Annotated in this window: 49 protein-coding genes and 2 pseudogenes (2 of these 51 cut by a window edge); 26 read left to right on the forward strand and 25 right to left on the reverse strand. The window is 72.8% G+C overall.

The annotated features are described in order from the left end of the window. A protein-coding gene (locus tag OG408_RS22680) for a citrate synthase 2 (protein WP_266781316.1) crosses the window boundary here: on the reverse strand, positions 1-982 show its 5' portion. It extends 128 nt beyond the left edge of the window; only the first 982 of its 1,110 coding nucleotides appear in the window; it begins with the start codon at positions 980-982; the stop codon falls past the left edge of the window. A gap of 220 nt (positions 983-1,202) precedes the next feature. Between OG408_RS22680 and pdxH the strand changes: the two genes are divergently transcribed. Together pdxH and OG408_RS22690 are read left to right on the forward strand one after the other, a co-directional pair. Continuing rightward, positions 1,203-1,865, forward strand: a complete 663-nt coding sequence (gene pdxH, locus OG408_RS22685) for a pyridoxamine 5'-phosphate oxidase (RefSeq protein ID WP_326674583.1) — start codon at positions 1,203-1,205, stop codon at positions 1,863-1,865. Positions 1,866-2,224: 359 nt separating this feature from the next. Further along, positions 2,225-3,604, forward strand: coding sequence for a PAS domain-containing protein (locus OG408_RS22690; protein ID WP_266781318.1), 1,380 nt, complete (start codon positions 2,225-2,227; stop codon positions 3,602-3,604). A 67-nt stretch (positions 3,605-3,671) separates the two neighbouring features. Here OG408_RS22690 and OG408_RS22695 read toward each other — a convergent pair whose 3' ends face one another. Then, positions 3,672-4,427, reverse strand: coding sequence for an SIS domain-containing protein (locus tag OG408_RS22695; protein ID WP_266781320.1), 756 nt, complete (start codon positions 4,425-4,427; stop codon positions 3,672-3,674). A gap of 229 nt (positions 4,428-4,656) precedes the next feature. On the opposite strand from OG408_RS22695, the gene OG408_RS22700 reads away from it, so the two are divergent. Together OG408_RS22700 and OG408_RS22705 are read left to right on the forward strand one after the other, a co-directional pair. After that, the gene (locus tag OG408_RS22700) at positions 4,657-5,349 is read left to right on the forward strand and encodes a metal-dependent transcriptional regulator (protein ID WP_266781322.1); all 693 of its coding nucleotides are present in this window, start codon (positions 4,657-4,659) and stop codon (positions 5,347-5,349) included. Positions 5,350-6,031: 682 nt separating this feature from the next. Further along, positions 6,032-6,925, forward strand: coding sequence for an alpha/beta fold hydrolase (locus OG408_RS22705; protein ID WP_266781324.1), 894 nt, complete (start codon positions 6,032-6,034; stop codon positions 6,923-6,925). A gap of 42 nt (positions 6,926-6,967) precedes the next feature. Here OG408_RS22705 and OG408_RS22710 read toward each other — a convergent pair whose 3' ends face one another. The 3 genes from OG408_RS22710 to OG408_RS22720 form a co-directional block, all read right to left on the reverse strand. Then, complete coding sequence (locus OG408_RS22710) at positions 6,968-8,620, reverse strand: transporter (protein ID WP_285569872.1); 1,653 nt, start codon at positions 8,618-8,620, stop codon at positions 6,968-6,970. Next, a complete protein-coding gene (locus OG408_RS22715; protein WP_266781328.1) occupies positions 8,617-9,450 on the reverse strand; it encodes an ABC transporter ATP-binding protein in 834 nt (277 codons plus the stop codon). The genes OG408_RS22710 and OG408_RS22715 overlap by 4 nt, the downstream gene beginning before the upstream one ends. A 68-nt stretch (positions 9,451-9,518) precedes the next feature. After that, complete coding sequence (locus tag OG408_RS22720) at positions 9,519-10,175, reverse strand: bifunctional DNA primase/polymerase (protein ID WP_266786351.1); 657 nt, start codon at positions 10,173-10,175, stop codon at positions 9,519-9,521. Positions 10,176-10,499: 324 nt separating this feature from the next. Here OG408_RS22720 and OG408_RS22725 point away from each other — a divergent pair, with 324 nt between their 5' ends. Both OG408_RS22725 and OG408_RS22730 read left to right on the forward strand, forming a co-directional pair. Next, on the forward strand, positions 10,500-11,882 hold the full coding sequence (locus OG408_RS22725; protein ID WP_326671642.1) for a transcriptional regulator: 1,383 nt from the start codon (positions 10,500-10,502) through the stop codon (positions 11,880-11,882). A 176-nt stretch (positions 11,883-12,058) separates the two neighbouring features. Continuing rightward, the gene (locus OG408_RS22730; protein ID WP_285569868.1) at positions 12,059-13,552 is read left to right on the forward strand and encodes a hypothetical protein; all 1,494 of its coding nucleotides are present in this window, start codon (positions 12,059-12,061) and stop codon (positions 13,550-13,552) included. Between the two features lie 46 nt (positions 13,553-13,598). Here OG408_RS22730 and OG408_RS22735 read toward each other — a convergent pair whose 3' ends face one another. Then, positions 13,599-14,879 (reverse strand): ABC transporter substrate-binding protein, encoded by a 1,281-nt coding sequence (locus OG408_RS22735; protein WP_266781334.1) that lies wholly within the window; start codon positions 14,877-14,879, stop codon positions 13,599-13,601. Positions 14,880-15,053: 174 nt separating this feature from the next. On the opposite strand from OG408_RS22735, the gene OG408_RS22740 reads away from it, so the two are divergent. Both OG408_RS22740 and purU read left to right on the forward strand, forming a co-directional pair. Beyond that, complete coding sequence (locus tag OG408_RS22740) at positions 15,054-15,500, forward strand: SCO4402 family protein (protein WP_266786353.1); 447 nt, start codon at positions 15,054-15,056, stop codon at positions 15,498-15,500. Between the two features lie 28 nt (positions 15,501-15,528). Further along, positions 15,529-16,407: a formyltetrahydrofolate deformylase gene (gene purU, locus OG408_RS22745; protein WP_266781336.1), complete on the forward strand. Its 879-nt coding sequence runs from the start codon at positions 15,529-15,531 to the stop codon at positions 16,405-16,407. Positions 16,408-16,415: 8 nt separating this feature from the next. Here the strand turns inward: purU and OG408_RS22750 are convergent, their stop codons facing one another. After that, positions 16,416-17,681 carry a zf-HC2 domain-containing protein gene (locus tag OG408_RS22750; protein ID WP_326671646.1) on the reverse strand — a complete coding sequence of 422 codons (1,266 nt, stop codon included), beginning with the start codon at positions 17,679-17,681 and terminating at the stop codon, positions 16,416-16,418. Continuing rightward, a complete protein-coding gene (locus OG408_RS22755; RefSeq protein WP_326671648.1) occupies positions 17,678-18,268 on the reverse strand; it encodes an RNA polymerase sigma factor in 591 nt (196 codons plus the stop codon). The genes OG408_RS22750 and OG408_RS22755 overlap by 4 nt, the downstream gene beginning before the upstream one ends. 432 nt (positions 18,269-18,700) lie before the next feature. On the opposite strand from OG408_RS22755, the gene OG408_RS22760 reads away from it, so the two are divergent. Then, positions 18,701-19,024: an STAS domain-containing protein gene (locus tag OG408_RS22760; RefSeq protein ID WP_405407073.1), complete on the forward strand. Its 324-nt coding sequence runs from the start codon at positions 18,701-18,703 to the stop codon at positions 19,022-19,024. A 93-nt stretch (positions 19,025-19,117) separates the two neighbouring features. Beyond that, positions 19,118-19,639 (forward strand): EF-hand domain-containing protein, encoded by a 522-nt coding sequence (locus OG408_RS22765; protein WP_266781342.1) that lies wholly within the window; start codon positions 19,118-19,120, stop codon positions 19,637-19,639. Positions 19,640-20,117: 478 nt separating this feature from the next. Here OG408_RS22765 and OG408_RS22770 read toward each other — a convergent pair whose 3' ends face one another. Further along, positions 20,118-21,653: a class I adenylate-forming enzyme family protein gene (locus tag OG408_RS22770; RefSeq protein WP_326671650.1), complete on the reverse strand. Its 1,536-nt coding sequence runs from the start codon at positions 21,651-21,653 to the stop codon at positions 20,118-20,120. A gap of 144 nt (positions 21,654-21,797) precedes the next feature. Between OG408_RS22770 and OG408_RS22775 the strand changes: the two genes are divergently transcribed. The 4 genes from OG408_RS22775 to OG408_RS22790 all read left to right on the forward strand — a co-directional run bounded on the left by OG408_RS22775 (position 21,798) and on the right by OG408_RS22790 (position 26,159). After that, a complete protein-coding gene (locus OG408_RS22775; protein ID WP_326671652.1) occupies positions 21,798-22,991 on the forward strand; it encodes an amidohydrolase family protein in 1,194 nt (397 codons plus the stop codon). 5 nt (positions 22,992-22,996) lie between these two features. Continuing rightward, the gene (locus OG408_RS22780) at positions 22,997-24,154 is read left to right on the forward strand and encodes an acyl-CoA dehydrogenase (RefSeq protein ID WP_266781348.1); all 1,158 of its coding nucleotides are present in this window, start codon (positions 22,997-22,999) and stop codon (positions 24,152-24,154) included. A gap of 7 nt (positions 24,155-24,161) precedes the next feature. Continuing rightward, entirely contained in the window at positions 24,162-25,160 is a 999-nt protein-coding gene (locus OG408_RS22785) for an acyl-CoA dehydrogenase family protein (protein ID WP_326671655.1), read from the forward strand. 444 nt (positions 25,161-25,604) lie between these two features. Then, positions 25,605-26,159 carry an ATP-binding protein gene (locus OG408_RS22790; RefSeq protein WP_266781352.1) on the forward strand — a complete coding sequence of 185 codons (555 nt, stop codon included), beginning with the start codon at positions 25,605-25,607 and terminating at the stop codon, positions 26,157-26,159. Between the two features lie 78 nt (positions 26,160-26,237). Here OG408_RS22790 and OG408_RS22795 read toward each other — a convergent pair whose 3' ends face one another. Beyond that, the gene (locus OG408_RS22795) at positions 26,238-27,164 is read right to left on the reverse strand and encodes a cyclase family protein (protein WP_285574637.1); all 927 of its coding nucleotides are present in this window, start codon (positions 27,162-27,164) and stop codon (positions 26,238-26,240) included. Positions 27,165-27,247: 83 nt separating this feature from the next. Here OG408_RS22795 and OG408_RS22800 point away from each other — a divergent pair, with 83 nt between their 5' ends. Then, on the forward strand, positions 27,248-28,165 hold the full coding sequence (locus OG408_RS22800; RefSeq protein ID WP_266781356.1) for an SDR family oxidoreductase: 918 nt from the start codon (positions 27,248-27,250) through the stop codon (positions 28,163-28,165). A gap of 510 nt (positions 28,166-28,675) precedes the next feature. After that, positions 28,676-29,725 carry a Zn-dependent alcohol dehydrogenase gene (locus OG408_RS22805; RefSeq protein WP_266781358.1) on the forward strand — a complete coding sequence of 350 codons (1,050 nt, stop codon included), beginning with the start codon at positions 28,676-28,678 and terminating at the stop codon, positions 29,723-29,725. 22 nt (positions 29,726-29,747) lie between these two features. Here OG408_RS22805 and OG408_RS22810 read toward each other — a convergent pair whose 3' ends face one another. Continuing rightward, complete coding sequence (locus OG408_RS22810; protein ID WP_266781360.1) at positions 29,748-30,746, reverse strand: GlxA family transcriptional regulator; 999 nt, start codon at positions 30,744-30,746, stop codon at positions 29,748-29,750. A 66-nt stretch (positions 30,747-30,812) separates the two neighbouring features. On the opposite strand from OG408_RS22810, the gene OG408_RS22815 reads away from it, so the two are divergent. From OG408_RS22815 to OG408_RS22825, 3 genes are all read left to right on the forward strand, one after another. After that, a complete protein-coding gene (locus OG408_RS22815; protein WP_442806061.1) occupies positions 30,813-32,138 on the forward strand; it encodes an MFS transporter in 1,326 nt (441 codons plus the stop codon). Between the two features lie 35 nt (positions 32,139-32,173). Then, the gene (locus tag OG408_RS22820; RefSeq protein WP_285574539.1) at positions 32,174-32,557 is read left to right on the forward strand and encodes a ribosomal maturation YjgA family protein; all 384 of its coding nucleotides are present in this window, start codon (positions 32,174-32,176) and stop codon (positions 32,555-32,557) included. 132 nt (positions 32,558-32,689) lie between these two features. After that, a complete protein-coding gene (locus OG408_RS22825) occupies positions 32,690-34,003 on the forward strand; it encodes an MFS transporter (RefSeq protein WP_266781364.1) in 1,314 nt (437 codons plus the stop codon). Here OG408_RS22825 and OG408_RS22830 read toward each other — a convergent pair. Then, on the reverse strand, positions 33,993-34,607 hold the full coding sequence (locus OG408_RS22830; protein WP_285574545.1) for a flavin reductase family protein: 615 nt from the start codon (positions 34,605-34,607) through the stop codon (positions 33,993-33,995). The genes OG408_RS22825 and OG408_RS22830 overlap by 11 nt on opposite strands. Positions 34,608-34,761: 154 nt before the next feature. Between OG408_RS22830 and OG408_RS22835 the strand changes: the two are divergent. Beyond that, a pseudogene (locus tag OG408_RS22835) lies at positions 34,762-35,466 on the forward strand (phosphatase PAP2 family protein); the annotation flags it as partial. On the opposite strand, the pseudogene OG408_RS22840 reads toward OG408_RS22835, so the two are convergent. Continuing rightward, positions 35,443-35,598, reverse strand: a pseudogene (locus tag OG408_RS22840) (LuxR C-terminal-related transcriptional regulator); the annotation flags it as partial. The pseudogenes OG408_RS22835 and OG408_RS22840 overlap by 24 nt on opposite strands. 59 nt (positions 35,599-35,657) lie before the next feature. Here OG408_RS22840 and OG408_RS22845 point away from each other — a divergent pair. Then, positions 35,658-36,134, forward strand: coding sequence for a Uma2 family endonuclease (locus OG408_RS22845; RefSeq protein ID WP_326671662.1), 477 nt, complete (start codon positions 35,658-35,660; stop codon positions 36,132-36,134). A gap of 45 nt (positions 36,135-36,179) precedes the next feature. Here OG408_RS22845 and OG408_RS22850 read toward each other — a convergent pair whose 3' ends face one another. The 4 genes from OG408_RS22850 to OG408_RS22865 form a co-directional block, all read right to left on the reverse strand. Then, complete coding sequence (locus OG408_RS22850; RefSeq protein WP_266781372.1) at positions 36,180-37,019, reverse strand: enoyl-CoA hydratase/isomerase family protein; 840 nt, start codon at positions 37,017-37,019, stop codon at positions 36,180-36,182. A gap of 58 nt (positions 37,020-37,077) precedes the next feature. Continuing rightward, on the reverse strand, positions 37,078-39,306 hold the full coding sequence (locus OG408_RS22855; protein WP_266781374.1) for an acetate--CoA ligase family protein: 2,229 nt from the start codon (positions 39,304-39,306) through the stop codon (positions 37,078-37,080). 184 nt (positions 39,307-39,490) lie between these two features. Further along, positions 39,491-41,032, reverse strand: coding sequence for a flavin monoamine oxidase family protein (locus OG408_RS22860; RefSeq protein WP_405404753.1), 1,542 nt, complete (start codon positions 41,030-41,032; stop codon positions 39,491-39,493). 135 nt (positions 41,033-41,167) lie between these two features. After that, entirely contained in the window at positions 41,168-42,358 is a 1,191-nt protein-coding gene (locus tag OG408_RS22865) for a flavin-containing monooxygenase (protein ID WP_326671666.1), read from the reverse strand. Between the two features lie 149 nt (positions 42,359-42,507). On the opposite strand from OG408_RS22865, the gene OG408_RS22870 reads away from it, so the two are divergent. The 4 genes from OG408_RS22870 to OG408_RS22885 all read left to right on the forward strand — a co-directional run bounded on the left by OG408_RS22870 (position 42,508) and on the right by OG408_RS22885 (position 45,044). Next, positions 42,508-42,960 carry a DoxX family protein gene (locus OG408_RS22870; protein ID WP_326671668.1) on the forward strand — a complete coding sequence of 151 codons (453 nt, stop codon included), beginning with the start codon at positions 42,508-42,510 and terminating at the stop codon, positions 42,958-42,960. Further along, positions 42,957-43,388: a Zn-ribbon domain-containing OB-fold protein gene (locus OG408_RS22875; RefSeq protein ID WP_266781380.1), complete on the forward strand. Its 432-nt coding sequence runs from the start codon at positions 42,957-42,959 to the stop codon at positions 43,386-43,388. Before OG408_RS22870 ends, OG408_RS22875 begins: the two co-directional genes overlap by 4 nt. Positions 43,389-43,482: 94 nt before the next feature. After that, on the forward strand, positions 43,483-44,265 hold the full coding sequence (locus OG408_RS22880; protein ID WP_285568539.1) for a thioesterase family protein: 783 nt from the start codon (positions 43,483-43,485) through the stop codon (positions 44,263-44,265). An 80-nt stretch (positions 44,266-44,345) separates the two neighbouring features. After that, positions 44,346-45,044, forward strand: coding sequence for a TetR/AcrR family transcriptional regulator (locus tag OG408_RS22885; protein WP_266781384.1), 699 nt, complete (start codon positions 44,346-44,348; stop codon positions 45,042-45,044). A 143-nt stretch (positions 45,045-45,187) separates the two neighbouring features. Here the strand turns inward: OG408_RS22885 and OG408_RS22890 are convergent, their stop codons facing one another. Beyond that, entirely contained in the window at positions 45,188-46,264 is a 1,077-nt protein-coding gene (locus tag OG408_RS22890) for a hypothetical protein (RefSeq protein ID WP_326671672.1), read from the reverse strand. 254 nt (positions 46,265-46,518) lie between these two features. Here OG408_RS22890 and OG408_RS22895 point away from each other — a divergent pair, with 254 nt between their 5' ends. After that, positions 46,519-47,184 carry a hypothetical protein gene (locus tag OG408_RS22895; protein ID WP_326671673.1) on the forward strand — a complete coding sequence of 222 codons (666 nt, stop codon included), beginning with the start codon at positions 46,519-46,521 and terminating at the stop codon, positions 47,182-47,184. A 17-nt stretch (positions 47,185-47,201) separates the two neighbouring features. Here OG408_RS22895 and OG408_RS22900 read toward each other — a convergent pair whose 3' ends face one another. The 7 genes from OG408_RS22900 to OG408_RS22930 all read right to left on the reverse strand — a co-directional run. Then, positions 47,202-47,792, reverse strand: coding sequence for a DUF1707 SHOCT-like domain-containing protein (locus OG408_RS22900; protein ID WP_266781392.1), 591 nt, complete (start codon positions 47,790-47,792; stop codon positions 47,202-47,204). A gap of 83 nt (positions 47,793-47,875) precedes the next feature. After that, complete coding sequence (locus OG408_RS22905) at positions 47,876-48,499, reverse strand: eCIS core domain-containing protein (RefSeq protein WP_405404765.1); 624 nt, start codon at positions 48,497-48,499, stop codon at positions 47,876-47,878. Between the two features lie 71 nt (positions 48,500-48,570). Next, positions 48,571-50,643: an ATP-binding protein gene (locus OG408_RS22910; protein ID WP_326674584.1), complete on the reverse strand. Its 2,073-nt coding sequence runs from the start codon at positions 50,641-50,643 to the stop codon at positions 48,571-48,573. A 71-nt stretch (positions 50,644-50,714) separates the two neighbouring features. Continuing rightward, positions 50,715-51,422, reverse strand: a complete 708-nt coding sequence (locus OG408_RS22915) for a DUF4255 domain-containing protein (protein ID WP_326671674.1) — start codon at positions 51,420-51,422, stop codon at positions 50,715-50,717. Continuing rightward, complete coding sequence (locus OG408_RS22920) at positions 51,419-54,607, reverse strand: hypothetical protein (protein ID WP_326671675.1); 3,189 nt, start codon at positions 54,605-54,607, stop codon at positions 51,419-51,421. The genes OG408_RS22915 and OG408_RS22920 overlap by 4 nt, the downstream gene beginning before the upstream one ends. Before the next feature lie 157 nt (positions 54,608-54,764). Next, a complete protein-coding gene (locus OG408_RS22925) occupies positions 54,765-56,027 on the reverse strand; it encodes a hypothetical protein (RefSeq protein WP_326671677.1) in 1,263 nt (420 codons plus the stop codon). 121 nt (positions 56,028-56,148) lie between these two features. Further along, positions 56,149-56,558, reverse strand: partial view of a helix-turn-helix transcriptional regulator gene (locus OG408_RS22930; protein WP_326671679.1) — the 3' portion only. Its footprint extends 316 nt past the window's final position; only the last 410 of its 726 coding nucleotides appear in the window; its start codon lies beyond the right edge, outside the window; it ends in the stop codon at positions 56,149-56,151.

Raw genomic sequence — 56,558 nt, forward strand, 5'->3', positions numbered from 1 at the left:
ACCAGCCCGCCGTACGCGCACAGGTGAACATCGACGTGAACATGTGCGCCGGGACCTCCGCGAAGTCCAGCATGATCGCCGCCCAGAACTCCACGTTCGTCGCCAGCACCCGGTCCGGCCGCCGCGCGTGCAGCTCCTCCAGCGCGGCCTTCTCCAGCGCCTGCGCCACCTCGAACCTCGGCGCGCCCAGCTCCTCGGCGGTACGGCGCAGGACGCGCGCCCGCGGGTCCTCGGCGCGGTAGACGCGGTGGCCGAAGCCCATCAGGCGCTCGCCCCGGTCCAGGGCCTGCTTCACGTACGCGGTGGCGTCCCCGGTCCGCTCGATCTCCTCGATCATGCCGAGGACGCGGGAGGGCGCACCGCCGTGCAGCGGGCCCGACATCGCGCCGACCGCACCGGACAGGGCGGCGGCCACGTCGGCCCCGGTCGAGGCGATGACGCGGGCGGTGAACGTCGATGCGTTCATGCCGTGCTCGGCGGCCGACGTCCAGTACGCGTCGACGGCCTTCACATGCCGCGGATCCGGCTCACCGCGCCAGCGGATCATGAACCGCTCGACGACGGACCCCGCCTTGTCGATCTCGCTCTGCGGCACCATCGGCCGCCCCTGCCCGCGCGCGGACTGCGCGACGTACGACAGGGCCATGACCGCGGCCCGCGCCAGGTTGTCCCGCGCGGTCTGCTCGTCGATGTCCAGCAGCGGCTTCAGCCCCCACACGGGAGCGAGCATCGCCAGGGCGGACTGGACGTCCACCCGGATGTCCCCGGAGTGCACCGGGATCGGGAACGGCTCGGCCGGCGGCAGACCGGGGCTGAACGCCCCGTCGACCAGCAGCCCCCACACGTTCCCGAACGACACCTGGCCGACGAGATCCTCGATGTCGACGCCCCGGTACCGCAGCGAACCACCTTCCTTGTCAGGTTCGGCGATCTCCGTTTCGAACGCGACGACTCCTTCGAGTCCGGGTACGAAGTCGGACATCAGGCGGCTCCCTCGGTCGGCGGCTGCGGGCGGGCCCCAGGGCCCACCCAAGATACTGGCGGGTTCCGACGTGACCGGGAAGCGTGACATCCGGCACAGCTTCCCGTCGCACACAGGTCGGTCGGCGGACCTCCTCGCCCGGCGGACACGGCCGCTGCGGCAGGATGACCCCGTGCCCACCGCAGACTCCTCCTCCGATTCCACCACCGATCCGGCCGCGATGCGCGAGCAGTACCGGTCCGAGGCCTTCACCGAGGCCGGGCTCGCCGCCGGTCCGATGGAGCAGTTCGCCCGCTGGTTCCGGCAGATCGCGGCCGGCGGCGCGCTCCACGAGCCGAACGCCATGGTGGTGTCCACGGCGACCCCCGAGGGCCGCCCGTCCTCGCGCACCGTGCTGCTGAAGATGTACGACGAGCGGGGCTTCGTCTTCTTCACCAACTACGGCTCCCGCAAGGGCAGCGAACTCACGGCCAACCCGTACGTCTCGCTGCTCTTCCCCTGGCACCCGCTGGCCCGCCAGGTCGTCGTCACCGGCACCGCGTCCCGGGTCGCCCGCGAGGAGACGGTCGCCTACTTCCGGACCCGCCCGCACGGCTCCCAGCTGGGCGCCTGGGCGAGCGACCAGTCCGCGGTGATCGGCTCGCGCGAGGAACTCGTCGACCGTTACGAGGACCTCGCTGCCCGCTACCCGGAGGGCGAGAAGGTCCCGGCACCCCCGCACTGGGGCGGCTTCCGCGTCGTCCCCGACACGATCGAGTTCTGGCAGGGGCACGAGAACCGGCTCCACGACCGGCTGCGCTACGTCCGGGAGGACGGGAGCGCGGAAGGGGGCGCGGACGGGCGCGGCGAGGGGGCGTGGCGCGTCGAGCGGCTGTGCCCGTAGCCGAGCGCCCCGGACACGCAGAAACCCGCAGGCTCTGGTCCCTCCTTGCGGAGGAGCCGGCCGGACTTACCGGCGAGCCTGCGGGTCGGTGACTGCTTGGGATTGGCCGATGACCGGCCTGCACTGCAAGAGCGCGACAACGGGCGTCAGCCCGCAGTCACCTCACGAGTCCGAGAAGAAATCACTTCCGGAACACCTCCTTTCCCTACGTGTGGCTTCAGCCTAGGAAGGTCCGCGGCGGCGCACAACCGAATTATCGGGGCGATCGATTTCGGGGAAGTCGCTGTGTGCCGAGTCACGTTCGAGTTCAATGGTCTGACGTGCGGCAATGGCAGTCACGTCCTGCAGGGGGTCCCGGGATGAGTGCTTCCAGGAGCAGCGGAACGACCGACGCGCTCGGCCCGGAGCCGATTCCCGGGGCGGAGCTGCTGGCGGCCCTTCTCGACGGGATGGACGCCGCGCTGTGCGCCTTCGACGCGGACGGCACCGTCACCCACTGGAACCGCGAGGCCGAGCGGATTCTCGGCTGGTCCGCGGAGGAGGCCGTCGGGCGGCCGGGGTTCGCCGGGTGGGCCGTGCGGCGGGCCGACGCCGGTGAGGTGCAGGGGCGGCTGATGGCCGTCATGGACGGGCCGGGGCGGCAGGTGCACGAGTTCGCGCTGCTGCGCAAGGACGGCGGGCGGGTGCTCGTACGGACCCAGTCGGCCGGGGTGCGGGGCGCGGACGGGAAGCCCGCCGGGGTGTACTGCGCGTTCAGCGAGGTCCACGCGCAGATCGATCTGGAGCGGTCCATCGCGCTGAGCGAGGCGCTGTTCGAGGACGCGTCGTGGGGTGTGGTCCTCGTCGACGTGGACCTGCGGCCCACCGTCGTCAACGCGCACGCGGCCCGGGCGCTGGGCGGCGGCCGCACAACCCTGCTCGGCCGGCCGCTCGGCGAGCTGATCGTGCAGGGCGTGGAGGACCTGGAGGGCGCGCTCCAGCACGTACTGGCCGAGGGGGCGCCGTCCGCCCCCACCGAGCTGTGGGTGACGCTGCGGACGGCCGAGGGCGACCGGCGGCGCTGCTGGCGGAGCGGCTTCCTGCGGCTGGCATCGCCGCTCGCGGAGGAGCCGGTGCCGCTGGGCGTCGGCTGGCTGTTCCTGGACGTGACGGCGGCGAAGCTGGCGGCCCAGGAGGCGGACCGGGTGCGGTTCCGGGCCAGTCAGCTGCACCGGGCCTCGCGGTCCGCCGCCGAGTGCGAGGACCCGATGGAGGCGGCCACGTCGTCGCTGGACTACGCGCTCGCGGGCTTCGCCGACCACGCGCTCGTCGACCTGCTGGAGGGCGAGCGGCTGGTGCGCGCCGCGGGGACACCCGCCGACGCGCCGGGCCCGTGCCTGCCGGTCGCCGGGGGCGGCATCCCGCTGCGGTACGCGCCGGGGCACCCGGCCCTTCAGGCCGTGGACCGCACGGGCTCGGTGCGGGCCTCGGCCGGGGCCGGTACGGCGCAGGCGGCGGGGGAGTGGGCCGCGGAGCGGCGGTGGCCGTCCGACGCGGTGCACGCGCTCTGCGTGGTGCTGCGGAGCCGGGGGCGGACGCTGGGGGTGCTGACCTTCCTGCGCTCATCCCACCGGGCCGCCTTCGAGCGCCCGGACGCGGTGTACGCGGAGAGCGTGGCGGACCGGGTGGCGGCATCGGTGGACCTGCATCGGGCGGTGGCGGGCGGCCGTACCGGCAGCCCCGGCCCGTCCGGCGACTGAGGACCGAGCCCTGGCCCGGGGGCGGGCGCCCGCCCCACCAATCCGGCCGCCCCGCGGCGGCGCGGGCTCAGTGCCGGTAGAAGATCCGGTCCGCGTACTGCGTCATCACGCGGCCGTTCCACTCGTGGCCCCCGTCGACGTTGCCCGACCGCAGCATCGGCGGCTCCACGCCCCGCTCCAGCAGCTGCTCCGCCGCGGCGGCCATCATCGCCTGCATGATCGCGCTGGTGACGACCGTGGAGGCGGGACCGAAGGGTGCCTCGATGCCGTCGACGTCGAGCTCCGCGTCACCGATCGAGATCTTGCTGTCGAGGACGATGTCGCAGTGGTCCCGCAGGAAGCCGCCCGAACTGTGCCGGGACCGGGTGCCCGTCGCGTACGCGACCGAGGTGACGCCGATGACCTTCAGGCCCAGCGCGCGGGCGTTCATCGCCATCTCCACCGGCAGCGCGTTGCGCCCGGAGAGGGAGACGACGACGAGGACGTCGCCCGCGGTCGCGGGGCTGGAGTCGAGCACCGCGCCGGCGAGGCCGTCCACCCGCTCCAGGGCCGAGCCGAGGGTGGCAGGCATGACGTCGACGCCGAGGGCGCCCGGGACGACCATCAGGTTCATCAGGGCGAGACCGCCCGCGCGGTAGACGACGTCCTGGGCGGCCAGCGAGGAGTGGCCGGCGCCGAAGGCGAAGAGGCGGCCGCCCGCCACGACGGTGTCGGCGATCGCGGCGCCGGCGGCCGCGATGTTGCCGGACTCCTCGTCGCGCACGCGCTCCAGCAGGCCGATCGCTGCGTCGAAGAACTGACCGGCCAGCTTGCTTTCGCTCATCGAGGAGGACCTTTCCGGCGGGGTGGGGTGTCCATGGGGCGTCCGTACCGCGGATCACGTTGCGGTCTGGACCAGTGACATGTCAATACCGCAGGGCCCGCCCCCGGACGCGTCGGAGGCTCGCGGGAGGGCCCCGCGGCGGAGCTCGTTCGGACGGCGGGGCACGGTTGTCGGCGCTATGCGTCAGAATTGGACGAGGGCCAGCGCACGACTGCATCGAGGGGCACGAATGTCCGGACTGATCGACACAACGGAGATGTACCTCCGCACCATCCTCGAGCTCGAAGAGGAAGGCGTGGTCCCCATGCGCGCCCGGATCGCGGAACGGCTGGACCAGAGCGGTCCGACGGTCAGCCAGACGGTGGCGCGCATGGAGCGCGACGGCCTGGTGCAGGTCGCGGGCGACCGGCATCTGGAGCTGACGGAGGAGGGCCGCCGGCTGGCGACCCGGGTGATGCGCAAGCACCGGCTCGCCGAGTGCCTGCTCGTCGACGTGATCGGCCTGGAGTGGGAGCAGGTCCACGCCGAGGCATGTCGTTGGGAACATGTGATGAGCGAGGCCGTGGAGCGGCGGGTGCTGGAGCTGCTGCGCCACCCGACGGAGTCTCCGTACGGCAATCCCATCCCGGGCCTCGAGGAGCTGGGCGAGAAGGCCGAGGCCGACCCGTTCCTCGACGAGGGCATGGTGAGTCTGTCGGAGCTCGACCCGGGCGCCGACGGCAAGACGGTGGTGGTCCGCCGGATCGGTGAGCCGATCCAGACGGACGCCCAGCTGATGTACACGCTGCGTCGCGCGGGCGTGCAGCCCGGCTCGGTGGTCAGCGTGACCGAGTCGCCCGGCGGAGTGCTGGTCGGCAGCAGCGGCGAGGCGGCGGAGCTCGACGCCGAGGTCGCTTCGCACGTCTTCGTGGCCAAGCGCTAGAGAAGGGCCGCCGGGCGGTCCCGCGGAGCGCCCGGCGGTCTTCGGACCGCCGTGCGGTCCCGTGGACGGGCGGCGGTCTCAGGACGGGCGGCGGACGCTCAGCGGTGACCGTCGTCCGTTTTCCGTTTTTCCGTCCGGAATTGCAGCGCCCGGACGGATCGCGTGCCAGTCTGTCGCTGAGGGATACCTGAGAGTGTCGGCCGCCTGGCCGCGCGGTCGGGGAGGGGAGCAGGAAATGCGCCCGTCGTACTGGCATGTCCGGCCTGCGCACCGGGAGGCGGCTGTCGCGGTCCCGCAGGCCCTGTCCGCGGAAACCGCTCCGGCGAGGCGTCCGCCGTGCCCGCACGCCCCGGCGCACGCGCCTGTAAAGCGCGCCCCCGCACCCGGCCCCGCGACCGGCCCCGGAACGATGGATGGCCCCGGCGCCGCAAGGCGCCGGGGCCTGTCCTCCCCTGTTCCGACCTGGAGCCCCGAGCTCTCGAGGTCGGTCCCCGCGAGCCCTCATCCCCGAGTGGCCCGCCTCCCGGAGAAGATCTCCCCGCAGCGGCGGGCGTCAATCCTTGGAGGCGGTCACTCGAACGAGCGGTGTTGCGCGCCGGAACCCGGTTTTCGAATAAAGGTTCGATAGTCTGGCCGACGCGACCACAGGGTGATCGAGGGACCAGAAGGGGGTGCCAGACATATGGTGCAGCGCATCGATGTGACCGGAGCCGACGGCGTACGCCTCGCCGCCTGGGAGTTCGCCGACCCGCCCAAGGGGCGCGCGGAAACGGACCGCGCCGGGGGCGTCTTACTCCTCCACGGACTGATGGGCCGGGCCTCGCACTGGGCCTCCACCACCCGCTGGCTCGCCGAGCGGTACCGGGCGGTCGGCCTCGACCAGCGAGGACACGGCCGCAGCGAGAAGCCGGCCGAGGGCCCGTACACGCGCGACGCGTACGTGGCGGATGCCGAGGCCGCGATCGAACAGCTCGGCCTCGCCCCCGTCACCCTCGTCGGGCACTCGATGGGCGCGCTCACCGCCTGGCAGCTCGCCGCGAAGCGCCCCGACCTCGTCCGGGCCCTGGTCATCTGCGACATGAGGGCCTCCGCGCTCGGCGCGGCCTCGCAGCGGGAGTGGGAGGACTGGTTCACCTCCTGGCCGGTCCCGTTCGCCACCCTCGCCGACGTACGGAAGTGGTTCGGCGAGGACGACCCCTGGGTCGAACACCCCAACCCCGCCCGCGGCGAGTTCTTCGCCGAGGTGATGGCCGAACGCGCCGACGGCTGGCGGCCCGTCTTCTCCCGCCGGCAGATGCTCCGCTCCCGCGCCACCTGGGTCTTCGACGCGCACTGGGAGGAGCTGGCCCAGGTCAGATGCCCCACCCTGGTGCTCCGCGGCCTCGACGGCGAACTGGGCCGGGCGGAGGCCCAGGAGATGGTCCGGGTGCTGCCCCGGGGACAGTACGCGGAGGTGGCCGACGCCGGGCACCTCGTCCACTACGACCAGCCCGAGGGCTGGCGCGCCGCCGTCGAACCCTTCCTCGAACAGCTCGCCGAGGACACCCGGGACGACCGGGAGCCGGTAGCTCCGTGAGCGGCGCGGCCGGGCACCCCGCTCGCCCGGCCGCCGCGCCCGTCACCCCTTGCTGACCGCCGTCAGGATCTCCGGCAGCCGGTCCGCCGTCCTGGGCGCGGCGACCCGCAGCCCGCCCCAGGCGATCAGCGCCCCGTAGCCGGCTCCCACCGGCAGCAGCAGCCACAGCAGGTTCTCCGCACCGTCGAGATGCAGCCAGATCGTCAGACCGATCAGCGGCGAGCACAGCAGCGCCGCCGAGACCATGCCGCCGAAGATCGAGATCCAGGCGAGCCCGGCCTGCCCGGGCGCCACGTTCTTGAACGCACCGTCCTGGGGCACCGAGTACGGGAAGTTCGCCGACGCCACCGCACCCGTCGCCAGCATCGCGCCCAGCAGGGCGAACGACAGCCCCATCACCCCCGGCAGCACCGTCCACTCCCCGAGCACCGCCGCCGTCAGGACCGTCACCAGCACCGTGTACGGGAGCGTGATCAGCAGCAGCGCCAGTGCGCGCGCCCGCAGTTCGAGGTACGCGTCGCGGGTCGAGGAGATCGTCAGGGCCACCATCCAGAAGGCGGAGGTGTCCTGGCCGAACTGGTTGTACATCTGGATGCCGAGCATCCCGGCGCCGAAGCACGCGAAGTAGACCGAGCCCGTGCCCTGCAACGCGTTGAGCAGCGGCACGATCAGCCCGATCGCGAGCGCCGTCACCCAGGCCGCCTTCGTCTTCGGGTCCCGTGCGACGTACCGCAGGCTGCGCTGCATCACCGTGCCCGTACGGCCCTCGGGGAACAGCCCCCACAGGCCCGAGCCGTCCGTGGCGGACTTCGTACGGGCCGGCTCCGCGGCCGACAGCGTCGAGCCGTCCGGCGCCGTCATCAGCTTCTCCAGGCTGCGCCGCCACACCACCACCAGCAGCACCAGCGCGGCCGCGGCCAGCAGCAGTTGCACGGCCGCCCGCCCGTAGGCCCCCTGGGACGCGGACTCCACGGAACCGATCGCGGAGGCGGGCGGCAGCCAGCGCACCACGTCCGCGGCCGGGTCGAGCGCGGAGAGGCCGCCGGCCCGGCCGAGCTTCTGCGCACCGAAGTTGACGATCTGGATCCCGACCGCGATCACCAGCCCGCTGAGCACCGCCAGGTCGCGGCCCTTGCGGGAGGTCAGCAGCCGGGTGTTGGCCGTGGCGACGGCCCGGGCCAGCGCGACGCAGACCAGCAGGGTCAGCGGGGCCGCCAGGACGGCGAACACGGCCGCGCCCGCGCCATGGGCCAGCGCGATCACCGAACCGGCCGTCAGGCAGAGGGTGAACAGCGGGCCGATGCCGACCAGCGAGGACACCAGGAGCGCCGTGATCAGGGGCCCCGGCCGCAGCGGAAGCATCACCAGACGGCTCGGGTCGAGGGTCTCGTCCCCGGCGGAGAAGAACAGCGGCATCACGGCCCAGCCGACCGCGAGGACTCCGGCCAGCAGCACGACGAGGGAGTCCGCGTGCGCGTGGCCGCGCAGGGCGATCAGCCCGATCAGCTGGCCCAGGGCGAGCAGCAGGGTGGCGACGACGGAGGCGATGTACACCGCCCGCCGGCCGGACGACTGCCGCAGACCGTTGCGGAGCAGGGCGAGCTTGAGGCGTACCAGGACGGGGATCAGTTCCCTGCCGCCCGCCGGGCCGGCCGTGCGGGGACCGGAGCCGGCGGGGGCGTCGAGCACGCTCATCGGGCACCGCCGAGCCAGTCCAGAGCGGCACCGTTGTCGCGGCCGCCCGCCCCGACGAGTTCCAGGAAGGCGTTCTGGAGCGAGGTCGCGTCGCCGCGGACCTGGGCGAGGGTGCCCTGGGCGCGGATGGTGCCCGCGGCCATCACGGCCACCCAGTCGCAGAGCGACTCGACGAGCTCCATCACATGGCTGGAGAAGACGACGGTCGCCCCCGAGCCGGTGTAGCGCTCCAGCACCCCGCGGATGGTCTGCGCCGACACGGGGTCGACGCCCTCGAACGGCTCGTCGAGGAAGAGGACTTCGGGGTTGTGCAGCAGCGCGGCCGCCAGCCCGATCTTCTTCCGCATGCCCGTCGAGTAGTCGATGACCAGTTTGTGCTGGGCGCCCGCCAGGTCCAGGACGTCCAGCAGCTGGGTGGCCCGGCTGTCCACCTCGGCACCGGGGAGGCCGCGCAGCCGGCCGGTGTAGGCGAGGAGTTCACGGCCCGAGAGGCGCTCGAAGAGCCGCAGACCCTCGGGCAGGACGCCGATGCGCGACTTCACCTCGACCGGGTCGCGCCAGACGTCCCGTCCGCCGATCTCGATCCGGCCCAGGTCGGGGCGGAGCAGGCCGGTGACCATGGACAGGGTGGTGGTCTTGCCCGCGCCGTTGGGGCCCACCAGCCCGATGAACTTGCCCGCGGGCAGCTCCAGATCGATGCCGGCGACGGCGGTGTGGTCGCCGAACCGTTTCCACAGCCCCTCCACGCGTACCGCGGGCGGCGCCGCCCTCGGCACGTCGGGTGCGACGGCCCGGTCGGCCCCGTCGGTGTCTGCTGTCCGGTCCGGCATGATGAGCGCCCTTCGAAGTCCCCGTGGAGCGTCCCGGGCACGCCGGGACGCTCCTACTTGGGGACACCCTACGAAAGGCGCCCCCGCGCGTCGGCGGCTTCGCGCCCGCAGGCGTAGGCGAGCGGGCTGACGAGCTCCTCGACCTCGGGCAGCCAGCGGTTGGCGGTGGAGGGGCTGCGGGCCCACTGCACGACGCCCGAGCCCCCGACACGGGTCGGCGGGGCGGCGACGTAGTGGCCCTCGCCGATCCCGCGCAGCCCGATCGCCGCGGCGTTCCAGCCGACCTTCTGCACCAGGCCGTCGATCTTGGCGGCGGCGCCCGGCAGGACGAAGAACTGCATCCGGCGGTCGGGGGTGCGGGTGACCGGTCCGAGCGGCAGGCTCATCCGCTCCATCCGGGCCAGCGCGAGGAAGCCGGCGGACTCCGGTACGTCCACGGCGTCGAAGCCGCGCCCGGTGGGAAGCAGGATCGAGGCCCGGGGGTGCTGGGTCCACATCCGGCGGGCCGCCGCCCCGCTGCCGGTGGCGCGGCCCGCCCAGTCGGCCCGGGTCGGATGCGCGCCGGGCGCCGCGCAGCGGGCCTCGCCGCACGAGCAGCGCTCCGTGCCGCCGGCCGGCTCCAGCCAGCTGCCGGGGCACACGTCCCAGTGCCGCTCCTCCGCGTACCGCACCGCGGCGTCGAGCAGTTGCTCGACACGCTGCTGGGGGACCTGTGCGGCTTCCATGACTCCGATGGGCTCTTCCACGCACAGCACAACTCCCGCCGCCACCTGGGGTTACGGGCGTGGCGAACGCGGTTACGGTCACTCGCTCCCGCATATGGGGCGCACCGATGCACCGGTGGGGGCGCGCGGGAGGAGTCGTGGCCCCGGGCGGGTAGTCCAGATACCGGAGATCCGGCGCAGTTCGCTCGGCATCCTAGGGTGCGTGCCGGGAGGAAACGCGAGAGACGCGATGAAAGTGACCAACACGATGAATCGGCGCATTTCTCAGACATATGCCGGGCAGTGATTCCTTTCACCGATCACTGCGGCCTCAGGGGGAGAAACATGGCAGCCAGGCCTCTCGTCGCACGCCAGCCGAACGAACGGCTCCAGGCGCTCATCCAGGAAGCCGGATGCTCCAACGCGGGCCTCGCCCGCCGCGTCAACATGGTCGGGGCCGAGCGCGGGCTCGACCTCCGCTACGACAAGACCTCCGTGGCCCGCTGGCTGCGCGGGCAGCAGCCGCGCGGCAGGGCGCCGGGCATCATCGCCGAGGCGCTCGGCCGCAAGCTGGGCCGTACGGTCACGATCGACGAGATCGGGATGGCCAACGGCAAGAACCTCGCCTCGGGCGTGGGCCTGCAGTTCGCCCCTACGGTGACCGGGGCCATCGAGCAGGTCTGCGAGCTCTGGCGCAGTGACGTCGGCCGCCGGGACTTCCTGTCCGGTTCCACCGTCGCGTCGTCGGCGCTGGTCGAGCCCAGCAGGGACTGGCTGATCAGCGGTGCGGACCCGCAGGTCGCGCGCGCGGCCGGGTCCCGGGTGGGGATGCCGGACGTGGAGGCGGTGCGGGCGACGACGGCCGCGCTGGTCGACCTGGACCACCGGTTCGGCAGCGGTCATGTGCGACCGGTCCTGGTGCACTACCTGAACAGCGTGGTCTCCGGGCTGCTCTCGGGGGCGTACCGCGAGTCGACCGGGCGGCAGCTGTTCGCGGCGGTGGCACGGCTCACCGAGCTCGCCGGGTACATGGCGATCGACACGGGCCAGCCGGGTCTGGCCCAGCGCTACTACATCCAGGCCCTGCGGCTCGCCCAGGCGGCGGGCGACCGGGCCTACGGGGGCTATGTGCTGGCCGCCTCGATGAGCCATCTCGCGGCCCAGCTCGGCAACCCGCGGGAGATCGCCCAACTGGCCCGCGCGGCCCAGGAAGGCGCGCGCGGACGGGTCACCCCGCGGGCGGAGGCGATGTTCTACGCGGCGGAGGCCCGGGGCCACGCCCTGCTCGGGGACGCCCGCACCAGCCAGGCGGTGGCGGGCCGGGCACTGACGGCACTGGAGCAGGCCGACCCGGCTGACGGTGACGACCCCGACTGGATCGCGCACTTCGACCACGCGTATCTGGCCGACGAGCTGGCGCACTGCCACCGCGACCTCGGCCAGGCGGAGGCCGCCGCGCGCCGTGCGAAGGAGGCGCTGTCCGCTCTCCCGGAGACCCGCACCCGCCGCCGCGGCATCGGGCTGGCCCTGCTGGCCGCGGCGCAGGTGCAGATGCGGGAGGTCGAGCAGGCCTGCCACACCGGGACGCGGGCGATGGAGCTGCTGGGCACGGTGCGCTCCAGCCGGGGAGCGGAGTATCTGGAGGACCTGCAGCAGCGCCTGGTGCCGTACGGGGACGAGCCCGCGGTACGGGAGTTCGGGGCCCGTCTGGAGCTTCAGGCGGCCTGACGGGAGGGGGTCCGCGGGGCCGGCCGGGCCCGGGTCCCCCTTAACTGCGTCTTAAGGCCGCAGGGTGTTACAGCCCGTGTGAAGGGGTGGTGAGTGACAACACGCGCTTGGCGAACGGCGGCAACCACCCGATAGCGTGAGCCGACGATTCCATAGGTTCACACGTAGGAGTCCCGGTGACACAGAGCGGACAGGGTGACGAGCAGCAGCTCCCTGCTGTACGACCCGCGCACGAGGGCGTCGTGCTGCCCGCGGGCGGCGGCGAGCCCTGGACGCCCGGGGGACCCGCCGACCAGGCGGCCCCGGCCGGCGGGCAGCCGTGGGGGCAGCCCTGGGGGCCGCAGGCGCCCCACCAGGACGCCGCGCCGCAGGATCAGGACCAGGGCCGGGGCGCGTACGGCCAGGACCAGGGCGCGTACGGACAGCAGCAGGGGCCGTACGGGCAGCAGCCGCAGCACGGGCAGTACGGCCAGGGACAGCAGCCCCCGGGATACGGCCAGGTTCCGCAGCCCCAGCAGCCGTCCCCGTACGCCCAGCCGCTGCCGCCCGAGGCCGCGCCCGGCGGGGACGCGGACGCCACGCAGTACATCGCACCGGTGCCGGGCGGTCCCGCGCCGGGCGGTCTGCCGCCGGAGAACCGCGCGGAGTCCACCCAGTTCCTGGGCCGCGCCCCGCAGCAGGGGTACCAGCAGTCCGCCGGTCAGGCCCCGCAGGGCGGCCAGGGCCACCACGGCCACCAGGACACCGACGCCACCCAGTACATACCGCCGGTCCCCGGCGGCGCCCCGTACGGCATACGGCCCGGTGCGCCCGGTGAGCGGCAGCCGCCCGCCGAGTTCGACAACCTCTTCCGCAGCGAGGAGCCCGCGGGCGCCACGCAGCAGATGCCCCGGTTCGACCCCGCGCAGCAGCAGTACCAGGGCGGGCAGCCCCCGCAGGCGTACCAGCAGGAACCCGGCTACGGCGGACCCGGGTACAACGGGCCCGGGTACTCCGGCCCCGAGGACGGGCTGCCGCAGGACGGCGGGGACGGCCGGCGCAAGAAGTCCGCGCACATCCCGCTGATCGCCGCGGTCGTCGTCGGCTGCGCCGTGATCGGTCTGGGGGCCGGTGCCCTGATGAGCGGGGGCGACGACGAGGGCAAGGACAACAAGGAGCCGGTGGCATCGGCGAGTTCGCCGGCCGCGCAGCCCTCCGGCAAAGCCGCTCCGGACCCGGCGAAGCCGCAGGCCGAGGAGCTCGACAAGCTGCTCGCCGACAGCAACAACAGCCGGGCCGCGGTCATCGGCGCGGTGGAGAAGGCCAAGACCTGCACCGACCTGGACAAGGCGGTGTCCGATCTCAAGGGCGCGGCCAAGCAGCGCCGCGACCTGGTGACGCGGCTCAAGGACCTGTCGGTCGACAAGCTCCCGGACAACGCCCAGTTGACCGCCTCGCTCACCAAGGCCTGGCAGGCGTCCGCGTCGGCGGACGACCACTACGCCGCCTGGGCGGCGCAGGCCAAGAGCAAGAAGGTGTGCAAGAAGGGCAGGGCCCGCCCGACCGCGCACTACCAGCAGGCCAACGTGCAGAGCGGCGAGGCGAGCAAGGCCAAGCGGCAGGCGTCCGGGCTGTGGAACACCATCGCGGTGAAGTACGGCCTGACGAAGCGTGAGGCCACCGCGCTCTGAGCGCGGTGGTGAAGGCCCCCGGCGCGGGATTCGGGGGCCGGCCGCCTCAGCCGGTCGCGCTGGCGTCCGACAGGGTCTCCGTCACGTCGACGAAGCCCTTCTTGTCGGCGACCAGCCGGCCGTCGCGCACCACCTGGAACGTCACCCTGCTGTTCACGATGCGCGGGTACGAGTCGGAGCCGATCATGTCCTCGTAGCGCCAGCGCAGCTCGGGCGTGAGGCCGCCGGTGCTGACGCGGACGCCCCCGTTGAGGGCCTTGGTGACCTTCCGCGCGGTGATCTCCGACTCGTTCATCGACTCGATGACCGACTTCAGCGCGGTGTACGCGATCCAGGTCGTCTGCACGCCCGTGTCGTCCGGGTCGATGCGGTTGTCGCCGAAGGCGTGCTTGCTGATCACCTTCCGCATCAGATCCCAGCGGGCATCGCCCGGGGCCGGGTACCAGCCGGTGACGTACGCGCCCTCGAACGGGCTCTCCCGGCCGCCGGTGCGGTCGATGAGCGGCTGGCCGATGCTGCCGAGGACCGACGAGATCCGCACCGACCCGCTCGCCGGCTCCAGCCGCCGGAACGAGTCGAAGAACGTCTCCGTGCGGTCGCCGAGCACTGCCGTCACACAGCCGCCGTCCGTGCCCGCTCCGGCGAGCGCACGCCCGGCCGCCCCGTCGTACGAGGTGGTCCCCTCCGCCGCCTGGACGTCCACCGGCGCACGCCGGCGGGCCTCGGTGAGACCGGTGCGCAGCAGCCAGGCCTGGCTGTCGCCGCCCAGCGTGTCCGGCCGCACCAGCGAGACCCGCTCGCAGGTGCGGGCCAGCTGCTTGGCGTTGCCCGCCAGGAGCGCCGACTGGCCGCCGGTGACCGGATAGGACATGTAGCTCCGGAACTCCTCCTCGGAGGCGCCGTAGCCGCCGATGTACGGAATCCCGGCGACTTCGAGCGGCGCCATGAACGAGCGCCCGTGCCGGCTGTAGGAGCCGAGGACGGCGACGGCCTTCTCCTTCACGGCCCGGCGGGCGCAGTTCCCCGCGCCGACCGAGGTGTCCTGCTCGTCGCAGGTGACGACGCGCAGCTCGTGTCCGCCGATGCCGCCCTCGCCGTTGATCCAGCGGGCGTACGTCTGCGCCATCGCGGTCATGCCCGCCATGTTGGCGGCGTCCGGTCCCGAGTCGCCGCCGGGCGCCCAGGTGACGACGGTGAGCGGCTCCCTGGAGTCCCCCGAGGCCCCAGGGAGCGCACCGCAGCCGGTCATCAGCAGCGCCCCTGCCGCCACCGCGCCGGTGAGCATTCCGATGGAGCGGGGGAAGGTGGGGCGTCGCCGTCCGGTCATGGACACAGACCCTTCCCGCCCCCGGGTAACGCCGCAGTGTGCTTCGTTCAACGCTCGGTGACGTCCAGGTGAATTACGGGGGGCCGTACGGGAGGCCGTAAAGGGAACGTACGATCGACAACCGTGCAGCAAGGTTCCGAGAACTCTTCCCGTCGCGGCCGTCGCTCCTCCACCATGGGCGGCATGCCGCTCAATGACATTCCGTGGTGGCGCTGGCGCAGCAACGTGCGCTCGGCGCTGCACATGCTCTCCGACCCCGTCTTCCATCACGAGTGCTGGCTGGCCGGCCGGGAGGGATACGGCGACGTCACCGACGCCGTGTACCGCCTGGTCGAGGACACCTGGCTCGACAACTGGTCCGCCGAGAAGTACGTCGGCACCGTCTTCCGGGACTCCGGCGAGGCGGCCCTCGTCGACGTCGCGGTGCTGCGGGTGCTGCGCATCATGCACCAGGTCGGCGCGGACGCCCCCGTCTCCGCCTACCTGGAGCATCACGGCTGGCCGGAGGCCGTCCGGGCCGCCCGCGAGGCCCATGTGCTGCTCGCCACGAACGACGGCGAGGACCCCGACGTCCCGCCGCGCTCGCTCGACGTGCTCCGCATCATGACCAGGACCGCCTGAACGGCGGACGGTGTGGCACGCTACGGGGATGACCGCGCCGCAGCCTGCTGACAACGCTCCCGAGCAGTACGTCCTCACTCTCTCGTGCCCCGACAAACAGGGCATCGTGCACGCCGTGTCGAGCTATCTCTTCATGACCGGCTGCAACATCGAGGACAGCCAGCAGTTCGGGGACCACGACACGGGTCTCTTCTTCATGCGCGTCCACTTCTCGGCGGACAGCCCGGTGACCCTGGACAAGCTCCGGGCGAGCTTCGCGGCGATCGGCGACTCCTTCCGGATGGACTGGCAGATCCACCGCTCGTCGGACCGGATGCGGGTCGTGCTGATGGTCAGCAAGTTCGGCCACTGCCTCAACGACCTGCTGTTCCGGTCCCGGATCGGGGCGCTGCCGGTCGAGATCGCGGCGGTCGTCTCCAACCACACGGACTTCGCCGAGCTCGTCGCCTCGTACGACGTGCCCTTCTGCCACATCCCCGTGAACAGGGAGAACAAGGCGGAGGCGGAGGCGCGGCTGCTGGAGCTGGTCCGCGAGGAGAACGTGGAACTGGTCGTCCTGGCCCGCTACATGCAGGTCCTCTCCGACGACCTGTGCAAGCAGCTGAGCGGCCGGATCATCAACATCCACCACTCGTTCCTGCCGAGCTTCAAGGGCGCCAAGCCGTACCACCAGGCGCACGACCGCGGCGTGAAGCTCATCGGTGCGACGGCGCACTACGTGACGGCCGACCTCGACGAGGGGCCGATCATCGAGCAGGAGGTCGAGCGGGTGGGCCACGGCGTGACCCCGGACCAGCTGGTCGCCATCGGACGCGACGTGGAGTGCCAGGCCCTGGCACGGGCCGTGAAGTGGCACGCGGAGCGGCGCATCCTGCTGAACGGCCGCCGCACGGTGATCTTCGCCTAGCGGACGCCTCAGAGCCTGCTGAGCGAGGCCGCGGCGAAGAGCACGTCCTGGATCGCCTCGCGGTCCCCGCGCTGTCCCGCCGCCGCCTCCACGGGCTGCACATGCCCCGCCACCAGCTGGCAGAACTCCACACCGTCCAGGGCGACCTGCGCCACCGTGTGGTCGGGCGAGCCGACGGCGGCGGGGGAGTCCAGCGCGATGTACCAGTTGCCGCCGCCCGAACCCTCGACCTCCAGATGGAGCGAGCGCCCCGGGGAGCCCGCCGTCACCAGATGACGGGCCGGAGCGGCGAGCCCCGCCCTGCGCCGCTCGGCCAGTGCGGCCGGCAGCAGCCGCGCCGCGAGGTCGATCATCCGGTGGAGATGGGCGGCGGCGGGCGCCTCGTACGGGTAGTCCACCGCGTCGGCGATGTCACCGGCGTGCACCCAGCACTCGAAGGCGCGGTCCAGCAGCGCGTCCTGCAACGGCAGGGCGAAGTCGCCGTAGGAGACGGAGAGGTCCGAGACACCGCGCCCCGCGAAGGACACCGTGCGGATGAGCGTGTGGCTCTGGTCGCGCCAGGGCTCGCGGACGGTCCGGGTCGGCGGCCGCCGGCCGGACGACCAGTACGTCTCCGTGCGCGGGGTGGGCGCGAGCGGCAGCCCGGCACCCCGGCGCGCCGTGCCCGGGACGCTCCCGGCGAGCGGGTCGTCGAGCCCGAGGGCGGTGCTGACCAGCCCGTCCACGGTCATCAGGTGGCCGATGACCCCGGCGACCGTCGTCTTCCGGTTCACCCCGCGCTCGTGCTCGAACCACTTCAGCCGCACCGGGGCGTGCCACTCCGAGTCGCCGATGTCACGCAGCAGCGCGTCGAGCCGGGCCGTCTCCGCGTCGTACGGAGAAGCCCACTCCGGGACCGGGATCTTGGCCGGACGGCGGGTCAGACAGCTGTCCAGCACCCGGGTCCGCAGCATCGGATCGAGGTCCAGCGTGCGGTCGGTGTGCAGCAGCCCGACCGCGTCGCGCAGCCGCAGCGCCTCGTCCGCACAGGCGGCGCACTCCGTGAGGTGCGCCTCCACGGCCTCCGTCTCCTCGGGCGAGCAGGCGGTCAGCGCCCACGCGCCGAGAAGGGCCTTCAGGACGCGGTGCGGCAGCACGAGCGGCTCCGGTTCCGGGGGCGGGGTGAGCCGGCTCGGCTCGAAGTCGTCGGCCGCGGCCCGCGGGCCCGGTATGCGGCCGGCACCCCGCACCTCGTCGCGCCCGGTCCCGTCCCTGCCGTCCGTGTCATCGCTCACAGCAGCCGCCCGTATCCGGGCGGCGACGAGCCCTCCAGCGGCCGGGTGTGGGCGGTCGACAGCAACTGCAGCCCGAGCCGCAGCCGCCGGCGGGCCTCGTCCTCGGTGACGCCCAGATCGGTCGCGGTCTGCCGGTAGTCCCGCCGCTGGATGTACGCCAGCTCCAGCGCGGCCCGCAGCGGTGCGGGCATCGACGCGACGATGTAGTCGGCGCGGGCGGCGGCGGTGGCCCGGCGCACCCGCTCCTCCAGCTCGGCCGGGTCCACGACGGCCCCGTCGTACCCCTCGTCCTCCTGCGCCGCGGCGGTCCTGCGCAGCCGCTGCACGGACTCGCGGTGGGTGAGCCGGGCCACCCAGGCGCGCATCGAGCCCTGCTTGGGGTCGTAGGCGTCCGGGTTCTCCCACACGTAGGCGAAGACCTCGCGGGTGACGAGGTCGGCGGCGCTCTCGTCGTCGAGCATCCGGTTGGCCTGACTGTGCACGAGGGAGGCGAACCGGTCGTAGAGCTCGCCGAGCGCGGCCGCCTCGCCGCGGGCCAGCCGCTGCTGCATCCTGCGGTCCCAGCGGGGTGGTGCGTTTTTAACCATCCGACCCCCAGCTCCGTTCCGTCAGGGCCCCTGGCCCGTACCTCTCGTCACATCGAATGTAGTCGGCAAGGGTGACCGGGCACGCCCCTTTACGGCAAGTACGTCCCCGCGAGCGCCCTGGATGGTAGGGAATGCGGTGCCCCTCGGCGATGGAATCGGACCTGAAGTGATCATTTCTGCCCGAAACCCATCTGGGCCTTCCCGAGGGGGCCGGTGTTTCATGGGAGTGCACCGGGGCAGCCGCGAGGAGGAACGCAAACTTCCGGATCGTTTGGAATCCCCCGGAATCCCCGGAACGAGAGGCCCAGTCGCGTGAGCACACCTTGCCCACCTCCGGCCGAAACCACCCACGTCCCCTGGCTCGCCCAGGACCGTTCCCGCAAGCCGCTCAAAGTGGCCGAGACCGAACGTGACGGGTGGACCGTCCTCCACATGTACGGCGAGCTGGACCTGGTGACCTCACCCGTCGTCCGCCAGTCCGTCCATGACGCGGTCGCCGTCGGACGCCACGACGTCGTGCTCGACCTCTCCGAGGTCTTCTTCTGCGACTCCAGCGGCGTCGGCGTCCTCATCGCCTCCCGCCGCCTGATGCGCTCCTGCGGCGGCCGGCTGCGGCTGATCCTGCCCGCCCGCGGCGCGGAGGACGGCTCCCACGTCAACCGGGTGCTCGCGGCCCTCGGCGTACGCCGGCTGTTCGACGTCTACCCCGACTGGGACTCGGCCGTCGACGAGGAAGCCCAGCCACTCTCGGCCTGAGACGCCACCGCGGCCGGACATTAATACCGGGTTGTCACACCGGTGAAGCGCGTAAGTGACACGTGACGCCTGCGGGCGTCGTACGCTCCCCGCATGGACAGCGCAGAGTATGAGCGCAAGATCGCCTTCCGCTTCGCCGCCTTCGACCAGGACGGCAACGGATACATCGATCGCGCGGATTTCAACGCGGCCGCGGCCAGGCTGCTCACCGAATTCGGTACGACGGCCCGCTGCGACAAGGGCCAGGCGCTCTACACCGGGGCCGAGGCGTTCTGGCAGGGCATGGCGGGCATCGCCGACGTCGACGGGGACCAGCGGGTCACCCGTGAGGAGTTCGTGGGCGGTGCGGTGAAACGCCTCCGCGACAACCCCGAACGCTTCGCGGAGATCGCCCGCCCCTTCCTGCGCGCGGCGATCGCCGTCGCCGACCAGGACGACGACGGCGCGGCGGCGGTGCCGGCCGTGGAGCGCGCCCTGAGAGTCCTGGGCGCGAGCCAGGACGCGGCCGCGTTCGCGGCCCAGAGCCTGGACGCGGACCACGACGGCCGGATCGCGGAAACGGAAGCGGTGGCGGCGCTCGCCGCGTACTTCACGGTGATCGAGCCCGACGCGTAGCCCTTGGGCGGGCGGCGGCGCGTTTGCGTTGCGCCGGTCCTTGGTGCGGGGTTCCGTCCTCAATCGCCGGACGGGCTTGGGTGCGGGTTCCCCGCGGGGCGCGCTTGCCGGTGGGTGGGGGTCCGGGGCCCCTCCGGGGCGTCTCCTCAAACGACGAACGTTTCCAGTCCCACGCAGCGGGAGCCCGGTATGTGTTCGTCGTCCTGCGGGGACTCCCCTGCACGGCCCCGGACCCGGCCGTCCCGCGTCTGCGGCAGTCGTTTCGTCGGCGTTCAGACGCGACTGATGCTGGGTGGGGGCGTGCAGGGGGGTCCCCGCAGAAAAATGGCGTACTACCCGGCCCCCGCAACGTGTCGGGTTGCCACGCCAGTTTTTGAGGAGACGCCCCGGAGGGCCCCCACCCCCACCCACCGGGCATTCGTGCCCCGCGGGGCACCCGCACACAAGCCCGTCCGGCGATTGAGGACGGAACCCCGCCTCAACTGAACCGCGCACGCAACTGGTACTTCAGGACCTTGCGGAGCGCCTCGTTGCGGGGCAGTGCGTCGACCAGTTCCAGTTGTTCCGGGAGCTTGTGGACCGACAGGCCCTCGTCGCGCAGGTAGGCCGTCAGCTCGGGGAGGGTGAGGGGCGCGGCGTCCGGGGGCTGTTCCACCACCGCGCAGACGCGTTCGCCGCGCGTCTGGTCGGGGAGGCCGATCACCGCCGCGTCGCCCACGCCGGGGTGGCGGGCGAGGAGGTCCTCTATCTCCTTCGCCGAGATGTTCTCGCCCTTGCGGATGATGATGTCCTTCAGCCGCCCGGTGAGCACGAGGTGCCCGCTGGGCCGGACGTGCCCGACGTCGCCGGTGATGAGGAAGCCGTCGTCGTCGAAGGGGGAGGCGGAGGCCAGGTAGCCCTGGCAGACGGCCTCGCCCCGCAGTCGTACCTCGCCGTCCGTGCCGTACGGCAGTGGTTTGCCGTCCTCGTCGGTGATCCGGATCTCCATGCCCTCGGGCGGGCGCCCCTCCGTCTCGGCGAGGTGTTCCACCGTGTCGTCGGGGGCGCCCATCGTGATCATGGGGACCTCGGTCATGCCGTAGCCGTGGGTGAGCTGGACGCCCATCTCGCGGACCACCGCGTGGTAGATCTCGGGCGGCTTCGGGGCGCCGCCGCCCGCCAGGAGACGGAGGGTGGGGATGAGCGGGGTGTCCGGCGCCTTGCGCTGTTCCGTCAGGAACATGGAGTAGAACGCGGTGGATCCACCCGCGACGGTCACTCCGTGGCGCCGGTAGTCCGCGAGCGCGTCCGGCATCGCGAAGTGCTCGAACAGGACGGCGGGGAAGCCGTAGAGGAGGAGCATCACCGAGTAGTCGGGGCCGGCGACGTGGGCGAAGGGGAAGGCCACCGAGCCGATGTCGTCGGCCGACAGGTGCAGCGCGTGGGCCAGGCAGGAGCCGCCTGCGATGAGGCTGCGGTCGGTGTGCAGGACGCCCTTGGGGTCGGACGTGGTGCCCGAGGTCCAGTAGATCCAGCGCACCGGGGTGCCGTCGGCGGGCGGCGGGGGCAGGGTCGACGGGTCGCCGTCCGGGAGGGTGTCGTACGCCTCGATGATCCGCGGCGGGTGCGGGAGGTCCGCGGAGAGGCGGCCGGCCATCGCGGTGTGGTCGAAGCCGCGCCAGGTGCCGGGTACGGCGAAGTACTCCGCCTTCGACTCGCGCAGGGCGAAGCCGACCTCGCGGTCGCGGTAGAAGGGGATGACGGGTGTCTGCACCGCGCCGATCCGGGTCAGGGCGAAGGAGAGCAGGACTGTTTCCAGCCGGGTCGGCAGCTGCCAGGCGACGACGGTGCCGGGGCGTATCCCGGCGGCGTACAGGCCCGCCGCCACCCGTTCGGCACGGGTGCGCAGTTCGCCGAAGGTGAGTGTGCGGTCGCCCTGGATCAGGACGGCGCGGTCCGGGGTCAGGGCGGCCCGGCGTTCGATGAGCTCCCAGAAGGTGCGTGATGCACCCAGGGCGTGTGCGGTCTCGGTCACGGCGAACCCCTCACAGCTGACGGGTAGTCAGATCGTGCGGAGAGCGTAGAGCGCTGTGCCTTGTCGGTCCAGGGGTGCGGGGCTAGCCTGAGGGCGACGTCAATCTGACGGGTCATCAGAAACGTGTGCGCCGAAGGGGACACCATGACGGAACTGCCTCGGATCGTCAGCGTCGACGACCATGTGATCGAGCCGCCGCACCTCTTCTCGACCTGGCTGCCGGCCAAGTACCGCGAGCGCGGTCCGCAGCCGCTGACGGCGGGCATCGGGGAGCTGGCGTACACCGGGGGCAAGTACGTCATCACGATGGACCCGGACGGGCCGCCCACCGACTGGTGGATCTACGAGGACCTCAAGTTCCCGTACAAGCGGAACATCGCGGCGGTGGGGTTCGACCGCGACGACATGACGCTGGAGGGGATCACCCGGGCGGAGATGCGGCCCGGCTGCTGGGACCCCGTCGAACGGCTGAGGGACATGGATCTCAACCATGTCGAGGCGAGCCTCTGCTTCCCGACCTTCCCGCGGTTCTGCGGGCAGACCTTCGCCGAGGCGCACGACAAGGAGGTCGCGCTCGCCTGTGTGCGTGCGTACAACGACTGGATGGTCGAGGAGTGGTGCGGTGACAGCGGCGGCCGGCTGATCCCGCTGTGCATCATCCCGCTCTGGGACATCGACCTGGCGGTCGCCGAGATCAGGCGGAACGCGGCGCGCGGGGTGCGGGCGGTGACCTTCTCGGAGATCCCGACCCATCTGGGGCTGCCGTCGATCCACACCGGCTACTGGGACCCGTTCTTCGCCGTCTGCCAGGAGACCGGCACGGTGGTGAACATGCACATCGGGTCCAGCTCGCAGATGCCGGCCGCCTCCCCGGACGCCCCGCCCGCCGTCCAGGCCTCGCTCTCCTTCAACAACGCGATGGCCTCGATGATGGACTTCCTGTTCAGCGGGGTGCTGGTGAAGTACCCGAAGCTGAAGCTGGCGTACAGCGAGGGGCAGATGGGCTGGATCCCGTACGCCCTGGAGCGCGCCGACGACGTCTGGGAGGAGCACCGGGCCTGGGGCGGGGTGCGCGATCTGATCCCCGAGCCGCCGTCCACGTACTACTACCGGCAGATGTTCTGCTGCTTCTTCCGCGACAAGCACGGCGTCGCCTCGCTCGATGTGGTGGGGCGTGACAACGCGACGTTCGAGACCGACTATCCGCACGTCGACTCGACCTTCCCGCACACCAAGGAGGTCGCCCTCGACCACGTCAAGGGACTGGACGACGAGACCGTCTACAAACTGATGCGCGGCAACGCGATCCGGATGCTCGGCCTCGACCTCGACAAGTAGGCGTCATGGACCTCGCGTACACGGAGGAAGAGGAAGACTTCCGGGCGCGGCTGCGGGAGTGGCTGGGCTCGGTGCTCCCCGGGCTGCCCGGGAAGCCGGATCCCGGTGACTGGCCGGGGCGCCGGGCGTACGACGCCGGCTGGCAGCGGCTGTTGTACGACGCCGGGTACGCGGGCCTGCACTGGCCCGCCGACGCGGGCGGCCGGGGCGCCACCCCCACCCAGCACCTGATCTTCCTGGAGGAGACGGAACGGGCCGGGGCGCCCTACGTCGGGGCGAACTTCGTGGGGCTGCTGCACGCCGGGCCCACGATCGCCGCCGAGGGCACCGCGGAGCAGCGGGCGCGCTGGCTGCCGCCGGTGCTGCGCGGCGACGAGATGTGGTGCCAGGGCTTCAGCGAGCCGGACGCGGGCTCGGACCTGGCCTCGCTGCGGACCCGCGCGGTGCGCGACGGCGACGACTACGTGGTGAGCGGGCAGAAGATCTGGACCTCGCACGCGGAGGTCGCCGACTGGTGCGAACTGCTGGTGCGGACGGATGCGGAGGCGCCGAAGCACCGAGGCATCAGCTGGCTGGCGATGCGGATGGACAGCCCGGGCGTCACCGTCCGGCCGCTGCGCACGCTCGCCGGGTCCACCGAGTTCGCCGAGATGTTCCTGGACGAGGTGCGGGTGCCGGTCTCGCACCGCGTCGGAGCGGAGAACGACGGCTGGCGGGTCACCATGGTCACGCTCTCCTTCGAGCGCGGTACGGCGTTCGTCGGCGAGGTCGTCGCCTGCCGCCGCACCCTGGACGCGCTGGCCGCCGAGGCCCGCAGGAGCGGGCGCTGGGACGACGCGGTGCTGCGGCGGAGGCTGGGCAGGCTGGGCGCCGAGTTCCGGGCGCTGTGGCGGCTCACCCAGTGGAACGTCAGCGAGGCGCAGGCCAGTGGGGGAGTCCCCGGGATCGGCGGTTCGGTCTTCAAGCTGCGGTACTCGGAGGCCCGCCAGGAGCTGTACGAGGCGGCGGCCGAGGTGCTCGGCGCGGGCGACGCCCTCGATCTGGACCGGGAGTGGGTGCTGGACCGGCTCTCCTCGCTCTCGTACACGATCGCGGCCGGCACCTCGCAGATCCAGCGGAACATCGTCGCCGAGCGGATACTCGGCCTGCCGAAGGGGCGGTGAGCGGACCGTGGACTTCCAGCTGTCGGAGGACCAGAGGGCGCTGCGGGCGGGGATACGGGAGCTGCTCGCGGGCCGGTTCGGCAGGGACCGGATGCGGGCGGCGCACGAAGGCGGCGGGGGAGTGGACCGCGCCCTGTGGCGGGAGCTCGGCAAGGCCGGGTTCTTCGCGCTGCGGCTGCCGGAGGCGGCGGGCGGCGTCGGTCTCGGGCTTCCGGAGTCCGTACTGATGTTCGAGGAGGTGGGGCGGGCGCTGCTGCCCGGCCCGCTGGCCGCGACCCAGCTGGCCGCCGGTGTCGTGAAGGGTGCGGCCGAGGGGGAGGCCGTGGTGGCGCTGGCGGAGCCGGGGCGGCCCGTGGAGCACCTGGACGGGGCCGATGCGCTGCTGGTGCTGGACGGGGACCGGACGCGGGTGCTGACCGGCGGGGTGCTGCGGCGGGTGGTGGACGGGGCCCGGCCCGTGCGGTCGCTCGATCCGGGTACGCCGCTGTGGCGGGTGCCCGGCCTGGCGGCGTACGAGGGCGAGGCGCTGCCGGACGGGGCGCGGCTGCGGTGCGAGGGCGCCCTGCTGGCCGCGGCCGAACAGCTCGGCGGTGCCGCCCGCAGCCTGGAGGCGGCGGTCCAACACGCCGGGGAGCGGCAACAGTTCGGGGCGCCGATCGGGGCGTTCCAGGCGGTCAAGCATCTGTGTGCCGGAATGCTGGTGCGGGCCGAACCGGCCCGCAGCGCCGTCTACGCGGCGGCGGTGACCGGGGATCCGGTGGAGGCCGCCGGGGCCAAGCTGCTCGCCGACCGGGCCGCCGTGGACAACGCCCGCGACTGCCTCCAGGTGCACGGCGGTATGGGCTTCACCTGGGAGGCGGATGTCCATCTGCGTCTCAAGCGGGCCTGGCTGCGGTCCGGGCAGTGGCTGACGGCGGCGGAGGCGGAGGAGGTGCTGGCGGCCGATCTGGGCCACTCCGGGGCAGGTGGGTGCCGGGCGCACGCATGTGACGCGACGGACCCCTGAGGTTCACGCTGCGGAGTGACGCAGCGCAGTCGGCAGACGTCGATACCGGCTTGTGTCCTTTGCGTGATTCGTCACGGGCCGTCGTCGGTGCCGGGCTCGGGTACGCTCCGTTGGATGCGAGTGGTTCTGGAACCTGGCGATCCGGATGTGGCCTGTGCGGCTGCTCCGGTCCGCGAGAGGTGCCCTGCTCGTGATCCACGCGGAAGCGCCGGGCCAGCCGGGGAAGCGATTCCCGGGCATTTCGAGGCCGCCGGGCGTCCGTGTTCGACTCTCCGCAGCGCGCGTCGCACAGTATGCACCACGCGTACTCCTTCGCGATGGAATATGCCCGAAGCGCTTGTTGCGGTGACTGTACGTCAACCATGCTGTCTCGTAAGGGAATCACGTTCCGTGACCCTGAGGAGGCGCGAGGCGATGTGTCCGCCGGTTCGGATGGTGTGAGCGGTGCAGGTGCTTCAGGTTCAGTTGGAGGTCGGGCCCGACCCCGCGGAGGTCGGACGGGCCCGCAGATGGGCGCGTTCGAGGCTCGTCGGATCCGGGATAAGAGACGACGAGCCACTGGCCGAGACGCTCATCCTGCTCATCTCGGAGCTCGTCACCAACGCGGTCGTGCACACCGGCTGTCCGGCCGTGCTGCGCATGCTGTTCGGTTCGACGGGAGCGCCGGGTCACGCCGGGACCGTCCGCGTCGAGGTGGCCGACACCAGCTGCCGGCCGCCGCAGCAGCGGCACGCGGAGGGCGAGGACACCGGCGGCCGGGGCCTGGAGCTGGTCGACGGCCTGGCCGACCGCTGGGGCTGGCAGCCCGAGGGCGCGGGCAAGCGCATCTGGTGCGAGGTCGACCGGGGCATCCCGCTGATCCAGGTGCAGCTGCAGCCCGCCACCCACGGCGTGGGCGCGCAGGGTGTGCCCGAGCACGACGGCGTGAACCGTGAGGCGGGCGAGCGCGAGGCGGGCGCCGCGTACGAGACGTCGCACGCCGGCACCCACCGCGGTTAGGAACGCTCCCGGAGCCGCCGTGGCGCGTGCCCGGGCCGTGCGGGCCCGCGCCGGGGCGCGAGGGGTTGCGCCGGGGGGTCAGAGGATCGCGACCGGGGCGACCGGTGTGCCGGTGGCGCCGACGAACGGCTCCGGCATGGCGGAGAGCAGGAAGGCGTAGCGCTCCGACTCCGCACAGGCTGTGGACAAGGCCTCCAGGTTCCAGTTCTGGCCCTGCAGCATGCCCATCTCGACCAGGTCGAGCGCATGCACCCCCAGCCACAGGTCCTCGATCTCCGGCGGGAAGATCTCGAAGGTCAGCGTGTCATTGGCGACCGCGGCCACATCGCGGGCCCGGAACCACTCGGGCGTCCGGATCGACAGCCCCGGTGACGGATAGCCGTACGCGTTCTTGTCGCCGCTCAGATACACCTGCACCTGCCCCGTCCGTACGAGCACGATGTCCCCGGACCGCACCCTGACCCCGGCCAGCTCCTCGGCCGCGTCCAGGTCCTCGGGGGTGACGGCGTGACCGCCCGGCAGCCGGTCCACACCGTGGGTGCGGGCCACGTCGAGCAGGACCCCGCGCGAGACGATGTGCGGCGCCTTGTCGATGCCGCTGAACTGCGCCCCGCCGTGGGCGGTGATGGTGGCGGCGGGCCGGCCGTTGTAGATCTTCCCCGAGTGCGAGGCGTGGGTCAGCGCGTCCCAGTGGGTGGCGGCCTGGAGCCCCAGCACCGCGGTGTCGTCACTGGTGGCGACGGTGCCGGGGCCGAAGAGCTCCTGGTTGATCTGGACCATGGTGTGCAGCGGGTTGACCCGCCCCGGGATCAGGCCGCTCTGCACGCCGTCCTGCTGGAGCGGCAGCGCGAGCGGGACGCGCAGACCGCTGCGGACGGTGGCCGCGGCCTCCCGTACGACCTCGTCGGTGATCAGGTTGAGCGTCCCGATCTCGTCGTCGGCACCCCAGCGACCCCAGTTGTTCACGCGCTTGGCGAGGTCGTGGAACTCGGCCGGCAAAGACATGGCGCCTCCTGGGGCTTGTGCCGGTGGACCTGATGACCCATAGAATCTAACGGTCCGTCAGAAACCGCGGGAAGGGGCCGGGCATGGGGAACTTCTTGGCAGGCAAAGTGGTGGCCGTGACGGGTGCCGGGCGCGGCATCGGGCGGGCCGTCGCGCTCGCCGCGGCGGCCGAGGGGGCGAAGGTCGTGGTCAACGACTACGGCGTCTCCATCGAGGGCGGTGAGCCCGCCAGCGAGATAGCCGAGTCCGTCGTCAAGGAGATCGAGGCGGCGGGCGGCGAGGCGGTCGCGGTGGCGGACGACATCTCCACCATGGCCGGCGGGCAGCGGGTCGTGGACACCGCGCTCGCGCGGTTCGGCCGGATCGACGGCGTCGTGTGCGTGGCCGGCATCCTGCGCGAACGCATGCTGTTCAACATGTCCGAGGCCGAGTGGGACCCGGTGGTCGCCACGCACCTCAAGGGCACGTTCACCGTCTTCCGGGCGGCGTCGGCGGTCATGCGCAAGCAGGAGGGCGCCGGCACGCTGATCGGCTTCACCAGCGGAAACCACCAGGGCAGTGTGGCGCAGGCGAACTACAGCGCGGCCAAGGGCGGCATCATCTCGCTGGTCCGCAGCGCGGCGCTGGGCCTGCACAAGTACGGCGTCACGGCGAACGCGGTCGCGCCGGTGGCGCGTACCCGGATGTCCGCGAACGTCCCCATGGAGCTCAAGGAGATCGGTGAGCCGGAGGACGTCGCGGCCCTGGTCGTCTACCTGCTGAGCGAGCGGGCGCGCGCGGAGAAGATCACCGGCCAGGTGTACACGATCGCGGGCCCGAAGATCGCGGTCTGGGCCCAGCCGAGGGAGTTGCGCGCGGGGTACGCGGAGGGGGCGGCGTGGACCCCGGAACGCATCGCGGACTTCCTGCCCGGGACGGTCGGGACGGACCCGATGCCGATGCTGGCGCAGCTGGAGGAGATGGCGGCGGCGGCGAAGTCCGCGACACGTCCGAACGCGTAGGCCCGCCTGCGGGTGCCGGGGTGCGCTTCGGCTCCACCTTGGGGGTGCTTGCCCCTGCGGGGGTGCTTTTCCAGCCGCTGGGGGTGCCGCTTCTGCGGGGTGCGCATCCGGCCCCTCCCCGGGGAGTGCCGCTTCTGTGGGGTGCGTATGCAGCCCCTTCCTGGGAGTGCTTGCCCCTGCGGGGCACGAGGCGCACATCCAGCCCCTCCGGCGATTGAGGAGCGGGGGTGCGGGGGCGGAGCCCCCGGTGGGGGCCGAGCGGAGGAAGCCTCGTGCGGGCCGCGTCGCCGGGGCGCTGCCCCGGACCCCGGTCCTCAATCGCCGGACGGGCTTGAAGTGGCCCGTACGCGTACGGAATGGCGCGCCGCTCAACACGGCGGACGGGCTTGAAGTGGCCAGGTACGCGAAGGGAATGGCGCGCCGCTCAACACGGCAGACGGGCTTGATCTCGCCCGGGAACGTACGGAACACCACCGCCGAGCACGCGCTCGGCCTACCGAGGGAGCCGAGATGAGAGGCGTCGTCTTCGACGGCAAACGGACCGAGGTCGTCGACGACCTGGAGATACGTGACCCGGGCCCCGGCGAGGTGCTGGTGGCGGTGGCCGCGGCCGGGCTCTGCCACAGCGATCTGTCGGTGATCGACGGGACGATCCCGTTCCCGCTGCCCGTGGTGCTCGGGCACGAGGGCGCGGGAGTGGTCGAGGCGGTCGGCGCCGGCGTGAACCATGTCGCGCCCGGCGACCACGTCTCCCTGTCCACGCTCGCCAGCTGCGGCGCCTGCGCGCAGTGCGACCGGGGCCGGCCCACGATGTGCCGCAAGGCGATCGGGATGCCGGGGCAGCCGTTCTCGCGCGGCGGGAAGCCGCTGTACCAGTTCGCGTCCAACTCGGCCTTCGCCGAACGGACCCTGGTCAAGGCCGTGCAGGCGGTGAAGATCCCCGCCGACCTGCCCCTGACGTCGGCCGCCCTGATCGGCTGCGGGGTGCTGACGGGGGTCGGAGCCGTACTGAACCGGGCCAGGGTCGACCGCGGCGAGAGCGTCGTCGTGATCGGCACCGGCGGTATCGGGCTCAACGTGATCCAGGGCGCGCGGATCGCCGGCGCGCTGACGATCGTCGCCGTCGACAACAACCCGGACAAGGAGGCGGTGGCCCGGCAGTTCGGGGCCACGCACTTCCTCACCTCGGCCGACGGGGTCAAGGAGATCCTGCCGCACGGCGCCGACCACGCCTTCGAGTGCGTGGGCCGCACCGAGCTGATCCGTACCGCGATCGACCTGCTCGACCGGCACGGCCAGGCGATCCTGCTCGGCGTACCCGCGGCGACGGCCGAGGCCTCGTTCCTCGTCTCGTCGATGTACCTGGACAAGTCGATCCTGGGCTGCCGCTACGGCTCCTCGCGCCCGCAGCGGGACATCGCCCTGTACGCGGACCTGTACCGGGAGGGCCGGCTGCTGCTGGACGAACTCGTCACCGAGACCTACCCGGTGGAGGACTTCGCCAAGGCGGCGGACGACGCCCACCACGGGCGGGTGGCGCGGGGCGTGCTGGTCTTCTGAGCCCCGGCGGTGTCCTGAGGCCTCAGCCGGTCGCCACCGGCCTGTCGACCGCGCGGAACGTGCGCCGGTACACCGTCGGCGACACCCCCAGCGCCGCCTGCAGATGCTGCCGGAGCGAGGTGGGTGTGCCGAAGCCGGCGTCCCGGGCGATCCGGTCGATCGACAGGTCCGTGGACTCCAGCAGCCGGCGGGCCCGCTCCACCCGCTGCTGGGTCAGCCACTGGACCGGGCTGATCCCGACCTCCTCGCGGAAGCGGCGGGTGAACGTCCGGACGCTCATCGACTCCTGCTGCGCCATGTCGCGCAGCAGGATCGGCCGCTCCAGCCGCCCGAGCGCCCACGCCCGTGCGGTGGTCGTGGCCGAGAACCCCGTGTCGGGGACCGGGCGCTGGATGTACTGGGCCTGGCCGCCGTCGCGGTGCGGCGGTACGACCGTGCGCCGGGCGACGTCGTTGGCGACGGCGGCGCCGTGGTCGCGGCGCACCATGTGCAGGCAGAGGTCGATGCCGGCGGCGACCCCGGCGGACGTCAGGACGTCCCCGTCGTCGATGAACAGGACGTCGGGGTCGACCCGGACGGCGGGAAAGAGCTTCTGGAAGTGGTCGGCGGACGACCAGTGCGTGGTGGCCGGCCGGCCGTCCAGGTATCCGGCTGCGGCGAGCACGTAGCTGCCGGTGCAGATCGACACCATCCGCGTGCCCGGCCTGATGTACGCGAACGCGGCGGCGAGTTCGGCGGTCAGCCGGCCCTCGGTGTAGACGGGGCCGAGTTCGTAGCTGGCGGGGATCACCACGGTGTCGGCCGTGGCGAGGGTCTCGGGGCCGTTCTCGACGGTGATCGTGAAGTCCGCGTCGGTGCGGACCGGGCCCGGCGGGCGGACCGAGCAGGTCACGACTTCGTAGAGTTTGCGGCCCCCGTTCAGCGGCTCGGAACCGAGCGAGCGGCCGAAAATCCTTTGGGGGATGCCCAGTTCGAAGGGGAGCAGCCCATCGAGGGCGAGAACGACGACGCGGTGCGGCACAGCGGACTCCCTTCACCCCTAGCTGGTATAGACCATAAGCTGATACATGTCATCGGTGTGAAGGAAATGTCAGCTGACCCCGCGCGCATTCCCGCCGCGGACCACGAGAGCGCTTTGCGCCATTCATCCCCTTTGTCTCCACAGGCTCCGTATGCTCCGGGGTTCCCGCAGCCGTCGCTGCCACCTCTGCCCGTCGAGCCGGAGCGGCTCTGGAACCGTAACTTCCGGCTCTTCTTCGTCGCCCGGACCGCCGCCCTCTTCGGCGACGGGATGATCCCGGTGGCCCTCACCGCGGGTCTGCTCGGTGCCGGGCGGCCGCACTCCTCGGTGGGGTACGCGCTGGCCGCCTGGATGGGCCCGCTGGCGCTGTTCGTGCTCTTCGGCGGCGTCCTGGCGGATCGCTTCACCCCGCGCCGGATGATGATCATCGCCGATGCGCTGCGGCTGATCGGGGCCTCGGTGCTCGCGGTCTCGTTCGCCACCGGCAACCCTCCGCTGTGGGCGGTGTACGCGCTGAGCGCGGTGGCCGGTGTGGGCGCGGCCCTGTTCCAGCCGGGCGTCGCGTCGACCACGCCGCGCGTGGCCTCGGACGTGCAGCGGGCCAACGCGGTGCTGCGGGTCTCCGAGGCGCTGATGACCATGGCAGGTCCGGCGTTCGCGGGCGTGCTCGTCGGGCTGGCGAGCGCCGGGGCCGTCTATGCGGCGAACGCCTCGACGTTCCTCGTCTCGGGCGCCTGCCTCTTCCTGATGCGGCTGGCGCCCGCCCCGTCGGACGAGGCTGCACGTGGCACGTTCGTCGCCGAACTGGTCGACGGGTGGCGTGAGTTCAGGGCGCGCAGCTGGCTGTGGGGAGTGATCGCGATCTGGACGGTGTACGGATTCACCGTGCTCGGTCCGATGCTGCCGCTGACCGCCATCGAGGTCACCGAGGCGCACGGCTCGGGGACGTACGGCGCGATGATGGCGGTGAACGGCGCGGGCAGCGTCCTCGGCGGTCTGCTGGCCCTGCGGCTGCGTCCCCGCCGCCCGTTGTCGGCGGGTGCCGTCGCCCTGACCGGCGTGTGCGTGAACCTTGTGGTGCTGGGGCTCGGGCTGCCGGTGTTCGCGCTGGGGGCGGGGCAGTTCGTGGCGGGCGCGGCGTTCGCGTTCTGGCTGGTGATGTGGTCGACGACGGTCCAGACCCATGTGCCGCCGGAGGCGCTGAACCGGCTGCACGCGTACGACGTGGCCGGCTCCCTGCTGATGCTGGCGGCGGGCCGGGCCCTGGCCGGGCCGGTCGCCGACCGGGTGGGCGCACCGGAGGTGCTGCTCGCCGGAGCGGTGATCAACATGGTGGCGGTGGGTGTGCTGCTGGCGGCCCGCCCGATCCGGCGGCTGGAGCGCATCGGGTGACGGCGGGGAACCTCCGAAGTACCGGGCGGGCCCGGATGGTTGCGGCGGGGGTTGCCGTGGTGACGGTCGTGGCCGGTCTCGGGGTGCGGGCGGTGGCGGACGGTGCCGCCGCCAAGTACGCGGGGGACGCGCTCTACACCGTTCTGGTGTGCGCCCTCGTTGCCCTGTGCGCACCCCGTACCCGCCCCCTCGCGGTGGCCGGGGCCGGGCTGGGGATCAGCTGGGCGGTCGAGTTCCTCCAGCTCACCGGCGTGCCCGCCGAGCTGTCCCGGCACAGTGCGGTGGCCCGGCTGGTGCTCGGCTCGACGTTCAACGCGCCCGATCTGCTCTGGTACGGGGTGGGGGCGGCGGCCGCCTGGGGCGTGCACACGGCAGCCGCTTCCCGTGCGCCCGGCCCTCGGGCTTCCGCATCCCGATGAGCCGGAGGGCGGGGCGCCGGCACGCACCGGGACCGGGGCCGGGACGGCGCACCGCACCTTGGCCCGATCCCTGCGAACCATGTCCTCCGGGCCACTCGTGAGGAGTGCGGCGGGGGCCGGATGCTGGGCGGCGTGACCCAGACAACCGAACGCGCCGCCCGTGACGACAGCCCGCGGACCGGCACCGATGCGCCCCGGCGCCGGCGGATCCACCGGGCCTGGATCGTCGCCGCCGTCACCTTCGTGACGATCATCGGCGGCGCCGCCTTCAACTCCCTGCCCGGGCTCCTCATCGACCCCCTCAACAGGGAGTTCGGCTGGTCGCGCGGCGAGATCGGCCTCGCCGTCTCCCTCGACATGGCGCTGTACGGGCTCACCGCACCGTTCGCCGCCGCGCTGATGGACCGGTTCGGCATCCGCCGGGTCGTGGTCGTCGCCCTGAGCGCGGTCGCCGCCGGTGCGCTGGCCAGTTACTGGATGACGGCCGCCTGGCAGCTGATGATCTACTGGGGGCTGCTCGTCGGCCTCGGCACCGGCGCTATGGCGATGTCCTTCTCCGCGACGGTCACCAACCGCTGGTTCGTCGCCCGCCGCGGCCTGGTCACCGGCATCCTCACCGCGGCCGGCGCCTCGGGGCAGCTCGTCTTCCTGCCCCTCTGTGCCTGGATCGTCGACCGGCACGGCTGGCAGCCCGCCTCCGTGACCGTGGCGCTGGCCGCCCTGGTCGTCGTCCCGTTCGTCTGGTTCCTGCTGCACGACCACCCGGCCGACGTGGGCATGGCCCCGTACGGCGGGGAGTACGTGGAGAAGCCCGCACCCGCGCGCGGGGCGGCGGTCCGTACCGTACGCGTGCTGTTCGACGCGGCGCGCACCGGACCGTTCTGGCTGCTGGCCGGGTCCTTCGCGATCTGCGGGGCCTCCACCAACGGCCTGATCCGCACCCACTTCGTGCCCTCGGCGCACGACCACCACATGCCCATCACCGCCGCCGCGTCGCTGCTCGCCGTCATCGGGATCTTCGACATCATCGGAACGGTCTTCTCGGGCTGGCTCACCGACCGCTTCGACGCCCGGCGCCTGCTGGCCGTCTACTACGCGCTGCGCGGGGTCTCGCTGCTGTTCCTGCCGGTCCTGCTGCAGCCCTCGGTCGAACCGCCGATGGTCTTCTTCATCGTGTTCTACGGACTCGACTGGGTGGCGACCGTCCCGCCGACCCTGGCCCTGTGCCGGGAGCAGTACGGCGAGGACAGCGCGATCGTCTTCGGCTGGGTCCTCGCCTCGCACCAGGTGGGTGCGGCACTGGTGGCGTTCCTGGGCGGGGTGGCGCGCGACCACTTCGGCTCGTACGACGTGGTCTGGTACGCGGCGGGTGCGCTGTGCGCGATGGCGGCCCTGATGGCCCTGATGATCCGCCGGGTGAAGGGGGCCGTGGTGCTCAGCGGCTGAAGTGCCCGAACGTCCCCCGGTGGAACAGCAGCGGGCCCTCGCCGTCCCCGTCCACCGACGCCCCCAGCGCCTCAACCCGCCCGACCACGATCAGATGGTCGCCGCCGGTGTGGACGGCCTGGATGCGGCAGTCGATCCAGGCGGGTACGGAATCCAGCCGGGGTGAACCGGTCGCGGGGGCCGGGGAGTACGCCACCCCGGCGAACTTGTCGGCCCCGCTGACCGCGAAGCCGCGGCACAGCGGCCCCTGGTCCGCGCCCAGGATGTTGACGCAGAAGGCCCCGGCGCGGGCGATGCGCGGCCAGGTCGTCGACGTACGGGCGACCATGAACGTGACCAGCGGCGGATCGAGGGAGAGGGAGGCGAACGACTGGCAGGCGAAGCCCGCCGGGCCGGCCGGATCGTCCGGGTCGTGTGCCGTGACGACGGTGACCCCGCTCGCGAAGTGCCCCAGCACGCGCCGGAACTCACCCGGGTCGAGCGGCAGCCGTTCGTCGTCGGCGACGGCCCGCAGGACCGGGCGCGGCAGCGGATCGACCCGCTCCGGACCGGTGGCCGTCGCGGCGCCGACGGACCTGAGGTAGCGGACTGCGGTTGCGGCCATGCCTGCGTGTCCCATCACCCTTCGATTAGAGCTGACGATGCGTCAGATTGGAAGGGCGGGGCAGGAGCGAGGACGGACCCCCGACCTTCGTCAGGGGGTGCCGCTGCCGTTCGGCCCGGGTTCGGCGCCTCCGCCGCTCCTAGGTTCGGCTTCCATGAGAGCAGAGAGCGGAAGCAGAACCGGGACCGCGCGTCCCCTCCTCGCCTGCGTCGTCCTGGCAGCCGGGGCGGCAGCCGTCACCGGCCTCGCGCCGGGAGGGCTGGGGACCGATCGGGCCGTGGAGGTCACGGACGGCGCCTCGGCGTCGGCCTACCGCTCGCTGACCGGGGCGGTCGCCGACGCACCCTCCTGGGCGGGCCACCTGCTGGAACTCGCCTGCGACGGGACGCTCCTGGTCCTCGGGCTGCTGCTGGTGCGGGTCTGGTGGGGTGCCGTACGCCGGGCGGACGCCCGCGTCTGCGCCGGCGCCGTGCTCACCGGGCTCGGTACCGTCCTCGCCTACGCGGCCAGTGAGGCCGTGAAACTCGTCGTCGACGAGGAGCGGCCCTGCCGGGTCCTGCTCGGCCGGGCGGCGGCGGTCGCCGAGTGCCCGCCGCCCGGTGACTGGTCCTTCCCGAGCAACCACGCCACCCTCGCGGCCGGACTCGGAATGGGCCTCGCCCTGCTCCGGCCCCGACTCGCCCCCGTCACCCTGCTGTTGGCCGGGGTGGCGGCGCTGCTGCGGGTCGTGGTGGGCGCGCACTATCCGCACGACGTGCTGGCCGGTGCGGTGCTCGGCGGGGCGGTGGTCGCGGCCCTGCTGCTCACGCTCCTGCCGCTCGCCTCTGCCGCGGTGTCAGCGCTCGGCGGGCGGTTCCGCGGGGGAGACGGCCCCGGCCTCGTGGGCGACGACCGCGGCGGCGGCCCGGTTGTCCACGCCGAGGCGGGCCAGGATCGAGCTCACATGCGCCTTGACCGTCCCCTCCACCAGGTGGAGCCGGCGCGCGATCTGCGCGCAGCGCGCCCGACTACAGCCAGGGCATTTACTCCGAACGGGCCCTGAAATTCGCCGTGCAGCACATCCGCGGGGATCGTGTCCAGATCATCGAGGGGATCATCGAGGCCGTGTCACCGACCTGGGACCACGAACGCGCCGCACGCGTGGTCCGCCGTCAGATCGAGGACCGCGTCGACGAGCTCGGGTGGCCCGGCTCGTCGAACTGGTACGTACCCGACATCACCGTCGTTCCCGAGGCGCTCGCCAAGGGTGACGGGGCGCTGCTCCACGACCGGACGCTCCTGGTCGTCGAAGTCACGTCCGAGTCCGATGCCGAGACCGACCGGGTCGTGAAGCGGCGCCGGTACACCGCGTACCAGGCCCCGCTCCACCTCCTGGTCGACCGGAGCGAAGGCAGCGTGACCCTGTTCTCCGAGCCCGGCCACCTCGGCTACACCCGCGTGGACGGCCCGCACCCCTTCGGAACGGTCCTGCGGTTGCCGGACCCGTTCGGCCTGGACCTGGACACCAGCGGGCTTTCTCCCGCGTAGGACGGCCCTTCAGGCCCCCGGCCCTTCGCACTCCGGCCCGGCCCTTCACACCCCCCGGTACTTCGGCACCCGCCGTTCGACGAAGCTCGCCACGCCCTCGTTGGCGTCCTGCGTCGTCATGTTGATCTCCTGGGCCATGGCCTCGGCGGCGAACGCCGTGGCCCGGTCCGCGTCCAGTGACGCGTTGACGAGTTGCTTGGTGAGGGCGATCGAGCGGGTCGGTCCCTCGGCCAGCCGCTGGGCCCAGGCCCGTGCCGTCGCCGTCAGTTCGCCGTCCGGAACGGTCCGGTTGACGAGGCCCAGGCGTTCCGCGTCCGCCGCCGGCAGCGAGTCGCCGAAGAACATCAGCTCCTTGGCGCGCTGCGGGCCGATCAGGCGCGGCAGCAGGTACGCGCCGCCGCCGTCCGGGACGAGGCCGCGGCGTACGAACACCTCGATGAACTTCGCCGACTCGGCGGCCAGCACCAGGTCGCAGGCGAACGCGAGATGGGCGCCGATGCCCGCCGCCGTGCCGTTGACCGCCGCCAGGACGGGCTTCTCGCAGTCCTGGACCGCCGCGATCAGCCGCTGGGCGCCGAGCCGGATGGTGCGGGCGACGTCGCCCGGTACCCGGTCGCCGGTGGCGGGGGCGCCGCGCAGGTCGGCGCCGGCGCAGAAGCCGCGGCCGGTGGCGGTGAGCACGACGGCCCGGACGGCGGGGTCGGCGGAGGCCTCGGCGAGCAGGGCGATGATGCGTTCGCGCTGGTCCCAGGTGACGGCGTTCATCGCGTCGGGGCGGTTGAGGGTGATCCAGGAGACGCCGTTGTCAGTGGTGTGGAGTATCAATGATTCAGGCGGTCCGGACGGGTCGGCGTGAGCGGTGGTGTCTTCGGGGGAGGACGGCATGAGGCAGCTCCTGGGCGGGTGGTGGGCCCGATGGCGGGCCCGGCGGCGAGGCGGTCGGTCAGCGGCAGACGGCGAGGGCGTCCAGCGCCACCGCGCCCTGTCCGCGGCCCAGCACCATCAGCGGGTTGATGTCGAGTTCGCTGAGGTCGTCGCCGAGTTCGAGCGCCATCCGCTGCACCCGCAGGACGACCTCGACGAGGGCGTCCACATCGACCGGCGGACCGCCCCGGACCCCTTCCAGCAGGGCTCGGCCGCGCAGTTCGCCGAGCATCGCCCGCGCCTGGTCCTCGCCGAACGGCGGCACGCGCACCGCCGCGTCGTGCAGCACCTCGACGAGGACGCCCCCGAGCCCGACGGTCACGGTCGGGCCGAACAGCGCGTCCTGCGTGACCCCGACCATCATCTCGACGCCCCGCTCCACCATCTGGCAGACCAGGATGCCGTCCAGTTCGATGTCCTCGAAGCGCGCGATGTCGGTCAGTTCGCGATAGGCGTCCCGCACCTGGCTGGCCGAGGTGAGGCCGACCTTGACCAGGCCCAGTTCCGTCTTGTGGGCCAGCCGCGCGCCGGACGCCTTCATGACGACGGGGTAGCCGACGAGCCCCGCAGCCCGGACGGCCGCCGCCGCGCTGGTCACCAACTGCTCCCGGGGCACCCGGATTCCGTACGCGCGCAGCAGCTGCTTCGCCGCGTGCTCGCTCAGCTGGTGGCCGGGGCGCATCAGGGCCTGCGCCTTGCGGAAGGAGGGGGACGGGGTGCGTGGCGCCTCGTCGAACGGGGAGCGGTAGGAGGCGGCGAAGCGGTGGTGGTCCAGATAGGCCTTCACCGCGGTGATGCAGTTGCCGAAGGTGCGGAAGGTGGCGACGCGGGACGAGCCCAGCAGGGTCGTGCGGTAGGCGTCCTCGGTGCCGACCGGCGATCCCCAGACCACGCACACCAGCTTGTCCGTGGCCTCCGCCGCGTCCACGAGGTCCTGCGCGAGCCGGTCGCTCATCGGCGGGAAGGGGCCGGTGATCGGACAGATCAGCACCCCGACCTCCGGGTCGGCGAGGATCGCGTCGATGATCTTCCGGCCGCGCCAGTCGCCGACCGGGTGGCCGCCGTTGTCGACCGGGTTGGCCACGTTCAGGTAGCCGGGGATCCACGTGTGCAGTTCGGCCTGCTTCTGCTCGGACAGCACGGGGAGGGACAGGCCCGCCCCGGTCGCCAGGTCCGAGAAGTGCGCGCCCGTGCCGCCCGAGATCGAATACACCACGACGCCTTCGGCCAGCGGCTTGCGGGCCCGGGCCAGCAGGGCCGCGGTGTCCTGGAGTTCGTCGAGCCCGTCCACCCGGATGACGCCGAACTGCCGCATCGCCGCGTCGACGACCTGGTCGGCGCCGGTCAGCTTGCCGGTGTGTGACGCGGCCATCCTGGCCCCCGTCTCCGTACGCCCCACCTTGACCGCCACCACCGGAACACCCGCCCGCGCCGCCCGGTCGGCCGCGAGGAGGAAGGAGCGACCGTCCTTGAGCCCCTCGACATAGCAGGCGATGGCCCCGACCTCGGGGCGCTGGGAGAAGTACGCGATGAAGTCGGCGGTCTCCAGATCCGCCTCGTTGCCCGTGGGGGCCCAGTGCGAGAGCCGCACGCCCAGCTCCTGGAGCGTGTAGACGGGGCGGCCCTGGTGGCCGGACTGGGTGATCAGGGCGATCGCCGGACCGTCCAGGTCGTCGCGGAACTCCTCGAAGGCGTTGAGGTTGGTGTTCGGGCCGAGCAGCCGCAGCCCCGACCGCTCGACGGCGGCGGCCAGCCGGGCCTGTGCGGCGGCGCCCTCGGCACCGGTCTCGGCGAAGCCGGAGGCGAAGGCGACGGCGAACTTCACCTTGGCCTGCGCCAGTTCCTCGATCACCGGGAGCGGGTCGCCGACCAGGAGCACCGCCAGGTCCACCTGTTCCGGCAGGTCGGCGACGGAGGGGGCGCAGGCCCGGCCGAAGACGGTCTCGCGCGTGGGGTGCACGGGGTACAGCCGCGCCCCGACCCGCTCGGACCAGGCGATCAGCTGGCGGGTGATCCCGGTGTTGGGCCGCCCTTCGGTGTCGGAGGCCCCGATGACGGCGACGGACTCCGGCCGGAAGAACCGGTCCAGGTCCGGTACGGGCGCGTGCAGGGGGCGGCCGCTGACGTCGAGGTCGCCCTCCGCGGCGGCGGCCGCCATGCTGTGGACGGCGGCGTGCGGTTCCTCGCCGCAGGCCACCACCCTGGCGCGGAAGTCGGTGGTGAGGGTGCCGTGAGTCGATCCAAGCATCGTTCCGCCCACTCCTGCTCGAAAGTCCGTCGGCACGTCTGGTGCCCGGCCCGCAAAACTGACGCTCTGTCAGGTTACTGAACTGACGGCCCGTCAGGAATGGGTGTGCAGGGAAAGGTTGAGAGCGGTGGTCCGGGATCTTCCCCGGACCACCGCTCTCAACCACAGGAGTGCCGCACGGGCGTCAGAGTGCGGCGACGACCTCCTTGGCGACGCGCTCGCCCGAGCGGACCGCGCCGTCCATGTAGCCGTTCCAGTACGTCGACGTCTCGGTGCCCGCCCAGTGGATCGCCCCCACGGGGGTGCGCAGTGCGGCGCCGTAGCGGGTCAGGACGCCGGGCGGGGCGTAGGCGACCGGGCCGCCGCGGGAGTAGGTCTCGTTGTCCCAGCGCTGGAGCACGAAGCCGGTCGGGGTCTTCGCCCGGTCGCCGAAGTACGTGGCGAAGTCCTTCAGGACCACCGCCCGCACCTCGGCCTCCGACGCCCCGTTGAGCCCGCGCATCTCGTCGGACTCGATGAAGCCCATCAGCGCCCCGTACGAGCCGTCCGGCGGGGAGTTGTCGAAGGTGGAGCGCACGGCGCCGGAGTCGCTGACGACCTGGCCGTTGAGGCCGTCGGCCCGCCAGAACGGGGTGTCGTACACCGCGATCGCCTTGCCGACCGAACCCATCGGGAGCCGCTGGCCGAGCTGGTCGCGGGTGGCGGGCAGTCCCGGGGAGAAGGTGATGCGGTTGGTGAGCGAGGGCGGCACGGCCACCACGACCCGGCGGGCGGAGACGGTGAGGTCCGGTGTCTGAACGGTCAGCCGGCCGTCGCCCTGCGCGATCCGGCCGACCGGCGCGTTGAGGACGACCCGGTCGCCGAGGGACTGCGCCAGGCGCAGCGGCACCTGCGCGGAGCCGCCGACGAACCGGGTCGCCTGGGCGCCGGTGCCCGTCTCGGTGAGGCGCTCGAAGGTGCCGGGCGTCGACTCGTTGCCGGCCGCCCGGATGTAGAAGAGCACGAACAGCAGCGAGAGTTCGCTCGGTTCGGCGGAGAAGACCGAGGTGCACGCCACGTCGAAGAGGAACTTCGCGGACGGGATGACCGCGTTGTGCTTCAGCCAGGTCTCGAAGGTCTGGCTGTCCCACTCCGCTGCCTTCGCCGCCGTCCACGGGGCGTCGACCGGCACCTGCTTGGCCATGTCGTCGAGCATCGCCTGCACCGCCGCCGCGTTGGCGAGCCCCGCCACGTCGATCGGCGGGACGGAGCCGAGCAGGCCGTCGGTGGCGTAGGGGGTGCGCTTGCCGTCCTTGAACAGGACGTTCTTCCCGGTGTTGTACGTGGGGAAGGTGGCGACGCCCAGCGAGTCGGCGAGGGCCTTCATCCGGTCCTGGGTCGGGCCGATGAACTCGCCGCCGCCCTCGCTGATCCCGCCGTTCGGGAGCGTCAGGTTGAGCACCCGCCCGCCGACCCGGTCGCGTGCCTCCAGGACCAGCACGGACTTGCCGGCGGCCACCAGGTCGCGAGCTGCGGTCAGCCCGGCCAGCCCGCCGCCGACGACCGCGACGTCGACCTCGCGGACGGCGGCCGCGGGGCCGGGAGCGGCGGCCTGCGCCGTGCCGGTGCCGGCCGCGGTGAGTGCCGAGACCCCCGCCGCCGCCGCACCTCCCAGCATCGCGCGCCGGGTCACCGGTCCGCGGGCCGGCTGCGGGGTCTGTCCTGTTCGTTGACGTGCCACGTGCATCCTCCGTATCAGGGTGGGATGCCCCGCCGGGAGTGCCCGGCGGGGGCTGTGCTGAGCGAACGGCGGCGTCCTCCCCGGACGCGCGCGGGGAGGGACGGGTGGTGCGGGTCGGACGGTGCGGGTCGGGCTCTTCGGTCAGGCGGTGCGGGCCAGCCGCTTGGCGATCCTCTGCGCGTCCAGGGCCATTTCGCGGAACATGCCGCTGATGGGGTTGGTGAACCCGGTGAAGTGCAGACCGGGCGCCTGCTTCGGTGTGCGGCCGCCGTGCGCGACCGGGCGGCCCCGGGCGTCCAGCACCCCGAGGTGGCCGACCAGCGGTTCCAGGGCCCGCAGATAGCCGGTCGCGGCGATCACCGCGTCCGGGGTGATCCGGGTCCCGTCCGCCAGCACCACGGCGTCCTCGTCGAACGACTCTACGGCCGCCACCGGCACCACGCGGCCGCCCTTCACCGCGTCGATCAGGCCGACGTCCTGGACCGGGATGGCCCCGTCCTTGACGCGGGAGTACAGGCCCGTGTCCGGTCGGGGCAGCCCCTGTGCGGCGAGGTCGGGCACGGCGACGCGGGCCATCAGGCCACCGGCCCGGTCGACGAGGGAGACCGGCAGCCGGCGCACCAGGATGCCGGTCGCCTGCGCGGGCCAGCCGGCCGTGGAGCGGCGCACGATGTGCGGCACGGTGCGTACCGCGAGCCGTACGTTCGACGCCCCGCCCTCCACCAGGTCGACGGCGATCTCCGCGCCGGTGTTGCCGACGCCGACGACGAGGACGTCCTTGCCCGCGTACGGGGCCGGGTTGCGGTACGCGGAGGCGTGCAGCAGCTCGCCCGTGAAGGTGTCGCGGCCGGGCCAGTCGGGGATCCGCGGGGTGTGGTTGTAGCCGGTGGCCACCACTACCGCCCGGCCGGTCAGTTCACGGCCGCCGGTCGCGGTCAGCCGCCAGCCGGAGCCGTCCTCCGCCGGGTCGATGCGGGATACCTCGACGCCCGTCACCACTTCGAGGCCGTGGTGCTCGACGTACTTCTCCAGGTAGCGCACCACGTCGTCCCGGGAGACCCAGCGGCCGAACCTGCGGGGCATCGCCAGTCCGGGCAGGGCGGACCAGCGCCGGGTGGTGTGCAGATGCAGCCGGTCGTAATGGCGCCGCCAGGACGCGCCGACGTCCCCGGACTTCTCCAGGACGACGGCCCGCACCCCCTGCTCGCGCAGGGCGGCGGCGGCCGCCAGACCGCCCGGGCCGCCGCCGATGACGTAGACGGGGCGGTCCTCGGTGATGTCGGTGGGGGCCGGGGTGGTGCTGCTACCGGCGGTAGGTGTGCTGTCGGACATGCTTCGGAGCGTAATCGCGCCGTTCCTTGATGGGTCTCGGTCAAGGTCGGAATCGATTGCGAATTGATCACGGGTGCACACCTCTTGCGCAGTCCGCCCCCATCGGGTGAACTGACGTACCGTCAGATTCAGGCGAACGGGAGGGCCTCATGCGGACGATCTGGCTCGACGGAGCGCAGTGGCTCGCCGTGCTCCGGATAGGCCTCGGACTGTGGTGGCTGGAGAGCTGGCGCCACAAGGACAAGGAGGGCTGGTTCCAGCGCGGTACGGGTATCGCGTGGGCGGCGGACGTCGCGGGCAAGCACCGCTGGCCCGTGGTCCGGACCGGCTTCGAGAAGATCGTCGCACCACGCCCGAAGACCATGGCGTACGTCGTCGTGTACGCGGAACTCGCCCTCGGTCTCGGCCTGGTGAGCGGCTTCCTGACCCCGGTCGCCCTCGTCGCCGGGCTCCTGCTCAACCTGCTCTACCTGGTGCTGATGATCCACGACTGGGCCGAGCAGGGGCAGAACGCCATGATGGCGCTGATCTCCCTCGTCGCCCTGTTCGCGATGTCCTGGCAGACCTGGTCCCTCGACGACGCGATCGGGCTCTTCCTGTGACGGCCCCGAAGCCGGCCGCCGCGGCCCCGGCCCCCCGCCACGACCTCCCGGAACCCGACGCCTTCACCCGCCCCTACTGGGACGCCGCCGCCGAGGGCCACCTGATCGTCCGCCGCTGCCGTGCCTGTGGCCGGGCGCACCACTACCCGCGCGAGTTCTGTCCGCACTGCTGGAGCGAGGATGTCGACTGGGAGCGGGCGAGCGGGCGGGCCACGCTCTACACCTGGTCCGTCGTCCACCGCAACGACCTGCCCCCGTTCGCCGGGCAGGTGCCGTACGTCGCCGCCGTCGTCGACCTCGCGGAGGGGCCGCGCATGATGACGCGGATCGTCGGGTGCGAGGAGAGCGCGCTCGCCGTCGGGATGGAACTGCGGGTGACCTTCCGGCAGGAGGAGGGGCACGAGGCCGTCGCGGTGTTCACGCCCTGAGGGTTCCGGTCGCGGCGGGGGCGGCCGCCGGTCGGGGTGCGGGCGGTGTCAGGCTGAGGTTCCTTGATCCGTACGGCCGCGAGGGACGCACCGCATGAACACCGGCAGCTACTACGAGCGCATCGACCAGCACCGCTTCAAGCCCACCGCCCACGCGAGCGGCGCATGGAGCACCGACGAGGTGCACTTCAGCCCCTTCGGCGGCCTCCTCACCCATGTCATCGAGCGGCACCTGGCCGGCCGGCCGGGTGCCGGGCTCCTGCTGTCCCGGATCAGCTTCGACATCCTCGGCCGGCTCGCCCTCGACGAGTGCGAGATCCGGGTCGAGACCCTCCGCCCCGGTCGCACCATCGAACTGGTCGAAGCCGTCGCCCTTGTCGCCGGCCGCCCCGTCGTGCGCGCCAGGGCCTGGTGCCTGGCCGCCGCGGACACCACCGCCGTCGCAGGCGGCGGTGCGGACCGCCTCGCCGACCCCGAAACGCTCGCCCCGTGGCCGATGGCCGACCTCTGGCCCGGCGGCTACATCGCCTCCCTCGACGTCCGCCCGGTCGCGCCCCCGCGCCCCGGCCGTGCGACCGCCTGGATCTCCACCCCGCTCGACCTCGTCGCGGGCGAGACCGCCGGTCCGCTCGCGTCGTACGTCGCCCTCGTCGACACGGCCAACGGCATCGCCGTACGCGAGCAGCCCACCGCCTGGATGTTCCCCAACGTCGACCTGACGATCCACCTGCACCGCCCGCCGGCGGGCCGCTGGACCGGGCTCGACACCACGGTCGTCTTCGGCCCCACCGGCCAGGGCATCACCAGTACCGTCCTGCACGACGCCGACGGGCCCGTCGGCCGGGCGGAGCAGATCCTCACGGTCCGGCCGCTGTGAAGGACGGTGGCCGTGGAGGACTGCCGCTGTGCAGGACGGCGGCGTAGACAGTGTCTAACGCGCCGTGCTAGACACGGTCCATGAAGGATCAGGGTTCCCTTCGCGAGCGGCTGGTGGACGTCGGGGCCGAGTTGGTGGCCGCCGAGGGTCCGGCGGCGCTGGGGCTGCGTGAGATCGCCCGGCGGGCAGGGGTGTCGCACGGGGCGCCGCGCCGGTACTTCCCGACCCACCACGCCCTGCTCTCGGCGATTGCGCAGCGCGGCTTCCAGGAGCTGCGAGCGCGATTCGAGGCGGCTCTGGCGGAGTCCGGCCCGGCCCGGACGCGGCTGGGAGCCGTCGCGCGGGCGTATGTGCGGTACGCGCTGGAGTGCCGCGGCATGTACGAGCTGATGTTCCGCCACGATCTGCTCGAAGGACCACCGCAGGCGCCTGACCGGCCGAGACTGCGTGAGTCGTCCCTGCCGTTGTTCGAGCGGATGACAGGGCTGGTCGCCCAGTGCCGCGCGGAGGCGGCCACGGGGGGCCGGGGGGAGCCGGGCGGGAGCGCGGCTCCGGACGACGATGACGACGGCGGAGCGGCGGTCGTGGCCGCCGCGTTGTGGTCGAACCTGCATGGCGTCGCCCAGCTCTGGGCCTGGGGAAGCCTTCCGCTGGCCCTGGACGCGACCCTGCCTCCGTCCGGACCGGCAGAGGCGGAGGGGGACGACCCCGCCGGGCGGCGGCTCGAACGGTTGGTGACGGCCGTGGTGGACGCCCACCTCGGCCCCGCGTCACCGTAGGAGGCGGTGCGTCGGACGAGGGCATCCGCTGGGCCCTGACCGTCACCCGGCCCGAGGGCTGAGGAGTTCCTCGCGCGGCTCGGACCCGCCGGCGCGCGGCGGGCCGGCCGGTCCGGGCGGCCGCGCACCGGCGGTACGGGTGATCAGGGCGCCTCGGCGAAGACGGCAGACGGGTCCTCGCCGTTCTGGGCCTGGTGTGCGCGCTCGGTCACCATGCTGGCGATGCCCGTCAGGACGGAGGAGTTGAGCTCCTCGTAGCCGCCTCCGTAGGTGACCCGGAGCACCACGGTGCCTGCGCGGACGACCGTCGCCATGGAGTATTTATACGCCGAGCCGGTGTACTCCTGCCGGGAGAACGCCGCGCTCACATCGCCGAGCTGGTCCAGGGACATCGAGGAGACGTCCTCAGCCGAGCCGACGTCGTCGACGCGTGTCTCATAGCCCGTCGCCGCGGCTTCGGCCGATTCGTAGGCCTCGACCAGAATCGACGCCAGGTCGGACGTGCCGGAGGGCGCGTACGTCACCTCGCCCTCGCTGAGCAGCCCGCCGCAGTCGCCCGAGCAACTGTCCTCGCTCGTCTGCCGGGTCTCGGCCTCCTCTGCCAGGGACCACCCGGACGGCATGCTCCGGAGATCGGGGAGGATGCCCTTCGCGAGCCGCGGATTCCGCACCGGCGCGCTCTTCCCGCCGGCACCCCCCGCGGTCGCGTCCTGCGCCGAACCGGCACCCGAGCCGCCGCTGTCCATGGCCTCGCCCGCCCCGCCGATGGCGTACGGGGACCCGGAATCGCTGTCGTCGCCGCCCAGGGCCTGGGCGAGACCGTAGACGGCGAATCCGAGGACCAGCGCCACGACCAGGAGCAACGCCGTCAGGGTGACTGGCGCACGGTCCTTGCGCAGGGTCAGCGGACCGAACGCGATGGTGTTGTGCCTGGCCCGTTCGCCGACGGTGGCCTGGTAGATGTCGCGCCCCGCTGTCGGTGCCGCTGAGGGCTGCTGCCTCGACGCCTCGCGCAACTGCTCCAGCCTGCGGGCGAATTCGGGGTCCTCCGTGAGCGCCGCGGTAATGAGCCGCGAGGCCTCGTCGGGGTCGCCGTCCGCCGGGTCGAGAGCGGCGCGCCCCTCGGGGGAGGAAACCAGCCGCTCCCTCACCAGCCGCGATGCCTCGGCCCCGGCCGCACCGCCGAGGGCGCCCGCCGCTCCACTCGATGCCTGGGACAACAAGGCCGTGATCCATGACGTTAACCCGGAGGGTTCCATGAGGCAGATTATCGGCACGGAGGCGTCGGCTTCACCGTCGCTTTCCGGCCTTGTACGTGAACGACTGCCGGGGGCTGGCCGCACCCTTCGGACGGTGGCGTGGAACCCCCTCCATCCGGTGTCCAGGCCCAGTGACCGCGCGCGGTGGGCGCAGAACAATTCCTGTCATCGCATCCATGAGGAACCCACCGAGCACACCACCATGGGGGACAGCCATGAACGAAACCGCCGTCAGGCGTCTGACGGGCTACGCCGGGATCGCCGCCGCAGCCGCCTTCATCATCGAAGTACCGCTGTACTTCCTCTACTCCGGACCGCCGCCGGACACGAACGTCCTCGCCCGGCTGCTGATCGGAATCCTCGCCCTGGTCTTCCTGCTCGTCTTCGTGACGGCCTTCCGCGAACTGGTCAAAGCGGTGAGTCCCGAGAACGAGTGGGCCGGCAACCTGGCCTTCGTCGCCGGACTGGTCTATTCGACGATCACCCTGGTCTCCAGCGGTCTTGAGGCCGGCGCGGTCATCGCCGCCGACCGGCCGATCGACCCGACGATCACGGTCAGCGGCACCTACATCCTGTACGGCTCCATCGGCCGTCTCATGCTCGCGCTCTTCTTGGCCGCCGTGGGCTGCGCCGTCTCCCGCACGAATCTGCTGCCGCCCTGGACCGTCCGGTCCGCCTACGTCCTGGCAGGGCTCAACCTGGCCTTCGTGCCCTCGCTGTTCTTCGGCAACACCCCCGCGCATTTCTACGCGGCGAACGGCTGGGGAACCACCGCCCTGATGGGCGCGGTCTTCAGCTACTGGATGCTCGCCCTCGGTATTTCCGTCCGGCGAAGCGCCACCCGTCGCGCGCCCGGCGCCTCGTCCGTCGTGGGCAACTGACCCTGCCCGCAAAGCGGTCAGCGCGACAGCTCCTTGCGCTGCTTGCGGCGTTCCCGGAGGTTGGGGTGGCGGACGACGACGCCGCCCGCACCACACGTACCCGAGATCCGGAGCACCGGCGTGCCGGGCAGCCGCTCGCCCGAGGTCTTGTCCTTCAGGCCGCCGAACCCGAGATCGAGGGCGTCCGTGTCCGCCTTCCAGCCCTCCGGCACGACGAACACCACCCCTGCCATCTGGGCGTCCACCTCCACCTCGATCTCACGCAGCCGGCACTCGGCCCGCGTGAAGTCGAGGCGTACGCCGCCCAGGCCGCCGTACGCGACGATGCGCGGCGGCACCTTCCAGCCGCCCGTCCTGGACGCGCCGTGGATCCCGCCCCGCAGGGTCAGCGGCTCGCCCGCGTCGAGGGTGACGGGGCCCAGGTCGCCGGTGAGCGGCGCGAGTTCGGCGTACGTCTTGGCGGTGAGCGCCCGGCCCACCCGCTCGTCCAGCTCGTCGAGGTCGATACGGCCCTCGGCCGCCGCCTCCCGCAGCTGTTCCACGACCGCCTCGCGGTCGGCGTCGGAGGCGCGCATACGGCCGGCGGATCGCGAGGGCTCTGCAGTCATGTGCTGATGATACGGACGCGGATGCGTACGGCGAAGGCTCGCGCCCGCCCAGCGCGGGGCCCGTCCTCCTCGGCGCCGGCCCGTCAGGACTCCCGCTCGTCGGACGGGCTCGCGGCGCGGGCCGGGGGCGTCGGCGTGGCCATCGCCCGGTGGGCCGCCGCCTCGGCCTCGCGCTCGTAGCGGTCCGAAGGGTCCGAGATCCGCAGGCCGTTGCCGTCGTCGGTGCCGGTGACGGGGCCCTGCCGCTGCTGGATCACATGGGTGAGCTCGTGGGCGAGCGTGTGCTTGTCACCGCCGTCCGTCCCGATGACCACATGGCTGCCCGCGGTGTAGGCGCGCGCGGAGATCTCCTCCGCGGAGCGCTGGGCGGCGGCCCCGGTGTGCAGCCGTACGTCGGAGAAGTCGGAGCCGAGCCGCTGCTCCATCTCGTCGCGCAGCCGCGGATCGAGGGGGCGGCCCGGTGACCTCAGGACGTCGGCGACGGTGGAGCGCTGCACCGCGGGCGCGTCCCCCTCGCTCCCGTCCGCGGACACCTGCCCCGCCTCGGACAGCAGGCGGCTGACCGCGGCGTTGCCCATCGTGCGCTGGAGGACGTCGAGCGTCTGCGGACCCATCGCCTCCGGGGCGGCGGAGGGCCTGGCCGTGCGCGGTTCCGGGGCCTTGCGCCGGCCGGTTCCGGGCGTCCTGCCGATGTCGTTGCTGTGCACGGAGGTGATCCCTTCGGATGGCTCACGGGCGGCTCCTTCCGCGTCGGAAGGGCGCCGGACGGGGTGGGCGGTCAGTTCTCGCTCCGGGTGTGCTCCCGCCACGGGCCGAACTCGCTGTCCAGGACCAGCCGTCCGAGTTTGCGGTACTCGGCGAGGACGGCCGATACGAGCTGCCCGGTGTCCAGCGGGCGGCCCGACTCCGCCGCGTGATAGGCGGCGGTGACCGCGCAGGCGCGGATGGAGCCTCCCGTCAGCTCGAACCGCGCCGCACAGGTTCGCAGATCGAGACCGGGTGCGCGGGGGACCTCGGTGCCCAGACAGCGTTCCCACAGCGCCAGCCGCTGCTGCTCGTCGGGCACGGGGAAGTCGGCCACCACGTCCAGCCGGCGGGTGAACGCCTCGTCCAGGTTGGCCCGCAGATTGGTGGTGAGGACGGCGATGCCGTCGAAGGACTCGATCCGCTGGAGCAGATAGGCCGACTCCACGTTGGCGTGCCGGTCGTGCGCGTCCTTGACCTGCGAACGCTTCCCGAAGACGGCGTCCGCCTCGTCGAACAGCAGCACCGCGTTGACGTCCGACGCCTCGACGAAGATCCGCTCCAGGTTCTTCTCGGTCTCGCCGATGTACTTGTCCACCACGGAGGACAGGTCCACGACGTAGAGCTCCATGCCCAGGTCGGCCGCGACCACCTCGGCCGACATGGTCTTCCCGGTGCCGGACTCCCCGGCGAACAGCGCGACGATGCCCCGGCCCCGGCCGCCGCCCGGCCGCATCCGCCACCGGCCGAGCACCTGCTCGCGGTGGCGGGCGCGCAGGGCCAGGTCGGAGAGCTGCCGGCGGGTCGCCGGGGGCAGTACGAGATCGTCCCAGCCGACCGTGGGCTCGATGCGGCGGGCGAGGCGGGCCAGCCCCGCCCCGTTCTGGGCCCGGACCGCGGTGCGCAGATCCTGTGCCTCCACCGGGCGTTCCTCCAGGGCGGCCAGCCGGGTGGCGACGGCCGCGGCCCGGCGTATCTGGCCGGAGTCGAGCCGATAGGCGCGGGTGGCGTCGACCAGGCGTGCCCCGGCGGCCGGGGTTCCGGCGGCGATTCCCGTCGGGGCGCCGGCCGAGGTGAGCGCCCGGCGCCACTGCCGCGCCGCGTCCGCCGGGTCCGGCGGCGGGACCGGGAACGTCACCGGGCTCTCGCCGGCCCACAGCGGGTCCCAGGTCTTCCTCCCGTGCAGGAGCAGCGGCGAGGCGCCGCCGACCGCCTCGCAGAGCGCGTCGATCAGGCCGGCGCCCCCGGGCCGCTCCGGGGCGAGCGTCTCCAGCGGCCCGAGGACGAGACCGCCGCCGGTCAGCCGCGCCTCCGTCGCCAGGATCCGTACGGTCCGCACCGGTTCCGGGGCGGCGGCCAGGGCCGCGGCGTCCACCACCAGGGGGCGCACTCCGGCCGTGTGAAGCGCGTCGGCCGCCAGCCGGCCGGGGTCGCCGCCGCGGTCCAGCAGATGCACCAGACCGCTGCCGGTGGACAGCGCCGCCGCGACCCGCAGCGTCAACGGGCCCGCCTCCGCCTCCTCCCGCGGGCCGGCCGCCCGCACGAGTCCCCGCAGCCTGCCGTCCACCCCGTCGTCGCCGAGCAGATGCGCGGTGACCCGGTCCGGGACGCGCAGGACCCGTGAGAGCAGCGGGCGTTCGCTCTCCCGCACCTCCACCAGACCGGCCGCGACCAGCGGGGCGTCCGGCGAGAACCGGAAGCGGCCGGGGCCGGCGGCGGGCAGTCCGCAGAGTTCGAGGGCCAGGCCGATCGTCGCCCTGCGCCGGGTGAGGTCGTCGTTGAGATAGCCGTACAGCATCTCGAACCGTGGGTCGATGTCCGGTGCCATCGCGATCAGCAGCAGGTCGACGTCCGGCGGGACCAGACCGAAGCTCTCCGCGAGGGTGTCGATCCGGCCCTTCGCCGGGGATCGCGGCGGGGCGGTGGGGCCGTGGTCGGGGACCGGGCGGAACGCGTCGCGGGACTCCAGGATGCGTTCGGCCGCGGCGGGGGTGAGGTATTGCCCCCGGTACGGATCGTCCGGGTCCGGGTCGGTGTGCCGGCGTGCGGCGACGGCGTTCCGTACCCGCTGCTCGATGTGCCCCAGCCGCTCCCAGAGGTCGGCCACGGCCGTCGGAGGCGTGCCCGTGTCCGGTCCGGCGGCGGGCGGGTGGACGGCCGGGGTCCGCTGTGCCGTGGTCACCGGGCCTGACCGCCGCGCCTGCGCCGGCCCGGCGGCAGCTGCCGTTCGCGCTCGGCCGCGAAGCCCTCGCCCCGGGCCTGCGAAGGACCGTCGTAGCGCAGCCTGCGTCCCGGCTCCGCCGCCTCGCCGTCGCGGCCGGGCACCGTCCGCACCAGCAGACCCTCGGTGACCGGCGGCCCGGCGGGCTCCGTCACACCGGCCAGGGGCGCCCACACCCGAAGATCGATGGCGGCCTTCAGCTCGCCGCCGAGTGCCGACCACACGTCCACGGTGGACGGCCGGTCGCCCGAACCCGCGGACGCCGCCTCCATCTCCACCGTCGTCCCGAGTTCGGCGAGGCTGCCCGTGAGCATCCGGGAGGGCAGCACGTCCGTGTGGATCAGGCAGCGCAACACCTCGGAGAGCAGCCGGTGTTCGTCCTGCGGCCGGTTGGTCCACGCGGTCAGCAGATAGGTGAGCTCGAACCAGCGGGAAGGCGTCCGCCGCCCGGTGACCACGCCCTCCTCGTCGTACTCCTCGGACGTGCCGGTGCGACGGCGGGTCGCGTCCTCACGGATGCCGTAGAGGAAGATGCTGACCGTGGGGGCGTTGCGCCGCGCGGACCAGTCCCGCGTCGGGGCGTCGAAGACCAGGTCCACGCCGCTGTCCTGGAGACCGGCGTCGACCAGCAGCAGCCGCAGCCCCTCGTCGACTTCGTGGATCATCGGCGTCCCACCTCGTCCGGCGGGACGATCGTTCCGTAGACCACCAGGAAGTCGGTGGTGACCGGGCTGAACCCGGGCCCCGACGCGGTGATGGTGCGCGGTCCCGTCCGGTCCTTCACCAGGATCAGCAGCTGCGAGATGAAGGTGCCGTCACGGCCCGGCCCGGTGGGCGGCGCGGTCGCCGTGATCCCCGGCTTCCAGGTGAGCTTCACCGGAGCACCGGGCGGGAAGTCCTTGCCGCGCACCGAGGTGACGAACCCGGGCTTGCCGACCGCGGGCACCGAGACGATGCGCGGCTGGAGGACGCGCAGCGGAATCCGGGAGACGTTGTCACCGCGGTCGGCGTCGGTGCCGCTCGTGGTCAGCGTCCCGGTGACGGTGGTCCGCAGCGCCCGGTCCGGGGCGAGCACCACCCGCAGGACCGAGGAGGCGCCGGGCGCCAGGTCGGGGAGCGGGCACGCCTTGGCGGAGCAGCCCGGCGGGAGGGTCGCCACCGGGATTCCGGCGGGCAGTCCGAGCCGCAGCCGCAGACCGGTGGCCAGGGCGTTCCTCCCGTTGCGCACGGTGTACGTGACCACGACCCGGCCGCCGACGTAGCCGGGGCTCGGCTGGGCCCGCACGACGACCCCGGGGCCCGCCTCGGGTGCGGGCGGCAGCGGCGCGGGCGGCTGCGCGGGCGGCGCGGGAGCGGGGTGCGGCGGTCCGGGGGTGGGCGGGGCGGGAGTCGGGTCGGGCGGCCGGGGCACGTCGCGGACCCGGACGTCCGTCGAGGTCGCGTTGTCCGTGGGGTTCGGGTCGACGACGGCTCCGGTGACCGACCAGCCGATCGGCCAGGGCCCGGTCGTCACGCCCGTCAGCCGCGCGGTGACCTCGACCTCGGCACCCGGCGGCAGTATCCCCAGATCGCAGCTGGGGGAGCCGGCGCCGCAGGAACCGGAGCCGGTGGTGAGCTCCTCCAGACGGACGCCCGGCGGGGTGTCGGCGACGAACGTGGTGCCGGGGGAGGGGGACGGGCCGTGGTTGGTGACGGTGACCGTGACCTCCACCGAGGAGCCGGCCTCCACCGAGGGGCCGACGGGCGGCGCGGTCAGCGCCAGGTCGACCTGCTGCTGGAAGGCGGGTTCCTTCTGGCGGCCCGGCAGTTGTGCGGTCAGCGGGGTCAGGGTGCCGGTGGCGAGGTCGAGTTCGGACAGCTGCTCGGGGGAGTTCGGCGCGATGTCCCGGCGGGAGCTCAGCACCAGCCGCCCGGCGTCCGGCGACCACGCCACGTCGCGCGGCTGGTACGGCCCGGTCGCCGAGACGTCCGGGATCTGCTCGCCGCACGCGGCGGGATCGTCGCGCCGGGAGGACGGCAGCACGACCCGGCAGCCCGTGCCGTCCGGCGCGGTGACGAGGACGCTCGCCCGCTGGTTGATCTGGTCCGCCCGGTCCTTGCGGTTGAAGGCCAGGGCCGTGCCGTCGGGGGAGAAGGCGGGGCTGTCGTCGATCACCTTGCACTCACCGGGGCAGCCGGTGACGCTGAGGTCCTTCTGCCGGTCGAGCGCGTCCGCCGGGGCGGTCCACACGTGCTTGATCCCGCCGAGGCCCCGGATCACCTCGTTGCGGGTGAAGGCGAGCGTGGTGCCGTCCGACGACCAGGCGGGCTGGGCGTCACCGCCCGCCACCTCCCCGGCGGGCGGCACGACCTCGCCGACGATCCGGTGCGTGGCGAGGTCGGCGACGAGCACCCGGCTCTGTTCCGCCGCGTCATCCGTGGCACCCGGAGAGACCCGGGTGAAGGCCACCCTGGTGCCGTCGGGGGAGAAGGCGGGGTCGGTGTCCCGGTCCCGGGGGCCGCGTCCGTCCACCGTCAGCTCCGCCGCGTTCGTCCCGTCGGCGTCGGCCAGCCAGATCCGCTGGACCCGCTCGCCGTCCACGGTCGCGAAACGGGTCACGGCGATGTGCCGGCCGTCGGGTGTGTAGGTCTGCCGCTCGGTCCACGGGTCGTAGCCGGCCGCCGGGTGGAACAGCGGGTCGTCGGCGGGGTCCTGGCTGGTGTTCGACCAGGCCCTCGGGTCCTCGCGCAGGACGTCGAGCCTGAGGTCCCGGGGGTCCGAACCGTCCTGCCGCATGTCCTGGAGCGTGACGAGGTCCGGGTCCACGGTGGTCCTGCGGGTGACGACCACCTCCTCCCCGACCACGGCAGGGGACTCCACCTGGCGGTCCTCGGAGAGCACCATCGCCGGCACGGGGCCGTCGAGGGAGTCGGCCCGGTACACGTGGTCGTAGACGGAGCATCCGCAGTCCGTGTTGGGGCTGAGGAAGACCAGACCGGTCCCGTTCGGGAGCCAGGCAGCCGAGCGGGTGCCCCAGCCGGCGAAGTCGCCGGTCAGCAGGGGACGCCCGGTCCCCGGGCCGCTGGTGACCCGCAGCCGGTACCCGGTGTCGGTGTCCGACTCGGGTTCCTGGTGCAGCGTGTAGACCAGGAGCTCCCGGTGCGCGCCGTCGTTCACCGGGTTCCACTCCGGCTCGCTCGCGTCACCCTCCGCGGGGTCGCTGACACAGGTCACCGGCCCGCCGGACAGGTCCCGCTCGTAGATCTGCGTGCCCGGCTCCGGGCCGCCGTCACTCGCGTACGCGATCCGGGTGCCGTCGGGGGAGAGCGTCGGGTGGGTCTCGTCGGCGGGCGTGTCCGTCAGCCGGCGCAGACCGGAGCCGTCGGTCCCCACCGACCAGAGGTCGCGCTGCCCCGACGGGCCGGCCCCCGGTTCGGCCGAGTCGAAGACCACGGTCCGCCCGTCGGCGGAGAGTTCGGGATGGGCGGCGTCACGGCCGGTGGTGAGCCTGCGCACCGCGCCGTCCGCGCCGCGCACGTACACCTGCGGCCGCGCCTCGTCGCGGAGGCTGGTGAAGACGAGGGCCGCGCCGCGGCCGAAGGCGTCCTGGTCGTGGTGGACCGGACCGGAGGTGCCGAACAGGTCCTCGGACGTCGTCTCCGAGGTCCGCTGTCCGAGGCTGCGGTGGCCGTTGCCGGCGAACGCGATCCGTCCGGCGTCCGCCGGTGCCGCCTCCGCGACGGCGGCCGCCCGCGGGGCGGCCTGCGGGGCGGAGACGGAACCCGCCACCAGCAGCGGCGTCAGCAGCACCACGACACCGCTCAGCCGGCGCAACCGGGTACGTCGTGCGGGGCCAGCAGGACCGCCCACGGTCCACCTCACAGTCTGGTCTGGTCTGGTCGATGGGTGTCCAGCTCAAGCATCACGGGCGCGGGCCGGCACGGACAGGGCCCGGAGTACCCGCGGCGGGGGAAGACCCGGTGCCCTTTGCGGTCCGTGGCAGCTCACCGCCGGAAGGGTCGCCGCGCTACTCCGCCGTCCCCTCCCGACGGGCCCTGGAGCTGTCGCGACGGCCGCGGGCCTGGCCGGAGGCCGCCAGCAGCCGCACGTGGAAGGGGTGTTCCTGGCTGATCCCCCACATGTGCAGATAGACCAGCATCTGGTTGACGACCGTGTCGTACTCGACCAGCGTGCCGGACGCGTCTCCGGCGGCCTCGCCGTAGCTGATCAGGAGGGCCTGCTGATCCGAGGTGATCCGTTTCGCGCGCCCCAGACTGAGCGCGTACGACTCCAGCTTGCCGGGCATCGCCCCGTAGTCCAGCTTCTCGTCGAGCAGCTGGTGCTGGGGTCCGGTGAACTCCTCGCTCCGGCCCAGTAGCGACCGCAGTTCCTCCAGCGTCCTCTTGCGTTCCCCGGCCAGGGCCGCCACCTCCGCCACGCTCGCCCCGGACTCCGCCAGCTCCATCGCCGGGCTGCTCCCGAAGGCCTGGTTGGCCGCGACGTGGGTCAGTTCGTGCGCGATGTGGCCGAGGAGGTAGGGGGTGCCGCCGGGGGCCTGGGTGCCCACGTTGAACGCGTACGACGGGTCCTCGCCCTCCTCGGGCGGGTTGAGCTTCATTCCGGGCCGGCCGGTCCAGGGGTACTGGAGCACCTTCACCATCGGCACCACGGCCATCACTTCCCCGATGACGGCGCGCGTCTCGTCGGCCATGGTGGCGTCCCCACGGAGTGCGCCGAGCTGCTGGACGTAGCCGCTCATCATCGTGTGGAACCGTTCCGCGGGTATCAACTGCGCGGTGTGATGCGCCTGTTCCGTCGTGTCTATCGTGCTGAGGCCCTCGGCCAGCTGATGGTCGATGTCCGTCAGCAGGCCGCGGTAGACCGATTCGAGGTCCAGCTCCAGCCGCGCCTGCTCGGCCTGCTGGGACAGCGCCTCGGTACCCGCCACGCGCACACCGCCCGCCGGTTTGTGGGCGGTGTAGGCACTGCAGGCGTTGATGACCTCCCTGAGCGCGAAGAGCCGGGCGCGCTGATTGTCCTCCGGGACCTGCTGGAAGGCCTCAAGGGCCCGGTCCACCTTGGTGATCTCGGAGCGGCCACGCGGAGTCCGGGTCGAGGTGCTCTCCTTGAACGCCTCCGGGGTCATCATCCGGGACACCGTGATCAGCTGCGTCGTCGCCGCGTTGCCCAGCGTGCTCTGCAGACCGTCCAGCGTGCGGGGGCGGTTGGTCCGCGGCGTGGAGGCGGTGGCCGGCCGCGGAGTCGGCCCGGCACTCTCATGGGTACGCATGCGGTCACGCTAGGCCGGGTGCGGTGGCCCGTCCCAGGGACCCCGGGGCACCCCGGGGGCAACACCCGTTGCCCCCGCGGGCCCGTCGGCGCGAGGTCCCGCGGGAGGCGGCCGGGGCGGCTCAGATGAGGCCGTGCCGCATGGCGTAGCCCACCGCGTGGGCCCGGTTGCGCAGTTCCAGCCGTGCCGTGATCTCGTGCAGCACGTTCTTGACGGTCCGCTCGGAGTACGACGTCTTCTGCGCTATCTCCGCGGTGCCGTACCCCTCCGACACCAGCCTGATCATCTCCGCCTCCCGCGCCGTGAGGGTGGAGAGCGACAGCCCCCGGGGGTCCAGCACCGTGCGGTGGAGGCTGCTGACATGGCTGAGCAGCTTGCCGAGCAGGTCGCCCGGCAGCACCCCCTCACCGTTGGCGACCGCCGTCACCAGATGGACGAGACGGTCCTGGTCGGCCTCCCCGCGCCGCAGCACGGCGGCGACGCCGTACTCGATGAGGGTCTGGAGCGCTCCCGTCTCGAACTGGCCGACGA

It is taken from the genome of Streptomyces sp. NBC_01257 (assembly GCF_035917255.1).
In the GTDB taxonomy this organism is placed as follows: domain Bacteria; phylum Actinomycetota; class Actinomycetes; order Streptomycetales; family Streptomycetaceae; genus Streptomyces.

Bases quoted from the DNA above. Each gene is read 5' to 3' on its own strand.
- OG408_RS22880 (WP_285568539.1), top strand. From the start codon at position 43,483: ATGAACACCGGCAGCTACTACGAGCGCATCGACCAGCACCGCTTCAAG.
- OG408_RS22860 (WP_405404753.1), bottom strand. From the start codon at position 41,032: ATGCACGTGGCACGTCAACGAACAGGACAGACCCCGCAGCCGGCCCGC.
- OG408_RS22925 (WP_326671677.1), bottom strand. From the start codon at position 56,027: ATGCGTACCCATGAGAGTGCCGGGCCGACTCCGCGGCCGGCCACCGCC.
- OG408_RS22755 (WP_326671648.1), bottom strand. From the start codon at position 18,268: ATGGTTAAAAACGCACCACCCCGCTGGGACCGCAGGATGCAGCAGCGG.
- OG408_RS22815 (WP_442806061.1), top strand. From the start codon at position 30,813: ATGTCAGCTGACCCCGCGCGCATTCCCGCCGCGGACCACGAGAGCGCT.
- OG408_RS22805 (WP_266781358.1), top strand. From the start codon at position 28,676: ATGAGAGGCGTCGTCTTCGACGGCAAACGGACCGAGGTCGTCGACGAC.
- OG408_RS22895 (WP_326671673.1), top strand. From the start codon at position 46,519: ATGAACGAAACCGCCGTCAGGCGTCTGACGGGCTACGCCGGGATCGCC.
- OG408_RS22885 (WP_266781384.1), top strand. From the start codon at position 44,346: ATGAAGGATCAGGGTTCCCTTCGCGAGCGGCTGGTGGACGTCGGGGCC.
- OG408_RS22695 (WP_266781320.1), bottom strand. From the start codon at position 4,427: ATGAGCGAAAGCAAGCTGGCCGGTCAGTTCTTCGACGCAGCGATCGGC.
- OG408_RS22720 (WP_266786351.1), bottom strand. From the start codon at position 10,175: ATGGAAGCCGCACAGGTCCCCCAGCAGCGTGTCGAGCAACTGCTCGAC.
- OG408_RS22900 (WP_266781392.1), bottom strand. From the start codon at position 47,792: ATGACTGCAGAGCCCTCGCGATCCGCCGGCCGTATGCGCGCCTCCGAC.
- OG408_RS22710 (WP_285569872.1), bottom strand. From the start codon at position 8,620: ATGAGCGTGCTCGACGCCCCCGCCGGCTCCGGTCCCCGCACGGCCGGC.
- OG408_RS22715 (WP_266781328.1), bottom strand. From the start codon at position 9,450: ATGCCGGACCGGACAGCAGACACCGACGGGGCCGACCGGGCCGTCGCA.
- OG408_RS22850 (WP_266781372.1), bottom strand. From the start codon at position 37,019: ATGCCGTCCTCCCCCGAAGACACCACCGCTCACGCCGACCCGTCCGGA.
- OG408_RS22780 (WP_266781348.1), top strand. From the start codon at position 22,997: ATGGACCTCGCGTACACGGAGGAAGAGGAAGACTTCCGGGCGCGGCTG.
- OG408_RS22820 (WP_285574539.1), top strand. From the start codon at position 32,174: ATGGTTGCGGCGGGGGTTGCCGTGGTGACGGTCGTGGCCGGTCTCGGG.
- OG408_RS22725 (WP_326671642.1), top strand. From the start codon at position 10,500: ATGGCAGCCAGGCCTCTCGTCGCACGCCAGCCGAACGAACGGCTCCAG.
- OG408_RS22915 (WP_326671674.1), bottom strand. From the start codon at position 51,422: ATGATCCACGAAGTCGACGAGGGGCTGCGGCTGCTGCTGGTCGACGCC.
- OG408_RS22735 (WP_266781334.1), bottom strand. From the start codon at position 14,879: ATGACCGGACGGCGACGCCCCACCTTCCCCCGCTCCATCGGAATGCTC.
- OG408_RS22855 (WP_266781374.1), bottom strand. From the start codon at position 39,306: ATGCTTGGATCGACTCACGGCACCCTCACCACCGACTTCCGCGCCAGG.
- OG408_RS22865 (WP_326671666.1), bottom strand. From the start codon at position 42,358: ATGTCCGACAGCACACCTACCGCCGGTAGCAGCACCACCCCGGCCCCC.
- OG408_RS22775 (WP_326671652.1), top strand. From the start codon at position 21,798: ATGACGGAACTGCCTCGGATCGTCAGCGTCGACGACCATGTGATCGAG.
- OG408_RS22700 (WP_266781322.1), top strand. From the start codon at position 4,657: ATGTCCGGACTGATCGACACAACGGAGATGTACCTCCGCACCATCCTC.
- OG408_RS22740 (WP_266786353.1), top strand. From the start codon at position 15,054: ATGGGCGGCATGCCGCTCAATGACATTCCGTGGTGGCGCTGGCGCAGC.
- pdxH (WP_326674583.1), top strand. From the start codon at position 1,203: ATGCGCGAGCAGTACCGGTCCGAGGCCTTCACCGAGGCCGGGCTCGCC.
- OG408_RS22765 (WP_266781342.1), top strand. From the start codon at position 19,118: ATGGACAGCGCAGAGTATGAGCGCAAGATCGCCTTCCGCTTCGCCGCC.
- OG408_RS22760 (WP_405407073.1), top strand. From the start codon at position 18,701: ATGTACGGCGAGCTGGACCTGGTGACCTCACCCGTCGTCCGCCAGTCC.
- purU (WP_266781336.1), top strand. From the start codon at position 15,529: ATGACCGCGCCGCAGCCTGCTGACAACGCTCCCGAGCAGTACGTCCTC.
- OG408_RS22795 (WP_285574637.1), bottom strand. From the start codon at position 27,164: ATGTCTTTGCCGGCCGAGTTCCACGACCTCGCCAAGCGCGTGAACAAC.
- OG408_RS22830 (WP_285574545.1), bottom strand. From the start codon at position 34,607: ATGGCCGCAACCGCAGTCCGCTACCTCAGGTCCGTCGGCGCCGCGACG.
- OG408_RS22870 (WP_326671668.1), top strand. From the start codon at position 42,508: ATGCGGACGATCTGGCTCGACGGAGCGCAGTGGCTCGCCGTGCTCCGG.
- OG408_RS22705 (WP_266781324.1), top strand. From the start codon at position 6,032: ATGGTGCAGCGCATCGATGTGACCGGAGCCGACGGCGTACGCCTCGCC.
- OG408_RS22690 (WP_266781318.1), top strand. From the start codon at position 2,225: ATGAGTGCTTCCAGGAGCAGCGGAACGACCGACGCGCTCGGCCCGGAG.
- OG408_RS22800 (WP_266781356.1), top strand. From the start codon at position 27,248: ATGGGGAACTTCTTGGCAGGCAAAGTGGTGGCCGTGACGGGTGCCGGG.